The sequence below is a fragment of the Roseomonas chloroacetimidivorans genome (genome assembly GCF_049629625.1).
Classification (GTDB): Bacteria; Pseudomonadota; Alphaproteobacteria; order Acetobacterales; family Acetobacteraceae; genus Roseomonas; species Roseomonas chloroacetimidivorans.
This window is the reverse complement of the sequence record NZ_JBNBZS010000027.1, coordinates 1-57,042: the sequence shown is the minus strand read 5'-3', so window position 1 is coordinate 57,042 and position 57,042 is coordinate 1. Positions and strand designations below refer to the sequence as shown.

At 67.7% G+C, this 57,042-nt stretch carries 51 protein-coding genes and 1 pseudogene (1 of these 52 only partly in view); 9 read left to right on the top strand and 43 right to left on the bottom strand.

What is annotated here, in order from left to right; all coding sequences use genetic code 11:
* Positions 1-763: the 5' portion of an ArsJ-associated glyceraldehyde-3-phosphate dehydrogenase gene (locus ACO1BU_RS19970; RefSeq protein ID WP_424137720.1), read on the bottom strand. It extends 281 nt beyond the left edge of the window; the window shows 763 of its 1,044 coding nt (coding positions 1-763); it begins with the start codon at positions 761-763; its stop codon lies off the left edge, out of view.
* Position 764: 1 nt separating this feature from the next.
* Entirely contained in the window at positions 765-1,637 is an 873-nt protein-coding gene (locus ACO1BU_RS19965; RefSeq protein WP_424137719.1) for a metalloregulator ArsR/SmtB family transcription factor, read from the bottom strand.
* A gap of 53 nt (positions 1,638-1,690) precedes the next feature.
* Between ACO1BU_RS19965 and ACO1BU_RS19960 the strand changes: the two genes are divergently transcribed.
* Positions 1,691-1,921: a hypothetical protein gene (locus tag ACO1BU_RS19960; RefSeq protein WP_424137718.1), complete on the top strand. Its 231-nt coding sequence runs from the start codon at positions 1,691-1,693 to the stop codon at positions 1,919-1,921.
* Positions 1,922-1,959: 38 nt separating this feature from the next.
* On the opposite strand, the gene ACO1BU_RS19955 is transcribed toward ACO1BU_RS19960, so the two are convergent.
* The 3 genes from ACO1BU_RS19955 to ACO1BU_RS19945 are packed head-to-tail and all read right to left on the bottom strand — an operon-like array spanning position 1,960 to position 3,321.
* Positions 1,960-2,370 carry a hypothetical protein gene (locus ACO1BU_RS19955; protein ID WP_424137717.1) on the bottom strand — a complete coding sequence of 137 codons (411 nt, stop codon included), beginning with the start codon at positions 2,368-2,370 and terminating at the stop codon, positions 1,960-1,962.
* Entirely contained in the window at positions 2,370-3,011 is a 642-nt protein-coding gene (locus ACO1BU_RS19950; protein ID WP_424137716.1) for a helix-turn-helix transcriptional regulator, read from the bottom strand. The genes ACO1BU_RS19955 and ACO1BU_RS19950 overlap by 1 nt, the downstream gene beginning before the upstream one ends.
* Before the next feature lie 16 nt (positions 3,012-3,027).
* A complete protein-coding gene (locus ACO1BU_RS19945) occupies positions 3,028-3,321 on the bottom strand; it encodes a hypothetical protein (protein WP_424137715.1) in 294 nt (97 codons plus the stop codon).
* A 698-nt stretch (positions 3,322-4,019) separates the two neighbouring features.
* On the opposite strand from ACO1BU_RS19945, the gene ACO1BU_RS19940 reads away from it, so the two are divergent.
* A complete protein-coding gene (locus ACO1BU_RS19940; RefSeq protein ID WP_424137714.1) occupies positions 4,020-4,409 on the top strand; it encodes an MFS transporter in 390 nt (129 codons plus the stop codon).
* 591 nt (positions 4,410-5,000) lie between these two features.
* Here the strand turns inward: ACO1BU_RS19940 and ACO1BU_RS19935 are convergent.
* The 9 genes from ACO1BU_RS19935 to ACO1BU_RS19895 all read right to left on the bottom strand — a co-directional run bounded on the left by ACO1BU_RS19935 (position 5,001) and on the right by ACO1BU_RS19895 (position 14,513).
* Entirely contained in the window at positions 5,001-5,624 is a 624-nt protein-coding gene (locus ACO1BU_RS19935; protein WP_424137713.1) for an SCO family protein, read from the bottom strand.
* Between the two features lie 2 nt (positions 5,625-5,626).
* The gene (locus ACO1BU_RS19930; RefSeq protein ID WP_424137712.1) at positions 5,627-6,100 is read right to left on the bottom strand and encodes a copper chaperone PCu(A)C; all 474 of its coding nucleotides are present in this window, start codon (positions 6,098-6,100) and stop codon (positions 5,627-5,629) included.
* Positions 6,101-6,319: 219 nt separating this feature from the next.
* Positions 6,320-8,629 (bottom strand): heavy metal translocating P-type ATPase, encoded by a 2,310-nt coding sequence (locus ACO1BU_RS19925; protein ID WP_481133226.1) that lies wholly within the window; start codon positions 8,627-8,629, stop codon positions 6,320-6,322.
* Positions 8,630-8,824: 195 nt separating this feature from the next.
* The gene (locus ACO1BU_RS19920) at positions 8,825-9,451 is read right to left on the bottom strand and encodes a cation diffusion facilitator family transporter (protein WP_424137711.1); all 627 of its coding nucleotides are present in this window, start codon (positions 9,449-9,451) and stop codon (positions 8,825-8,827) included.
* Between the two features lie 232 nt (positions 9,452-9,683).
* Entirely contained in the window at positions 9,684-10,583 is a 900-nt protein-coding gene (locus tag ACO1BU_RS19915; protein WP_424137710.1) for an MBL fold metallo-hydrolase, read from the bottom strand.
* Between the two features lie 197 nt (positions 10,584-10,780).
* A complete protein-coding gene (locus ACO1BU_RS19910) occupies positions 10,781-11,518 on the bottom strand; it encodes a cytochrome c biogenesis CcdA family protein (protein WP_481133225.1) in 738 nt (245 codons plus the stop codon).
* Between the two features lie 13 nt (positions 11,519-11,531).
* A complete protein-coding gene (lspA, locus tag ACO1BU_RS19905; protein WP_424137709.1) occupies positions 11,532-12,050 on the bottom strand; it encodes a signal peptidase II in 519 nt (172 codons plus the stop codon).
* On the bottom strand, positions 12,043-14,244 hold the full coding sequence (locus ACO1BU_RS19900) for a heavy metal translocating P-type ATPase (RefSeq protein WP_424137708.1): 2,202 nt from the start codon (positions 14,242-14,244) through the stop codon (positions 12,043-12,045). The genes lspA and ACO1BU_RS19900 overlap by 8 nt, the downstream gene beginning before the upstream one ends.
* Positions 14,245-14,258: 14 nt before the next feature.
* Entirely contained in the window at positions 14,259-14,513 is a 255-nt protein-coding gene (locus ACO1BU_RS19895; protein ID WP_424137707.1) for a heavy-metal-associated domain-containing protein, read from the bottom strand.
* A gap of 96 nt (positions 14,514-14,609) precedes the next feature.
* On the opposite strand from ACO1BU_RS19895, the gene ACO1BU_RS19890 reads away from it, so the two are divergent.
* The gene (locus ACO1BU_RS19890; protein WP_424137706.1) at positions 14,610-15,071 is read left to right on the top strand and encodes a MerR family transcriptional regulator; all 462 of its coding nucleotides are present in this window, start codon (positions 14,610-14,612) and stop codon (positions 15,069-15,071) included.
* Positions 15,072-15,138: 67 nt separating this feature from the next.
* Here ACO1BU_RS19890 and ACO1BU_RS19885 read toward each other — a convergent pair whose 3' ends face one another.
* The 7 genes and pseudogenes from ACO1BU_RS19885 to ACO1BU_RS19855 all read right to left on the bottom strand — a co-directional run bounded on the left by ACO1BU_RS19885 (position 15,139) and on the right by ACO1BU_RS19855 (position 21,074).
* Entirely contained in the window at positions 15,139-15,915 is a 777-nt protein-coding gene (locus ACO1BU_RS19885; RefSeq protein WP_424137744.1) for an ABC transporter substrate-binding protein, read from the bottom strand.
* Between the two features lie 219 nt (positions 15,916-16,134).
* Positions 16,135-16,935 (bottom strand): annotated as a pseudogene (locus ACO1BU_RS19880) (IS630 family transposase); the annotation flags it as partial.
* Between the two features lie 84 nt (positions 16,936-17,019).
* A protein-coding gene (locus ACO1BU_RS19875; RefSeq protein ID WP_424137705.1) for an IS630 family transposase occupies positions 17,020-17,966 on the bottom strand; the annotation gives its coding sequence in 2 pieces (ribosomal slippage) (positions 17,020-17,616 and positions 17,619-17,966; 945 coding nt in all).
* A 68-nt stretch (positions 17,967-18,034) separates the two neighbouring features.
* Positions 18,035-19,030, bottom strand: coding sequence for a nitrilase-related carbon-nitrogen hydrolase (locus tag ACO1BU_RS19870; protein WP_424137704.1), 996 nt, complete (start codon positions 19,028-19,030; stop codon positions 18,035-18,037).
* Positions 19,031-19,231: 201 nt separating this feature from the next.
* Complete coding sequence (locus ACO1BU_RS19865) at positions 19,232-20,164, bottom strand: cation diffusion facilitator family transporter (RefSeq protein WP_424137703.1); 933 nt, start codon at positions 20,162-20,164, stop codon at positions 19,232-19,234.
* 86 nt (positions 20,165-20,250) lie between these two features.
* A complete protein-coding gene (locus tag ACO1BU_RS19860) occupies positions 20,251-20,658 on the bottom strand; it encodes a MerR family transcriptional regulator (protein ID WP_424137702.1) in 408 nt (135 codons plus the stop codon).
* Positions 20,659-20,813: 155 nt separating this feature from the next.
* Positions 20,814-21,074 (bottom strand): hypothetical protein, encoded by a 261-nt coding sequence (locus ACO1BU_RS19855; RefSeq protein ID WP_424137701.1) that lies wholly within the window; start codon positions 21,072-21,074, stop codon positions 20,814-20,816.
* Positions 21,075-21,201: 127 nt separating this feature from the next.
* Here ACO1BU_RS19855 and ACO1BU_RS19850 point away from each other — a divergent pair, with 127 nt between their 5' ends.
* Positions 21,202-21,582, top strand: a complete 381-nt coding sequence (locus ACO1BU_RS19850) for a TFIIB-type zinc ribbon-containing protein (protein ID WP_424137700.1) — start codon at positions 21,202-21,204, stop codon at positions 21,580-21,582.
* Between the two features lie 905 nt (positions 21,583-22,487).
* On the opposite strand, the gene ACO1BU_RS19845 is transcribed toward ACO1BU_RS19850, so the two are convergent.
* The 10 genes from ACO1BU_RS19845 to ACO1BU_RS19800 all read right to left on the bottom strand — a co-directional run bounded on the left by ACO1BU_RS19845 (position 22,488) and on the right by ACO1BU_RS19800 (position 39,109).
* A complete protein-coding gene (locus tag ACO1BU_RS19845; RefSeq protein WP_424137699.1) occupies positions 22,488-22,769 on the bottom strand; it encodes a hypothetical protein in 282 nt (93 codons plus the stop codon).
* A 1,121-nt stretch (positions 22,770-23,890) separates the two neighbouring features.
* Positions 23,891-25,291 (bottom strand): sensor histidine kinase, encoded by a 1,401-nt coding sequence (locus ACO1BU_RS19840; RefSeq protein ID WP_424137698.1) that lies wholly within the window; start codon positions 25,289-25,291, stop codon positions 23,891-23,893.
* A complete protein-coding gene (locus ACO1BU_RS19835; RefSeq protein WP_424137697.1) occupies positions 25,288-25,989 on the bottom strand; it encodes a response regulator in 702 nt (233 codons plus the stop codon). The genes ACO1BU_RS19840 and ACO1BU_RS19835 overlap by 4 nt, the downstream gene beginning before the upstream one ends.
* A gap of 512 nt (positions 25,990-26,501) precedes the next feature.
* The gene (locus ACO1BU_RS19830) at positions 26,502-26,837 is read right to left on the bottom strand and encodes a hypothetical protein (RefSeq protein WP_424137696.1); all 336 of its coding nucleotides are present in this window, start codon (positions 26,835-26,837) and stop codon (positions 26,502-26,504) included.
* 106 nt (positions 26,838-26,943) lie between these two features.
* Entirely contained in the window at positions 26,944-27,321 is a 378-nt protein-coding gene (locus ACO1BU_RS19825) for a hypothetical protein (RefSeq protein WP_424137695.1), read from the bottom strand.
* Positions 27,322-27,398: 77 nt separating this feature from the next.
* Positions 27,399-30,644 carry an efflux RND transporter permease subunit gene (locus ACO1BU_RS19820; protein WP_424137694.1) on the bottom strand — a complete coding sequence of 1,082 codons (3,246 nt, stop codon included), beginning with the start codon at positions 30,642-30,644 and terminating at the stop codon, positions 27,399-27,401.
* A gap of 12 nt (positions 30,645-30,656) precedes the next feature.
* The gene (locus tag ACO1BU_RS19815; protein ID WP_424137693.1) at positions 30,657-31,922 is read right to left on the bottom strand and encodes an efflux RND transporter periplasmic adaptor subunit; all 1,266 of its coding nucleotides are present in this window, start codon (positions 31,920-31,922) and stop codon (positions 30,657-30,659) included.
* Positions 31,922-33,226, bottom strand: coding sequence for a TolC family protein (locus ACO1BU_RS19810; protein ID WP_424137692.1), 1,305 nt, complete (start codon positions 33,224-33,226; stop codon positions 31,922-31,924). Before ACO1BU_RS19810 ends, ACO1BU_RS19815 begins: the two co-directional genes overlap by 1 nt.
* A 1,294-nt stretch (positions 33,227-34,520) precedes the next feature.
* Positions 34,521-36,149 (bottom strand): pectate lyase family protein, encoded by a 1,629-nt coding sequence (locus ACO1BU_RS19805; RefSeq protein ID WP_424137691.1) that lies wholly within the window; start codon positions 36,147-36,149, stop codon positions 34,521-34,523.
* 1,097 nt (positions 36,150-37,246) lie between these two features.
* Positions 37,247-39,109: a pectate lyase family protein gene (locus ACO1BU_RS19800; protein ID WP_424137690.1), complete on the bottom strand. Its 1,863-nt coding sequence runs from the start codon at positions 39,107-39,109 to the stop codon at positions 37,247-37,249.
* An 806-nt stretch (positions 39,110-39,915) separates the two neighbouring features.
* Between ACO1BU_RS19800 and ACO1BU_RS19795 the strand changes: the two genes are divergently transcribed.
* Together ACO1BU_RS19795 and ACO1BU_RS19790 are read left to right on the top strand one after the other, a co-directional pair.
* A complete protein-coding gene (locus tag ACO1BU_RS19795) occupies positions 39,916-40,155 on the top strand; it encodes a MerR family transcriptional regulator (RefSeq protein ID WP_424137689.1) in 240 nt (79 codons plus the stop codon).
* A gap of 60 nt (positions 40,156-40,215) precedes the next feature.
* Positions 40,216-40,368 carry a MerR family transcriptional regulator gene (locus ACO1BU_RS19790; RefSeq protein WP_424137688.1) on the top strand — a complete coding sequence of 51 codons (153 nt, stop codon included), beginning with the start codon at positions 40,216-40,218 and terminating at the stop codon, positions 40,366-40,368.
* A 7-nt stretch (positions 40,369-40,375) separates the two neighbouring features.
* Here the strand turns inward: ACO1BU_RS19790 and ACO1BU_RS19785 are convergent, their stop codons facing one another.
* Both ACO1BU_RS19785 and ACO1BU_RS19780 read right to left on the bottom strand, forming a co-directional pair.
* Positions 40,376-40,603, bottom strand: a complete 228-nt coding sequence (locus ACO1BU_RS19785; RefSeq protein WP_424137687.1) for a cation transporter dimerization domain-containing protein — start codon at positions 40,601-40,603, stop codon at positions 40,376-40,378.
* A gap of 405 nt (positions 40,604-41,008) precedes the next feature.
* Positions 41,009-42,070 carry a hypothetical protein gene (locus ACO1BU_RS19780; RefSeq protein WP_424137686.1) on the bottom strand — a complete coding sequence of 354 codons (1,062 nt, stop codon included), beginning with the start codon at positions 42,068-42,070 and terminating at the stop codon, positions 41,009-41,011.
* A 951-nt stretch (positions 42,071-43,021) separates the two neighbouring features.
* On the opposite strand from ACO1BU_RS19780, the gene ACO1BU_RS19775 reads away from it, so the two are divergent.
* Positions 43,022-43,429 (top strand): hypothetical protein, encoded by a 408-nt coding sequence (locus ACO1BU_RS19775; RefSeq protein WP_481133224.1) that lies wholly within the window; start codon positions 43,022-43,024, stop codon positions 43,427-43,429.
* A gap of 579 nt (positions 43,430-44,008) precedes the next feature.
* Here ACO1BU_RS19775 and ACO1BU_RS19770 read toward each other — a convergent pair.
* The 8 genes from ACO1BU_RS19770 to ACO1BU_RS19735 all read right to left on the bottom strand — a co-directional run bounded on the left by ACO1BU_RS19770 (position 44,009) and on the right by ACO1BU_RS19735 (position 50,444).
* The gene (locus ACO1BU_RS19770; protein ID WP_424137685.1) at positions 44,009-45,205 is read right to left on the bottom strand and encodes an IS91 family transposase; all 1,197 of its coding nucleotides are present in this window, start codon (positions 45,203-45,205) and stop codon (positions 44,009-44,011) included.
* 5 nt (positions 45,206-45,210) lie between these two features.
* Entirely contained in the window at positions 45,211-46,134 is a 924-nt protein-coding gene (locus ACO1BU_RS19765; protein ID WP_424137684.1) for a tyrosine-type recombinase/integrase, read from the bottom strand.
* Positions 46,135-46,609: 475 nt separating this feature from the next.
* A complete protein-coding gene (locus tag ACO1BU_RS19760) occupies positions 46,610-46,882 on the bottom strand; it encodes a hypothetical protein (protein WP_424137683.1) in 273 nt (90 codons plus the stop codon).
* Positions 46,875-47,126: a hypothetical protein gene (locus ACO1BU_RS19755; RefSeq protein WP_424137682.1), complete on the bottom strand. Its 252-nt coding sequence runs from the start codon at positions 47,124-47,126 to the stop codon at positions 46,875-46,877. Before ACO1BU_RS19755 ends, ACO1BU_RS19760 begins: the two co-directional genes overlap by 8 nt.
* 151 nt (positions 47,127-47,277) lie before the next feature.
* Positions 47,278-47,526, bottom strand: coding sequence for a hypothetical protein (locus ACO1BU_RS19750; protein WP_424137681.1), 249 nt, complete (start codon positions 47,524-47,526; stop codon positions 47,278-47,280).
* Positions 47,527-48,421: 895 nt separating this feature from the next.
* The gene (locus tag ACO1BU_RS19745; protein WP_424137680.1) at positions 48,422-49,018 is read right to left on the bottom strand and encodes a hypothetical protein; all 597 of its coding nucleotides are present in this window, start codon (positions 49,016-49,018) and stop codon (positions 48,422-48,424) included.
* The gene (locus ACO1BU_RS19740; RefSeq protein WP_424137679.1) at positions 49,015-49,932 is read right to left on the bottom strand and encodes a DEAD/DEAH box helicase family protein; all 918 of its coding nucleotides are present in this window, start codon (positions 49,930-49,932) and stop codon (positions 49,015-49,017) included. Before ACO1BU_RS19740 ends, ACO1BU_RS19745 begins: the two co-directional genes overlap by 4 nt.
* A gap of 14 nt (positions 49,933-49,946) precedes the next feature.
* On the bottom strand, positions 49,947-50,444 hold the full coding sequence (locus ACO1BU_RS19735; protein WP_424137678.1) for a hypothetical protein: 498 nt from the start codon (positions 50,442-50,444) through the stop codon (positions 49,947-49,949).
* 346 nt (positions 50,445-50,790) lie between these two features.
* Between ACO1BU_RS19735 and ACO1BU_RS19730 the strand changes: the two genes are divergently transcribed.
* A complete protein-coding gene (locus ACO1BU_RS19730) occupies positions 50,791-51,093 on the top strand; it encodes a hypothetical protein (RefSeq protein WP_424137677.1) in 303 nt (100 codons plus the stop codon).
* Positions 51,094-51,105: 12 nt separating this feature from the next.
* A complete protein-coding gene (mobF, locus tag ACO1BU_RS19725; protein WP_424137676.1) occupies positions 51,106-55,731 on the top strand; it encodes a MobF family relaxase in 4,626 nt (1,541 codons plus the stop codon).
* Between the two features lie 287 nt (positions 55,732-56,018).
* Here the strand turns inward: mobF and ACO1BU_RS19720 are convergent, their stop codons facing one another.
* Both ACO1BU_RS19720 and ACO1BU_RS19715 read right to left on the bottom strand, forming a co-directional pair.
* Complete coding sequence (locus ACO1BU_RS19720; RefSeq protein WP_424137675.1) at positions 56,019-56,807, bottom strand: ImmA/IrrE family metallo-endopeptidase; 789 nt, start codon at positions 56,805-56,807, stop codon at positions 56,019-56,021.
* Positions 56,804-57,042, bottom strand: a 239-nt coding sequence (locus tag ACO1BU_RS19715) for a hypothetical protein (protein WP_424137674.1), incomplete at its 5' end; no start/stop codon positions are given. The genes ACO1BU_RS19720 and ACO1BU_RS19715, both read right to left, overlap by 4 nt.

Below are 57,042 nucleotides of genomic sequence, written 5' to 3'. Positions count from 1 at the left end.
CCGTCAGCGAGGCGTTCAGGACCGGCGCCCGGACGGCATGGCCGTTCAGGCGGCCCTGCAGCTCGGGGTAGATGAGCGAGATGGCCGTCGCGCTGCCGGTCGTGGTTGGCTGGAGGGAGAGCATGGCCGAGCGCGCCCGCCGGAGGTCCTTGTGCGGGGCGTCCACGACGACATTGGTGTTGGTCGGGTCGTGGATGGTCGTGATCTGGCCGTGCCGTATGCCGAGGGCTTCGTGGACGACCTTCACCACCGGAGCGAGGCAGTTGGTGGTGCAGGACGCGGCCGTCAGGAGGCGGTGCTGGCCCGGGTCGTAGCTGTCGTGGTTGACCCCGACCACCACGTTCAGGGCCGACCCGTCCTTCACAGGCGCCGCGACGATGACCCGCTTCACACCGCGGTCGAAGTAGCCCTGGAACTGCTCATGCTTGAGGAACTTGCCGGTGCACTCCAGGACGATGTCGCAGCCAAGGTCGCCCCAAGGCACCTTGGCCGGGGCGGCCTCCGCGCTGAAGCCGACGCGCCGGTTGCCAATGGTGATGGCGCGGTCGTCCTCCGCCCCGATCCGCTCGCGCCAGCGGCCGTGGACGCTGTCGAACTCGAGGAGATGCGCGGTCGCCGCGGCACCCCCCTTGAGCTCGTTCACGTGGACGACGTCGAGGCGGTTGCCCGCGCGCGGGTCGTCGTCTTCCCGGAAGACACCGCCCAGGCCCGCGCGGAGCGCCAGCCTGCCGATGCGGCCCATGCCGTTGATGCCGATCCGCATCTCAGCGATTCCCTTCGAGGGAGACGGGAGCTTCCCCGAGGTCGTCCAGCCGGTGCCGGAGAGACATGCGGTTCAGCGACGCGATGGGCAGGTTGGTGAAGATGCCGATGCGGCGGTGTAGCCCGGCGTAGAGCTCGTTCAGGAGCAGCGTCCGCTCGGTGGTCCCGCCCGCGAACTGGGCAGGACCCGGCAGCGGCCAGGAAGCAGTGATGGCATGTGCGCCGAAGTCCGGGCAATGCTGGCCGCGCAGGGTGTCGCAGAGGGCGATGACGAAATCCATGCGTGGCGCCTCGCCATGCGCGAAGTCGTTCCAGGACTTGCATCGCAGGCCGGACACGTCGTGTCCCAGGGCCTGGAGCTTCTCGATGACCTCGGGCATCGGCTGTGGCGCCGGGTCCGATCCGGCCGAGTAGGCCCTGAACCGGCCGTCTCGCAGCTTGTCCAGAATGGCCTCGGCCATCAGGGAGCGCGCGGAGTTCCGCGTGCACAGGAACAGCACGTTGAAGGCGGGGGTGAAGGCGGGGGTCATGCGGCCGCTCTCCTTTGGGATTTCTGGCATCGGGCGCGCGAGGTCGCCGCACAGTTCCGGGTGCCCGGAGCAGCAGGTCTCGGTCAGGAAGGTGATGAGTTCGCGGAGGGCCGCGACACGGACTGCGTGGATGATCTGGCGGCTCTGGCGCGTGGACTGGGTCAGCCCCGAGCGCTCGAGGGCGCTCAGGTGGAAGGAAGCCGTGGATGCCGGGATGCCCGCGCGCTCTGCGATCTCGCCTGCGGGCAGCCCGGTCGGTCCCGCAGACAGCAGAAGCCGCAGGACCGCGAGTCGGGTCTCCTGGGACAGTGCGGCGAAAGCCTGGGCGGCGGAAATCTCATCCATGCTTCCAGCTAGATGGAATTGTCGGGCGGCACCAGTGACGGTTCCGTGTCAGCATGAGCTCCCTAGGCGGCCTAGGCGGCGGTGTTGCCGAGCGCGATGGCGGTTCGGGTGAGTTCCTCGAGCTCCACGGTGTCGGCGGGTCGGCAGGTGCGGAAGCCGAGCGGGTTCCCGTGGCCTTCCTGCTCGCCTCAGCTGGACTCGCCTGCTTCCAGGCGTTCCGGATGGTCCGGCTGCGGTGGTCGCGCAGCGGAAGGTCTGGCGGCGACCTGCGTGGCGGCTCGTGAAGTCAGCCTGGCGGAGCGGGAGCTCAGGGGACGGTTCTTCAGCCTCCCGGTTTCGGGGGTTCGGGCGCCGAAGTTGCCGACGGAGTCTGCGTGGACGTGTCCGCGGCGCTACGACGGAAGGCCGCGTCGGTGCTGATCTGCAGGGCCAGTGCAGCCGAGAAGAGAAGCACGGACAGGATGAGGAGCGCGTGGCCCCATCGGTTCTCCCGCCGCGCCTTCGGCTGATCCAGCTGCGCCTTTTTGGCCAGGACGTCGCCAGCTTTGGCCAGGAGCTCGCGGGTGTCCGCGTCGGGGGCTGCGAGGCTCGCCAGCACGTCCCGGTGGGATTGAACGAGGTGGCCGCGGAGCACCGGGCGCAGCAACAGGTAGGCGGATCCTAACGCGGAGTAGGTCGCAAGCGCCTGGAGGATGATGATCTGGGCACCCGGGCCGAGACCGAAGACTTCCATCAGCCTTCGACCGCGTGCCCATGCGGCTTCGCCGACGCTGCCGCTCCAAGGTTCTCCCTGCGCCCTCCAGCATGGCCTTTTGCTTGGACGGCGACGAAAGCCTCCCGCCTGGGGTCGAACCGGAGCGCAGCGATGTCGTGCTGGCCTCTGGAGGCGACCCTCACCTCGAGGATATCCCCGACCGTCCGGCCAGCCAAATCGAGGACCTTGCCTGTGTTCACGCCTCCCGCGCCCTTCACCAGCCTCGCGTAACGGACATTCCCGCCCGAGCGCATCACGGGCCGCTCGTCCATCTCCGGGCGTCCGCCCTCGGGATCCCGGACGATGACCTCGTCCGCCGCGGCGCCGGGAAAGGCGGGCCAATCCACGCCGCAGGCCGCCGCGATGCGCTTCAGCAAGCCGTAGCTCGGACCGTCCCGGCCCTCGCCTTTCTCGATCGCGCTGACCCTGGCTTGTGAAACGTTGAGACGGTCCGCCAGCTGGACCTGTGTCAAGCCCGCCGCTTGGCGGAGTTCACGAACCAAGCGCCCAGCTTCAAGTGCGGCGGCTGCCTCCTCGTAGGCCGCCCGGGCACCGGGTGTGGGGAGGAGCTCCGTCAGGTCTGGCTGGACGGTCCGCAGACGGTTGTTCGATTTGTCCATGGTAGCCTCCTCCTGATCAGATCATCCTCAACCGCCGATCGGCCTCGGCCTCGAGTTGCTGGAACGTCCCGGGCGCCTCGGCCGCCACGTGCAGGACCGTGACCCTGAACGCTCCGCCCGGTGAGGCAGCGGTGTAGAACACGGCCCACCCTGCGGCCCGCTTGCAGTACAGGTCCCGCGCCGAGGTGGCCGCCTTGTCCGAGGCCGGGATCGAACCAGGGGCGCCGTAGAGCTGCAGCTCTGCCAACTCCGCCAGGGCGTGAGCGGCGTCGTCCTGGCCCACGTCGAGGAAGGCCCGGAACTCAGCCACGGCGTCGACTCCCTGATCCCTGACGAACCTCGGCGGAGGTAGCGACACACCCATCCCCTATATAATGAATTCGTTGTATCGGGCAAGCTCACTTGCGCGGGAGGCGGGCGAATCCGGCGCGCTCCCGGAGAGAGGTCACCCGCCCCACCTACGGCGGTCAACCTCGCACGGGCGCCGCGAGGCCCGCCCGCCGTCTCATGGCGCCCTGCCGGGGACCGGCCGCCCGGCAGGCGCGGCGGCGGAGCCCCGGCGCTAGGCCGCCGTCCGCCCCGCGAAGGGGATGAAGTCCCAGTCGATGGGCTGGCCAGCCATTCCGCGACGAGCATCTCCTCGTCGGTCACGAGGTGACACAGCGGCTGGGCGGCGACGAAGCCCTTTGGCCAGACCAGCTTGCCGAGGTGGTCGTCGAGCGTCTTGGCGATCTGCTCCCTCGTCGCCTCCCGCCTTGCCTCGGGTTCGAGAACGAAGTGGAAGAGGACCGCCTTGGCCTCGCGCGCCCCAACTCGGGGCCGCGGTGACACGCGCCGTCCTGATCGACCTGTATGCCTTGCCGTGGTCCGAGGCGGCCTTCCCGTGCGCCCCCAGCACCCTGTTCCTGAGCTTGGCCAGGATGCTGTCGTTGAACTCGTCCAGGCGGACGAGGCGCCCTGCTGCGGCGGGAACGCTCGGAATGTTGCCCGCCAGGTCGAACCGGCCAAATGAGCCAGGACGCCGCGGCCGGGGGCGTGTCCCCGGCGAACCCGGCCGCCAGCCGCCCGAGGCTGGTCGTCGTGTCGGCGATCGGCGCGGCGCAGATCCTCGCCTGGGGAAGCAGCTACTACCTGCCAGCCGTCCTCGCCGGGCCGATCGCAGCCGACACCGGCTGGCCGCTTGGCTGGGTCGTCGGCGCGCTGTCCATCGGCCTGCTGGTGTCCGGCCTCGTCTCGCCGCGGGTCGGCCACCTCGTCGAGCGGCACGGCGGCCGTCCGGTGCTGGCCACGAGCGCCGCGCTGCTCGCCGTCGGCCTGCTCGGCCTCGCCCTCGCGCCCAGCCTGCCGCTCTTCGTAGCCGCCTGGGCGGTCATCGGGTTCGGCATGGGGGCTGGTTGACATGCCGTGGCAGGGTGGCAGTTGAGTGAGGCCGACCGTCCTCTGCTGCAGGTCCAGCCTGCGCCGCCGCAGGAGGCATGGGACGCCTGGGAGATGGGTCTCGGCAGCGCCGTCGACCGAGCGCCCCGTGATGGCTCCCCGGAGCCGCGGCTAGGTGCTACTTCCACTACAAACCGCGCGCACCGTCACGCAGTATCACCTTCCATCGCGATGCGGCCTCTCGCACGGACACTTGCCCTTCAAGGGGGCAGGGCCCTCGCTCCGGTGGCGGACTCTGGTGGGTGCCGGGTAATCCGGCCTCCGGCGGCTCGCCCCGAACAGGGGCCCTATTCCTTTCTTGATTCGGGGCAAAATCGGCATTCAGTTACAAGGCGTTACGGGGCATTATCACTACGAATCGCGCGGAACTTCACTACAAATCGAGCTCGGAACGATACGAGTTCGCCGATAATGGCTGGGAGGCCGTGCATGAGAGGTGCTCTGGCCCGCGGATAGGCTTCCAAGAGCACCCCTGTTGGCGATTGCCCTGGGAGAGGCGTCCCGCCGCGGCGTTGAAGGCGGGCCGCCATTCACGCCTGAGCAGAGAGAGGGTCAGGGTGCCCGGGCGACCAGCAGGCGCAGCTTCTCCGTTGCCACGGCTTGGCTCTCCTCGTAATCCAGGGTCCCAGCGAAGCGCCCTGCCGCGTCCAAAAGGAACACGCTCGCGCTGTGGTCCATCGTGTACCCTCCGCCCTCGAGCGGAACGCGGCGGTACTGCACCTGGAAGGAGCGGGCGGCGCCTTCGACCTGCTGCTCGGTGCCTGTGAGCCCGACGATGCGGCTGTCGAACGGCTCGAGGTACTGGGCCAGCACCTGGGGCGTGTCCCGCTCGTGGTCCACGCTGATGAGCAACCAGTTGATGCGGTCCGCGTCCGGCCCCAGGGCGTCCATCTGGGCTGTCATGTTCGCCAGCGTGGTGGGGCAGACGTCCGGGCAGAAGGTGAAACCAAAGAACACGGCGGACGGCTTGCCAGCAAAGTCACGCTCCGTAACGGCCCGTCCCCGGTGGTCGGTCAAGGAAAACGGCCCGCCGATCGCCACAGCGGTCTGTCCCGAGGATGCCTGCCTCCGGCTGAGCGGGCCATCAGTGACAAGCCATCCGCCGCTGGTTGCGAGAACGAGAAATCCGAGGATCGCAACAGCGCACCACGTGATGCGACGCACCCAGCGCAGCATGCTCAATGCCCCTCATGAGAAGTGGCTCGGGCGCCGGGCGCCTCGACAGCCAATTCCACCGTCACTTCGCCCGCCCGCTCGAACCGCAGTGTCATGGGCACCGTCCCACCCCGACTGAACACTTCGCTTGGGCCAACCAACATTGCGTGGATGCCGCCGGGCTCCAGGCGCACGATGTCGCCCGGAGCGAGGACGAGCCCACCTTCGAGCGGCCGCATCCGCGACACCCCGCCCTGCGTGCTCGTCTGGTGGAACTCCACGGCCCTTGCCAGCGGCGAGTGAGCCGAGACCAATCGCTCGGCGGCGGCACCCGTGTTGCGTAGAGTCATATAGGCCGCAGCGGTGGGCGCACCGGAGCGGACAGCGCGCGTGAAGGGATGGTTGATCACGATATCACCAGACCGGTAGTCATGGGCGGACCCGGGCAACGGGAGGACGGTTGCCAGCAGGGCCGCCGGAAGGAATTGCCGTCTCATGGATGATGGTCCGATCTATTCGGGTCCGACAGAGGCGCTCGAGAATTCCGCGTTCTGGTAGGGGTGCCCCTGAGTATTCCTTGGACGACGTGTCCCCTTGCCGGTGGAAGCGGCACGATGCCGACATGGCAGACACTGGCGGTGCCTGCCACGCCGGTGGCCGGGCAGTGCTAGCCGTCGCCTAGAGCGCAGAGCGTCGCCATGAACCGGCGGGCCCGCTCACGCGGCGGGCTTCCAGCCGAGGAGACGCAGCGCGTTTAAGGTTACGAGCACAGTGGCGCCGGTGTCCGCCAGGATGGCTGGCCAGAGGCCGGTTATGCCCACCAGCGTGGTCACAAGGAAAACTGCCTTCAAGCCGACCGCAATCGCCACGTTGGACTTCACGTTGGCCATCGTGGCGCGCGAGAGGCCGACCAACTCGGCGACCCCGGTCACCCGGTCCTTCAGCACCGCCGCGTCCGCCGTCTCCAACGCGATGTCGGTGCCGCCGCCCATGGCGACGCCCACCGAGGCAGCTGCGAGCGCGGGGGCGTCGTTGATGCCGTCTCCCACCATAACCACCGGTCCCGCAGAGCGGAGCGCCGCGATCTCCCGCAGCTTGTCGTCCGGCAGCAGCTCGGCCTTCACATCAAGGCCGAGGCCCTTAGCGATCGCGGCACCGGTGCGGGCGTTGTCTCCAGTCAGCATGACGGACCGGATGCCCAGGGTGGACAGGGCGGCGACCCCGGAGGCGGCGTCGCCGCGCGGCTCGTCCCGCAACGCGAGGATACCCGCGAGAGCGCCGTCCGCCAGCACCGCCACCGCCGTCTTGCCCTCGGTCTCCAGTCGCGACACAGCTTGGGCGAGCGGGCCGAGATCAACTCCAGACTCTGCGGCGTGGCGCGGGCTGCCGACGCTGACCCGGCGCCCCCCGATCAGTGCCGTGACCGCCCGGCCGGGAACGGCGCCCTGCTCGGAGGCCGCGGGCGTGGGGATGCCGCGGGTTTCCGCTTCAGCCATGACGGCCTTTGCCAGCGGGTGGGACGAGCCCTGCTCCACACCAGCCGCCAAGGAGAGAAGATCGCTCTCTGACATGCCGGGCGCGGGCAGCGCGTCCGTCACCCGCGGATGGCCCTCTGTCAGTGTCCCGGTCTTGTCGAAGGCCACCGTGCGGGCCGCCCCGATCTCCTCCAGGGCAGCGCCGCCCTTGATGAGAAGCCCCCGCCGCGCACCTGATGACAGGCCGGAGGCCATCGCGGCGGGGACAGAGATCACCAGGGCGCAGGGACAGGCGATGAGCAGCACGGCCAGGCCGCGGTAGACGCTCGTCCACCAGTCCCAACCCAGCAGAAAGGGCGGAACCAGGATGACCACCAGCGAGACGACCATCGCGCCGGGCGTCCAGTAGTTCGAGAAGCGCTCGATGAAGCGCTGGGTCGGCGCGCGGGAGGCGGTCGCCTCCTCCACCATGCGGATGATGCGCGCGATGGTGTTGTCCGAGGCGGCGCGGGTGACGCGCACCCGCAGCGCGCCGTCGGCGTTGATGGACCCCGCGACGACGGCTTCCCCCGGGCCGCGCGAAACCGGTACGCTCTCGCCGGTGACCGGGCTCTCGTCCAGGGCTGACTGGCCCTCCTCGATGGTGCCGTCGCAGGGCACCCGGTCGCCCGGCCGGACGAGGACGAGGTCGCCCACCGCCAGCCGGTCGGACGGGATCTCCTCGGTCGTGCTGTCCGCGCGCAGCCGCAGCGCCGTCCGGGGCATGAGGGTGGCCAGGGCGCGGATGCCCGCCCGGGCTCGCCCAGCCGCGACGTTCTCCAGCAGCTCGCCGATGGCGAAGAGCAGGACGACCACCGCCGCCTCCTCGGCGGCACCGATGATGGCGGCTCCCACGGCGGCAGTGACCATCAAGGTTTCGATCGAGAAGGGGCTGCCCGCCATCGCGAGAGCGAAGGCGCGCCGACCGAATGGCACCAGCGCGACAGCGGTCGCGGCCAGGAACAGCGGATAGGTCAGCCGATCCGGCAGGACCAGAGACAGGGCGTAGGCCCCTAGAACGAGCCCGCCGAGCAGCCAGACGAGGCGCGCCTTACCGGTAGCGTACCAGGGCTTCGTCGCGTCTGCCGGATCCTCGTGGTCGGCGTGAGAATGGCCGAAGGCACCGCCGTGGCCATGATCTGAAGCGGCGTGCCCACCGTGGTCGTGCCCGGCATGTTCCTGGCCACCATGGTCATGCCCGCTGTGGTCATGGTCCGCGTCGTCGTGTGCAGGCCGCGCGGAGGCGGCTCGGGCTGACGCGTCGGTCGCAGGAAGGGGCTGGGCCACGTATCCAAGGGCGGAGAGGGAGCGCTCGACGTCCGCAGCGGCCGTCTGCCCAGGGGCAAGACGGAGCGTCAGCCGCTCCGCCATCAGGTTCACCGCGATGTCCGATACGCCGGGCAGGCGCTTCAGGGCACCTTCCACCTTCGCAACGCAAGACGCGCAGTCCATGCCCTCGACCCGCCAGGACACCGGCTGCCGATTCCCGCTAACCTTCTTCGTCCCGTCCATCGAGGGAACTCCTGCATGACGCCCCTTAGATGCAACCTCCAGCCACTAGAGGTTCAAGGGGGACAAGGGGGAAAATGTGAATTCCAGCTTCGTACGGCCTGCGGCCGAAGATGAGGTCCAATCCGGGACCGAAGTTTCATCCCAAGACGCTGAGTGGGAACCATAGGACTGGGCTTGGGCGTACAAGATTTGCATTCAGCGGGGTGGGCTGGTTTCGCGTAGGTCACCCTGGGCATCGCGGATGATTGACCACGCCGACTGCAGGAACAGCCCGGCGATGACGAATGCCACGGCGAGGTCCGGCCAGGCCGTGCCGGTCCACCAGACGAGGCCCGCCGCGACCACCACGGCCAGGTTGCCGATGGCGTCGTTGCGGCTGAACAGCCAGACGGCCCTGACGTTGGCGTCGCCCTCCCGGTGCGGGATGAGCACCGCCGCGGCGGCCACGTTGACCACCAGCGCAATAGCACCAAAGAGGCCCATCAGCTCGGCCTCGGGCTGGTTCAGCACCAGCACCCGGTAGCCGGTGGTGGCGAGCACGCCCACGCCGAGCACGGCGAGGAAGAGGCCCTGGATGAGGGCGGAGCGGGCGCGCCAGGCGAGGCTCCAGCCGATGGCCAGCAGGCCGAGGAAGCTGATCAGGCCATCGCCGAGGAAGTCGAGGGCGTCCGCCTTGAGCGCCTGGCTGCCGGAGATGAAGCCGCCGACCATCTCCACCAGGCCGTAGCCGACGTTGAGGCCGACCACGATCCAGAGCGCCCGGCGGTAGGCGGGCGTGATATGGGCGAGGTCCTTGGGCAGGTCGTCATCGTCGTCGCTCATCCGGTGCTCCCGAGCCAAGAACGTACCGATCCGTTCGAAGGGTGCCGGATCTGAAATAGCGGACCTTCGCGGCGCCCATGGCCATCAAGATGTCGCTTGCTACGAGGTGGCGGGCGCCTTCCGTACATTGGAAGGACCTCAGCACCGCCACCCAGATTCGCGGCCCAAGATGACCGTGAGCTCAATGCCGGGACCGCTGGCCGCTTCCGAGTTGCCGTCCAAAACCACCCGGTCATTCTGCGTCCGTCGTTCTGGCAGCGCTCGTCCGGAAGCGGTCAATCGGCAGCTTCAGGTATGAGGTGCCATTCGCTTCGGGCTTCGGCAGACGTCCGCCGCGGAGGTTCACTTGCAATGCGAAGAGCATCATCGCTGGCAGAGGAAGCGTTCGATCGCGCTCCTCCCGCAGCCGAACGAACCCGTCCTCTCCACCGCTGTCCCTTAGGTGAATGTTGGTTGCCCGCTGCTCCACTACGGTGGACTGCCAACGCGGTTCGCGCCCGCCCGGACGGTAATCGTGGCCGGTGAAGAGGCGTGTCGTCGGTGGCAATGCGAGGATGCTCTGGATGCTGCGGTACAAGGCCCGCGCGTCACCGCCGGGGAAGTCGGCTCGTGCCGTGCCCGCATCCGGCATGAAGAGGGTGTCATGCACGAACGCGGCGTCGCCAACGACGTAGGTGACCGACGCCGCGGTGTGGCCTGGGGAGAAAATCACCCTCACTTCCAAGGCGCCAAGATTGAAGCGGTGACCATCTGCAAACATGTGGTCCCAACAGTCGCGGCCACGAGCTTGGAGATCGGGGATGTTATAGATGTCCGACCAGATCGCCTGAACTGCGAGGGTCTGTTCGCCAATAGCTGTTGGAACGCCAAGGCGCTCGCCCAGGTAGGCAACGGCAGAAAGGTGGTCAGCATGTGGGTGAGTGTCGAGCACCCATTCCGGGATCAGTCCGCGCTCCCGGATATGGTTGGCAATCTCGTCGGCTGGCTGGGTCGCAAGGCTGCATGAATTGCGGTCGAAGCCCAACAAGGGGTCAATAACCGCGCATTTCCTTGTTTGCGGATCCGCCACGACGTAGGAGACGCTTCCGGTCTGATCGTCGTAAAAGCCCTGTACGATCGCCTGAGACGGCATTCTGTTCTCCCTGTTCTTGCGCGCTGTCGCCGAAGCCGCGAGTGCGGCCAACCTTGGGACACCGAGCACGATGTCTTTCGGCCAATGGCGCCCCCGACGAGGGCCGACAAGCGCTGAACCCAGCCAGGCGGAGTGGCATCCTTCGCGGTGTGTCTGACAGCGCATTAGGCGCGCTTCTTAGAAAACCACTGCGCCGCTCATCCGATGCTCCCGAGCCAGGGGAAGAGTTGGAGCATCAGGATGGCGAAGTCGGTCAGGTGGCCGGTAATCATCGCCACCCCCATCGCCACCATGACGCCGCCCGCCACGATCTGAAGAACGCGGCCGAGGAGCCGCAGGCTTCGGAACGGGCCGCGCAGGAAGGCGTCGGCGAAGGCGGCCACCAGCAGAAAGGGCACGCCCAGCCCGGCCGCGTAGGCGGCCAGGAGCACAATTCCGAGGTGGCTGATCTCGCTGGTGGCAGTCAGCGCCAGGATAGTGCCGAGAACCGGCCCAATGCAGGGCGTCCAGCCGAAGGCGAAGGCCAGCCCGAGCACGTAGGCGGAGAGCGGCGTGCCGCCGCTGAGCGTCGGCATGAAGCGGAGGTCGCGCTGCAGCGGCATCAGCCGCAGGACGCCCGCGGTCATCAGGCCGAACAGGATGACCACCATCCCGCCCACGATCCCGGCCTCGTAGCGGTAGCGCAGCAGGGCCTGACTGAGCGCCGAGGCGCCCGCGCCCATTGCCACGAAGACAGTCGCGAAGCCCAGGACGAAGCAAAGGCCGAGGCCGACCGTGGCGAGGCGACCAGGTGTCGCGCGCTCGGCGGCGACCGAGCGACCGGCGACATAGGAGACGTAGCCGGGCACCAGCGGCAGCACACAGGGCGAGAGGAACGAGACCATCCCCGCCAGGAAGGCGGTCAGGAGGCCGGACATCTGGAGGAGCGGGTTCACGGTGGTCCCGCCCTCAGGGTCGCGCCGCGGAGATCGGCGCGCCCGTCGGTTCGCTCCGCCCGCCGACGAGGAGCAGGAACGCGACGCCGACGAAGATCGCGGTGTCGGCGAGGTTGAAGGCGGGCCAGTGGTAGCCAGCCACGTGGAAGTCCAGGAAGTCCGTCACGGCGCCGTGCCGCAGCCGGTCGACGACGTTGCCCAGGGCGCCTCCCGCGATGAGGCCGACCGAGGCCGCCATCCCGGGGCGTCGGTCGCGCGTCGTCCAGATGACGAGGCCCGCGATGACGGCGAGCGCGAGGCAGGACAGGAGCCAGGGCGTCGCGGGGTGGTCCGCCGACAGCAGGCCGAAGCTGACGCCCCGGTTCCATCCCAGCACCAGGTTGAAGAACGGGGTGACGGGGATGACGCGGGGCGGATCCATGAGATGGGTCAGCACCCACCACTTCGTCGCCTGGTCCAGCGCGAAGGCCAGCGCGGCCGTCGCCGCGCCCCAGGTCCAGGCGAGGCGCGCCCTGGGCAGGCCCTCAGCCACGGACCACACCCTTGAAGCGGTACCCGAGCAGGCGCAGGGCGTTGAGGGTCACCAGCACCGTGGCGCCGGTGTCGGCCAGCACGGCGGGCCAGAGGCCGGTGATGCCGACCACCGTCGTTACCAGGAAGACCGCCTTGAGGCCGAGGGCGATGGCCACGTTCTGGTGGATGTTGGAGAGCGTCGCGCGCGACAGCCCGACCAGGGCGGCCACGTCCACGACGCGGCTGTTCAGCAGCGCCGCGTCGGCGGTCTCCAGGGCCACGTCGGTCCCGCCGCCCATGGCGATGCCGACCGAGGCGGCCGCAAGCGCGGGCGCGTCGTTGATGCCGTCGCCGACCATGGCCACGGGCGCCTTTTCCTTGAGGGCGCCGATCTCCCGCAGCTTATCCTCCGGCAGCAGCCCTGCCTGCACCTTGAGGCCGAGCGCTCCGGCGATGGCCTGCCCCGTGCAAATGTTGTCGCCGGTCAGCATGACGGACTCGATGCCGAGGGCGTCCAGTGCCCGGATACCTGCGACCGCGTCAGCCCGCGGCTGGTCACGCACCGCGATCAGGCCGGTGTGGGCGCCGTCCACGGAGACGACGACCACGGTTTTTCCTTGATTCTCCCACTCGGCGACCGCCCGCGCCGCATCGGCCGGGAGTGGCGCCTGCCCGGCGGCGTGGGAGGGCGAGCCGACGGCCACGCGCTTGCCGGTCACGACCGCCTCGACGGCCTTGCCCGGGATGGCCCGCGAATCCTTGGCCGGGCGCAGCGGGATACCGTCTGCCTCCGCCCGCTCCAGGATGGCGCGGCCAAGGGGATGGCTGGAGCCATTCTCCACGGCGGCGGCGAGGCCGAGCATGGTCCGCTCCGAGCCAGAAAGGGCGAGGAGGTCGGTCACGCGCGGGCGCCCTTCGGTCAGAGTGCCGGTCTTGTCGAAGGCGACGGTGCGGATCCGGCCGATAGTCTCCAGGGCGCCGCCCCCCTTCACCAGCAGGCCCCGCCGGGTGCCGACGGCGAGGCCGGAGGCGATGGCCGCAGGCGTCGAGAGGACGAGGGCGCAGGGGCAGGCGACCAGCAGCAGCGCCAGGCCGCGGTAGATCCAGGTGTCCCAGTCCGCACCGACAATAAGCGGCGGCGCGACGGCGACCAGGGCCGCCACGGCGACCGCGATCGGCGTGTAGATGGCCGAGAACCGCTCGATGAAGCGGGCGGTCGGCGCCTTGGCGTCCTGCGCCTCCTCCACCAGGCGGATGATGCGGGCGATGGTGTTGTCCGAGGCGGGCCGGGTCACGCGGACCTGCAGCGCGCCGGAGGCGTTGATGCTGCCCGCGAAGACAGGGGCGCCCTCGGCCTTGGGGACGGGGACGGACTCGCCGGTCACCGGGCTCTCGTCCACCTCAGATTCGCCCTCGGCCACCTCGCCGTCGGCCGAGACGCGGTCGCCCGGGCGGACCAGGACGAGGTCGCCAACCTTGAGGCTGGCCGCGGGCACCTCTCGTGCGGTGCCGTCCTCGACCAACAGAGCGGTTCTCGGCACCAGCGCGCCGAGGGCCTCGATGCCCGCGCGGGCGCGCCCGGCCGCGACGTTCTCGAGCAACTCGCCGACGGTGAAGAGGAACACCACCACGGCCGCCTCGGAGGTCGCGCCGATGGCGATGGCGCCGACGGTCGCGATCGACATCAGCATCTCGATGCTGAAGGGCGAGCCAGCGCGCGCCGCGGCGATGGCCTTGCGGCCGAAATAGACGAGGCCGAGCAAGGCGGCGGGCAGGTAAACCCAGTGGTCCAGGGCCGAAACGGCGAGCGAGACGCCGAACCCGGCCACCATAAGGGCGCCGATCGCCGCGGCGAGCCGCGCCTTCTTTCCCTGCCACCAGGACTGGCGTGGGCGAACGAGCGCCAATTTGTCGTCGGCCGCGCCAAGCTCGCCCGCGACCACCCGCGGCGCCTCGACCGGGGCGACGCTGTAGCCGAGCTTGCGGATCTGCTCCTCGACGGCCGAGCGTGGCGTGGCCGCCTCGTCCAGCCGAAAGGCCAGGACCTGGCTGTGGTAGTTGACCCGGATGTCCTCGGCCCCGCCGAAGCGGCCGACGGCCGTCTCGATCTTCGAGGCGCAGGACGGGCAGTCCATGCCCTCGACATGGTATCGCAGGGCCGACCTGGACCCGGGGGTCAGTTGAGCCGCTCCACCATCAGCCATCGCCTTCATCCCGTCCTTGCCAGTCACGCCAGGGGCGCGACGCCGTAGCCGAGCTTGCGGATCTTCTCCTCGACGACCGACCGCGGCGTGGTCGCCTCGTCTAGCCGGAACTCCAGGGTCTGCGCTTTGTAGTTGACCTGGATGTCCTCGGCGCCGCCGAGCTGCTCCACCGCGTCCTCGATCTTCAGGGCGCAGCTGGAGCAGTCCATGCTCTCGACCCGGTAGCGCAGGTCCACCCGCGGCTTAGTGCCGGTCGCTGTGGCTCCGCTGTTCGTCATAGTTTTCGCCTTCCCTGGTCAGGTGGGTCCCAGCCGGTTGCGGTGGAGACAGAAGGCTCCCTATATGGACCCTGTAGTCGCTACAGGGTCAAGGTAATGACCACGGAAAAACCCCTGAACATCGGTGCCCTTGCGGCGGCGACCGGCACGAAGGTGGAGACGATCCGCTGGTATGAGCGGGTTGGCCTACTCCCGGCGCCTGCCCGCACCTCGGGAAACTACCGGACCTACGGCGGGGAGCATCTCGGTCGTCTGAGCTTCATCCGGCGTGCCCGCGATCTAGGCTTCTCGCTTGAGCAGATCCGCGCCCTCCTCGACCTCGCCGAGGATCGCGATCGCTCCTGCGAGGCGGTGGACGTCATCGCTCGCGAGCACCTGGGCGAGGTGAATCGGAAGATTGCTGACCTCCTGGCTCTGCGCCAGCAGCTGGATGCCGTCATTGGGCAATGCCGCCACGGCAGGGTGGCGGACTGCCGCATCATCGATGCTCTTGCTCCCGGCGCATCCACGCTGAACCTGTCCCGACAGACTGAAGGGGACGGAGCCGCTCCCCTCTAGTGGATAACGCCTAACGGAAGAGACCCTGCGACGATGCGCCGCAAGCCAACGTCGTGGCCGAGCGGCATCACTCGACGACCTGCCGGGCGCGCGAGAGGATCTCCTGCGGGAGCGTCACACCAATCTCCCGCGCCACCCTGAGATTGACGAGCAGTTCGGGCTCCACGACCTGCTCGACGGGTAGGTCGCCGGGCCTCTCGCCTTTGAGGACGCGATCCACCATGCCCGCCATGCGGCGCGTAGCGGCGGCGAGACCCGTGCCGTAGGCGAGTAGGGGGCCAAACCTCGCGGCGTCCCGGCCGAACATCGTCGGCAGCCGGGCCGCCACCGCCATCTCGGCGACCCGCGCGCCGTGTCGGGTGGTATAGGGAACTGTCAGGGCCAGCAGCGCATCGGCGTGCTGCTGCCGCATGGCCGCGAAGGCGCCGTCGAGGTCTGCGGCCTCGCGCAGGAGGAGCAGCTGGGGGCGCAGGCCCTCCGTCTCAGCCGCCGCCTTGTTCGCGTTCAGCAGGGCGTCGGGCACACCCACATCACTCAGGATCACCAGCCGCTGCAACCCTGGCAGTGCTTGCTTGAGGATCCTGATCTGGCCTCTCGCTTGTTCCGGGTCGAAGTCCGTCACGCCCGAAGCGTTTCCGCCTGGCCGCTGCAAGTCAGAGACCAAGCCGACGGCGACCGGGTCAACGACGACCGCAAACAGGATGGGGATGTCGGACGCCGCACGCTGGACGGCCCGACACTGCACGACGCCTATGGCGGCGATTACGTCGGGTCGGAGTGCGACCAGCTCCGCCGCAAGATCGGGGAGCCGATCGAGCTGTCCCCCATCGAAGCGTGCTTCCAGATGGAAGTCCTGGCCCTCAACGAGGCCAGTCCGGCGAGGCTCTCTCGCAGTGCGGCAAGGCTGGGGTGGGTCGCATCGCCCGTGAATATTGCGCCGACCCGCAGCGCTTCAGCGCCGGCCCGTTGGCCCGTGGACATCCGCGACGTGGGGTTCGCATCGGGCATGGCGGTCTCCCTTCTCCGATCGGGCGAGTGCATGATGGCGTCGGGTTTGCCTTGGGGCACTTTTGTGGGCCGCGTAGTTGTCGAGAATGACGTGCACGACCTTCCCAGCGGGCACCTCGGCCTCTATGGCATTGAGGAAGCGGATGAACTCCTGGTGCCTGTGGCGCTGCATGCAGTGTCCGATGACGGTGCCCTTCAGGACGTTCAGGGCGGCAAACAGCGTGGTGGTGCCGTTCCGGATGTAGTCGTGGGTTATCGTGCCGCAGCGGCCCTTTTTCAGCGGCAAACCCGGCTGGGTGCGGTCGAGTGCCTGGATCTGGCTTTTCTCGTCCAGCGACAGCACGACGGCGTGGGCGGGCGGATCGACATAGAGCCCGACGACGTCGCGCAGCTTGGCGGCGAACTGTGGGTCGTTCGAGAGCTTGAAGCGGCGGATGCGATGCGGCTGCAGCCCGTGCGAGCGCCAGATGCGCCGAACCGAACTGGCGCTGATGCCGACCGATTTGGCCATGGCGTCGGCCGTCCAATGCGTCGTCTCCCCGAGCGGCTCAGCCAGGGTCAGTGTCACGACCTGCTCTGCCATGTCCGTCGGCAGTGGCGCGATGCGGGATGGCCGGGTCTTGTCGCGCAGCAAGCCGTCGATCCCCGCCCGCATGAAGCGTTCCTGCCAGCGCCATACGACGGTCTTGGCCTTGCCAGTCCGGCGCATGATCTCGGTCGTGCCGACACCGTCCCTCGTCAGCAGCAAGATCTCGGCCCGCCAGACGTGCTTCTGTGGGCTATTGCGATCCGACACGATCGCCTGCAGCCGGACCCGGTCGGCCGCGGTCACCTCGACTATGATCCCTGTGCGCATGGCAAACACTCGCATGCCACGGCGGATGCTGGAATCCCGCGCGGGACTCTTCCGTCAGGCGTGTTCCACTAGAGCTTTTCCACGCTACTCGGACGCATAGCCTGAGTTGGCGAGATAGTTGCGGCACTCGGCTGGGGTGAAGGTGTCGAGCAGGCGCCCGAGGGTGGTCCAGAGGGCCTCGCGAGACCGGGCTGCTGCCTTTCGGAGCAGCGCCTTCAGCTTGGCGAAGGCCTGCTCGATGGGGTTCAAGTCAGGTGAGTAGGGCGGCAGGTAGAGCAGGCTGGCACCGGTGGCCCTGATTGCCTCGCACACACCGGCGACCTTGTGGGCGGGGAGGTTATCAAGGACCACCACATCGCCCTTGGCCAGGACGGGCGCGAGGAACTGCCCGACATAGGCGAGGAAGGCCTCACCGGTCATGGGCCCATCGAGCACGAGCGGTGCGACGAGGCCGGTGCTGCGCAGCCCTGCTATGAAGGTGGTGGTGCGCCAGTGCCCATGCGGCGTGGCGTCGACCAGGCGCTCGCTCCGCGGTCCCCAGCCGTAGCGGCGGATCATGTTCGTGGCCGCGCCGGTCTCATCCAGAAAGACGAAGCGCTCGGGGTCCATGTAGCGCTGCCAGACCCGCCAGTGGCGACGGTGCTCGGCGACATCGGTCCGGTCCTGCTCGGCCGCCCTCAGCTGCTTTTTTTGTGTGACTGGCCGATCCGCTTCAGCATGCTCCAGATCGTCATCAGCGAGACCGGCGCCACGCCGCGCTCTATCAGGGCCGCCCGGATCTCGGCCAGGGTGATCCCCTTCCGGCTGGCCGTCAGCTCTCGCAAGAAGTCCTCCTGTCCCGCCAGCAGCGGTTTGCGGTAACCGCCGATCCTGGCCGGGGCCGTACTGCCGGTTTCACGCACCCGCCGCACCAGTTTGATCGCCGCCGAGGCGCTGACCGCGAACCGGGCTGCCGCCTCCCGCGCCGAGGCGCCCTCCTCAACAGCCCGGACCAGCCGCTTGCGCAAGTCCTGCGACAGGGGTGCCGTCATCACCAGCCTCGCTGCTCCATCAGCAGCGTCGAATCAGAACCCGCGAGTCCGTGCAAGACTGAAGTGCTCTAGGTGCGGAGCTGTTCCCGAAGCTCGGCCGAGCTATCCTGCGGCGGATAGCCGAGGCTAAACGCGATGCGGCGGAACCGGGAAATAGCGGTGGCGTGGCGCTCGCGGTTCTGCGCGAAGATGTGCTGCCGCTCACGCTCCTGCAGCAGCAAGTCGAGGTTGATGTCCGCCGCGGCCACCCGGTCTCCTGCCTCGAAACGCGGCGTCTCGGCGAGCAAGGTACCGTTCTCGAAGATGGACGTCTGGCCATCCCAGGCTAAATCCGTCGTGGACTCGCCCTGTCCCGATGCGGTGTAGAGATAGGCCGCCCGGCATCGTGCGGAGTGCGCTTGGCACAGAAGGCGTCGGGTATCGGCCTTCCCGACCGTGATGTTGCTGGCGGAAAGATTCACCAGGGCGGTAGCTCCGGCGAGGGCCGCCAACGCGCTCGGCTGAACTGGGATCCACATGTCCTCGCAGATCTCGACATGGACCACGAGCCCAGGCACATCCTCGGCCACGAACAGGAGATCCGGCCCAAAGGGCGCGGCATGCCCTCCGAGCCGGATGGTCGACCCCTCCATGCCTTCGCCGGAGGCGAAGTAGCGCCGCTCATAAAACTCGCGGTAGTTCGGCAGGTGAACCTTCGGTACCACCCCGAGCAGCCTTCCGCCATGCAGGACAAGCGCTGTGTTGAAGAGCCGTCCCATGTGCCAGACCGGCGCTCCGACAACGATTAGCGGCTGCAGCTGACGCGATGCCTCGATGATTCCGCCGATGGCGCTCTCGACCGCCTCCAACACCACGTCTTGGAGGAAGAGGTCATCGATCGAGTAGCCCGTGAGACCGAGTTCGGGAAAGGCAACCAGCACCGCCGACTGCTCACCGCAGATTCTCGCGACGCGTAGGATGGCGCCAGCGTTCTCTGCCGGATCCGCAAGGCTGCACAGGGTGGCGCAAGCGGCGACCCGTACTGCCCCTCGCCGAACGTTGGTCTCATCTGCTGCTGGCAACATCACATCACGCCGGTAGCTTGGAGAGTGCGTACCCAATGAGTTGTGGCTGCCTCGCGTCAGTTTGCCTGCGCCACAGGGAGTTGACCACCGGCTCAAGTCGCGTTGCCAAACTCCTGCATCTACCCGAGCAATCCAGGACACTTGCCGAAGCTGCTTCATGCTTTCGCAAGAACACCCCGAGCTGCCGACCCTCTTGGCACTTCACCTCTCGGGTCCCGTGTCTGTGGGTGGCGCGTGCCAATCCTCGGGCAGAACGCCTCCATGGGCTCCCGGTGCCTCGGCCTGCACCGTCGCGTGCGTGATGCCGAACCGGGCGGCCAGCATGGTAGCCAGGGCGTCCTCCAGATAGTCCTCTCGAGTAAGGGAAGGATCGACCACAACGTGGCTGGACAGCGCCACCTTGCCGCTGGTTAAGGCCCAGACATGCAGGTCGTGCACGTCCCGCACCCCAGGGGTTTCCCTGATGGCTGTGTCGACGGCGTCCAGGTCTATCCCGCGGGGCACGCTCTCGAGCAGCACGTCGATCGCCTCTGACAAAAGGGTCCAAGTGCGGGGCAGGACCCATAGCGCAATCGCGACACCCAGGACGGGGTCAACCCAAGTCCATCCCGTCGCCCAGATGATGGCGGCTCCCACGATGACGGCAACCGAGCCCAGGAAGTCGCTCCAGACCTCGAGGTAGGCGCCCTTGACGTTCAGGCTGCCCTCACTGCCCCCAGCCAGGAGCCGCATGGAAATCCAATTCACCGCAAGCCCGACGGCCGCAACGAGGAGCATTCCGACGCTGCTGACCTCGGCTGGCGTGCGGAACCGGCCCCAGGCCTCGTAGAGGATGTACATCGCGACAAGGAAAAGCAGCGATGCGTTGAACGCCGCCGCCAGGATTTCGAACCGGTGATATCCCCAGCTGCGGCGCCGGTCGGCTGGCCGTCGCCCGATCCGGATCGCCATCAACGCAACGGCCAGGGCCGCGGCATCCGTCAGCATATGCGCGGCGTCGGACAGCAGCGCCAGGCTGTTAAAGACGAGCGCTCCCGCCACCTCCGCCAGGAGGAAGCCGCCCGTCAGCGCGAGCGCCTTTCCGAGCGCCGTGGCGTTGGCATTTCCTCCGGCGTGGTCGTGACCTTGGCCCATGCGAATCTCCGAACTGGGACCGAGCTCCGATCCGTCGACTACTGCATCGCACCTCTAGTGGCTTGAGGATCAAGCGAAGAATGTCCTCAGTCGTCCTCGCCTGCGAGGACCTCGATTACGCGGCACTCGGCAATGCTGCCATGAGCGCCACGTTCGAGCATCGACTTCAGCTCTCCGCTCAAGGCGGTGAGCTGAACCACTTTCCGCTCAATCGCCTCCAGATGCTCCCGGGCGATAGCGTCCGCCCCGTCGCAGGGTTGCTCTGGCATTCCAGCGAGCTTGAGCAGCTGGCGTATGGCATCCAGGCTGAAGCCGAGAGCTCTCGAATGGCGAATGAACCTGATGCGGCGAACATCCGCCATGTCGTAGGTCCGCCGGTTGCCATCGGTTCGCGCTGGCGCAGGCAGTAGGCCGACAGACTCGTAGTAGCGTATCGTCGGGATCTTCACCCGCGCCATCCTCGAGACCGTTCCGATCGCGATGACGTGTTCCACGCTCGCTTGCTCCTCTAGCGGCTAGAGCAAGTAGCACGAGACCGTCGGGCGGATGAAGTGACACTCAGCCGTTCGGTGGCCGCGCGCTCGGTCTTCGCGCTCCCGCACACTGGTGCGCGAGCGTGGCGCCGAGGCGCATCGGCCCTTCCCGTTAGTCACGCAAGGAGAGGCACATGTCGCAAGAGAAGCCTGGTGAGCACCACGAGCACCCGGGTCACAAGCCGGGCGACCTCGATCAGCACGGCCATCGCGACAAGTCGGTGCAGGAAGTTCCTGGCCAACACCATGATCACCCCGGCCACACACCGGGTGATCTCGACGAGCATGGCCATCGTGACAAGAGCGTGACCGAGAAGCCCGGACCTCACCATGACCATCCTGGTCACCAGCCGGGCGACCTCGACGAGCATGGGCATCGCGACAAGAGCGCGCCACCGAAGCCCTGAAGAGCGGGTACGGCGGCGAGGTCCTATGGGCGGTCCTCGCCGTCACCTCGATATCTCAATGCATCGCTTCGAACACCGCCGGACTTGAAGGAAGCTCATGAGTGATCCCATTACTGACCGGCCAGCCGTCGGCATGCCGTGTCCCCGTTGTCGCATCGATCTCGTCATGAGTGACCGTCAGGGCATCGAAATCGACTTTTGCCCTCAATGCCGCGGCGTATGGCTCGATCGCGGGGAACTGGATAAGATTATTGAGCGGAGCGCCCAGTTCCAGCAGCCGCAGGCTCAGCCCATCCCGCAGGGCCAGCCACCCGTGGCCGCGCAGCCGAGCCCTTGGCTCACGGGCGCGCCCCCACCGACCGGCTGGGCGCCGGAGTACGGCGGGCACGGTGGACATGACCAAGGCCATCGTGGGCATGGCGGCGCCCATGGCGACCGCAGAGGACACAACTCGTTCCTCGGACGTCTATTCGACTGATGTTGCCCGCGGATGGAAGAGGCTGTTCGGAGCGCCGTAGCCACCTGCCCCGATAGGAGATGCGTGCTGCTGACCACAACTGCGTGGCAGCGTGCGCCTTGAAGAATTCATTGTGACGCCTATCCGGGCATCGGCAGCAAATCGGTGCCTCCGTAGTTTCGGGTGCTTCCCGGTTGAGGCATCCGGGGGACCAGCGGCATGGGTGCATGCTGGATACCGTCATGACCAACGCCTGTCGCGCGAGTCTGCTCTACAGTCCGACTGTCCGCTGGTGCTGTCCTGCAGCGTGACTATCGATGCGGCCGTCACGGGTGGTCGGGTCTGGCACGGTCTCTTTCATTTCAAGCCCTGCATCCACCGCAGGGCGACGAAGGTCGTAACAGTCAGGCCGCCGCAATGTCGTAGGGCCGTAGCCTAGCACCTCCGAGCGCATCCGTGCCTCAGCTGCCACGGTGGCGGTGCCTGACGACCGCTTAGCGTGCTTCAAGATCGCGCCTCCGCCGATGAAGCCCGCCTCTGTGATCAGGCCCTCGAGTATCCTGGCTTGGCTGACCGAACCTTCTCCGAGCACACGAACGGCAATCAGCATAAAGCCACAGGTGCCGGTAGGGAGGAGAGGGAATCGTTCGCAGACCGGCGCTCCCCTCCTCACGCTAGCTGCCCGAGCCGTTTGGCATGGCGAGCGCGAAGGCGGCTTCAAGGCCGAGAAGATGGAAGGCGCCCTCCTGGCAGCTAGCCGACAAGAATCTCGCCATGCGCTAGGTTCGCGCTTCGGACAGCACAAGGCGAGCGCCAAAGCGCGGCGGCAGCAGGTAGTGGCCATCTGATGGTGGAGGTGGTCGAAGCACAGGCGGCGGCGCCATCAAGGCGCGGGACCCTAAACGGTCCCGCGCCGGAGATGGGCGTCAGCTTCCCTGACCACCACCACCCGTGGCGCCGCTCTGCTCCAGCAGCGTCCTGCTGCTGCCCTGCTGCACGCCGTAGGCGTTCATCGACCGGGACTCCATGCGGTGGTGCGACGCGTCGCTGTGCGGCTCAAGGTTCTCTCGGGAGGCAACCTGGGTCTGATAGGTCGAAGTCCGATAAGCACCCTCACCGGCGAACGCGGGCTGAGCGGCAACCGGGGCCAGCAGAGCGGCCGCCAGCCCCAGCGTGGCAAGGCTCTTGGTGAGGTTGGTGTTGAGCATCGTTTTATCTCCGTGTTAATGGCGGATTGTTTCCGCTACACCTTATAAAATAGTCACCGGACGTCGATTTTCAATGAAGTAACTGTATCTCTTTGTAAGTGATATGTTATAGCCCAATTATGTCTGGATGTTTTCTAGTGTGTTTCTGTGGAGTAAACATCTCCTGGCCTTCTTTGCGGAAGACGTTTGCGAGCGGGCCATCTAACGTCGAATGAGCCCCTGCTCTCAGACGCAGGCGGGGTCTCTGGTCATGGGCAACCGCGGCGGGCCAAGCCTATAGAAAGGGGTTTCAGCGCACTGAAGCGTTCTTGCCGGGGCCGCGTTCACACTCCCGCCTTTCAGAGTATTTCAAAACTGTTTCATATGATGTCTGGGCGGCATCGTCTTTTTGCAGGACTAGCGAAAAAGCGCTATTCTTATTGTTCAGGCAATTAATGCCGATGCAAATTCTCCCTACCAACATTCTGTTGGGGAGGGGTCCTTTACATGAAAAGCATTCACGCATCGCTGGCTCTGGTTGGCACGGCGCTGGCGCTCGCTGGCTGCTCGGCGGATCAAATGGCTTCGGCACCCAATTCCGCGACTCCGCTCGCCGGTGTCGTCTGTCCGCCAGCGGAAACAGTTGCGGTGCGCGACAACGGTACCCGCATCCGCTATGGTGGATCGGATCCGACCGATCCTGCTGTATGCTTGGTCAGTACACCGGATGGTGGAACGTCTCGTGCCCTCGGGGGCCTCTTGGCGACACACCCGGTGAACGAAGCCACACGCCGCCAGGCGCTAGCCTCCCTTTTTCCGCTCGCCACGGGGCGCTCATCCAGGGCCCGTTATCGGTTGGTAAGCGCAGCTAACCCGCTCTACCAGACACCCTTCGAGGAGAGCTTTCGCGTGACTGGCGAAAGACCATTCCGGATGGAGGGCGGCGAGACACGCCAGGCATGGGTGGTTGAGGGCGTGCTGAGGAGCCTCATGGACGGCTCGACTGTCTACGACTCGGTCTACAGCATCGACAAGGCGACCGGTGTTGTTCTTTCACAGGCGACAACTAGCTCGACTGGTGCGACCTCGGGCGCTAGACCATTTCGCGTTACCGACCTTGCTGTCCCGGCTCGCTAGGGGCGTCAAACTGTCTTAGGCGGATGGCGGTCGCCCGCTGGCTCTGGGCGACCGAGGCATCGAACCGGCGCATGTTGGTTTGGCTGCAAGTTGCGGGGCAGACTCACCGTCGCGGTGGTGCCCTCGCCGGGTGTGCTCTTGATCTCAAGGGATCCACCATGCGCCTCGGCGATGGCGCGGACGGTCGCCAAGCCGAGACCGCTGCCACCGCCTGCGGTGCGCGCCCGGTCGCCGCGGAAGAAGGGTTCGGTCACGCGGGGCAGATCCACTGCCGGGATTCCGGGGCCACTATCGCCCACGCGCACCAGCACTGCGTCGGCCGTTCCCTCAACCTCCACCCAGGGACCGTGGCCATGCCGGATGGCGTTGGTGACGAGATTTGTGATGGCGCGCTTGAGCGCGACCCGGCGGACGTTCACCACTGCGCGCTCGTCCATGCGGCGTTCCTCGACCAGTTCGCCAGCATCTGCAAACTCGTGCGCCACACTTCGCACGAGCGCGGTTATCGCGAGCGGACGCGCAGGCTCGCCGCCGTGCCCGCCACGAAGGTACGCCAGGACATCAGACACCATCGTCTCCATCTCCGCTAGGTCGCGACGGATCGGCTCGCGCGCATCCTCCGGGAGGTCCTCCGCGCGCAGGTGCAGGCGAGCAATGGGAGACATGAGGTCGTGCGACAGGGCACCGAGCGCGAGGGTCCGTTGCCGGAACGCGTCACGAGTACGGGCAGCCATGTCGTTCAATGCGGCGGCAAGTTGCCGCACCTCGCTTGGACCGGCGGCCGAGAGGGAGGGTGCCTCCTGCGCGAGGTCGATCCGCGCGACGGCGGCCGCCAGCGAGGCCACAGGCGCCGCGACTGAGCGGGCTGCGAACCCGACCGCGAGCAGCAGGGCAAAGCCGAATGCCCCCGCGTAGGCGTACAGAGCCCGCAGCTCCGCAGAGAGCAGGTCGAAGGTGGTCATCTCGACGCCGAGCCGTGAGCCGTCATCCAGCCGCGCCGAAGCGTTGATCCCAACGACGTGGCCGCTCCCCGGCTCCAATCGCACTGAATCGATGCGAAGCTCGGTTGCCAGCACGATGAGCGCTCTAGTGCGCTCCGAGATGCGCCTTGCAACGTCGGTCGATGGACCATCGTTCATCGGCAACTGGTCCAGAATGCGGCGAATCTGGAGGCCGGGCCTTGAGAGCGCCTGCGCGATGCCTTCTCGGGCCGCCTCCGGAGCGGCGGCCACCGCATCCAGGAGCGTGGCTAGGCGCTGGGAGAGCAGCTCTTCCGTACTCCAATCCACCGCATGGCGAAGAAGGAAATCGTGAACGCCGACCAAGGCCGCGAACAGCACGGCGAAGCCGAGGAGCAGGGCCGCGAGCATACGGGTGGCGAGCGAGCGCGGCAGGAAACGTCTCACCCAGACCACTCCACTGGGCTTGTGAACATGTACCCGGCACCCCGCACGGTCTTGATGAGTGAGGGGCGGCCTTCTGCCTCGGGGATGCTGTCCAGCTTGGCCCTAAGGCGGCTGACCTGCACATCCATGGACCGGCTGAGTCCGCCGAAGGGCCGGTTGCGCGCGAGGTCGAGGAGCTGGTCGCGGGTCAGTATCCGCTGCGGCCGTTCTGCGAAGACCAGCAGCACGTCGTACTCGCCGCTCGTTAGATCCACCCCCGCTCCATCGGGCCTGAACAGTTCCCGTGTCCGAGTGTCCAGAGACCAACCGGCGAAGCGGGCCACCTCGCGTGCGCCGGGCTGCCCCTCCTTGCTTTCGGCCCGCCTGAGCAGGGCCCTGATCCGAGCGATTAGTTCGCGAGGATCGGCTGGCTTCACGATGAAGTCGTCCGCCCCGATCTCCAGGCCCATTACGCGATCTGCCATCTCTCCGAGCGCGGTGAGAAGGATGATGGGCATGGCACCTTGGGTGCGCAGTTCGCGGCAGAGCTCGTAACCGGAGCGGCCTGGCAGCATCACGTCGAGGAGGACGAGGTCCACCTGTGCGGTGATGAGGAGCCGTTGCATCTCGACGCTGTCCCGCGCGCCGCTGGCGCGGAAGCCACTGCGGCGGAGGTGCGACAGGAGGAGCTTCCGCATTTCCTCGTCGTCTTCGACCACCAGGATGTGGCGCCCCTCTCCTTGCAGGGAAGCGACAGGGTGCGGCGAGGGGAGGGACGGTGTGGAACCTGCAGGCGACTGTTCTGTCGCCCCGCCGCACCCAGGCTCGAGTGGCCGTCCTGTCATCTCCGGCACTCGATGAAGTCTGTGTCATGCGGCGTGGGAACGTTGCGCTCAGAGGCTGTCCCGTTCTGTTCGGCGCGGTCTCCCCTTAATGCAACTGCCCGGGACATTCCGGGTGCGAGGAGCCAAAGCATGGGCATGCGGTGCCCTCCATCAAATTCGAAGTGTGTGCTTGAGTTCGCGTCGACGGTCCGGCAGGTGACCCTCCATCCAGCGACAGCGCGTCAACGGCGATTCTCGGCTTGGACCTTGCTTGGCCGATCCGGCACCCGGTGACTTGACCTGCAACGCGCGCACCTTTCGGCGCGTGGCGGCGTCGGCGCTCTCTCCGGCGTCGCCGCGACCCGTGCCCATGCACACGTCCATTCCACCAGCCGCCAGCCGCGTTCCTAGCGGGGTGGCGGGCTGGTGCCCGAGGCCGGAGCCGCCCCGTCGACGAGTTGGATGCACTCGCTCCCGAAAGGCACCCTTCCCAGTTCCGAAAGGCAGAGGGCCAACGCACCGTCCTTGACCAGGTGGTAGGCGAAGGTCCGGGTGCTGTAGGACACCGCCGCGATCTGCCAGCCCTCGGCGATCAGGCGCGGCAGCGACTGGGTGAGGGGCACGCTGTGCACCGGCGCGAACGGAACGTCGTACTCCTGTGCGGCCCCAGGTACCTGCGCCGACGCGCCCTGGCCCAACGCGATGCAGGATGCCGCGACAACGGAAAGGGACCTCAGATCCATGGGATCACCTCGTCAGCTTGAAGAAAGGTGTGCAGCTCGCTCCCGCGGAAGCTGGTCCCGCGGTCGTCGATGCCCTGCGAAGGGCGCCGACAACCGCGGCTGGGCATCAGAACCTCGCCTGGCCGGTCCGCCCGCCAGGTGCCTTGACCTGCAGCGTGAGCGAGGTTCCCCGCGCGACGGCGTTCGGTGCCGTGCCCGTCAGCACGTTCTCGCCGCTCGGCGTGAGCTGGACGACCTGGCGCGCCTGGCCCGTTCCGATGAGGGCGGACGCCGAGTATCCGGCTGACGGCACCGGCTTACCGTCCTCGCCGTAGAGGTGGACGGTGAGCGTGCGCTCCGCGAGCAGGAGTTCGGCGTGGACGCCGACGACATCCTGCATCGGGCCGCCGTGCGAGCCCTTGTCGGCATGACCTTGATGGCCCTGCGCAAGGGCACCGGCCGACAGCGACATGGCCGCGAAGGCAGCGAGGATCAGTTTCTTCATATGGCAGTCTCCTTGTCTTGGTTGTCCGAATGGGCGAGCGGCGAACCCACGATGGTGTCGCGTCTCCACGCGACGGTTCACTCCGCCGGGGCGGGGCGCGCCCCGGTCGCGTGTTCTTCACTCGCCGCAGCCGCGTGCACACGCCCGAACCGGACGTACAGCGCGGGAAGGACGAGCAGCGTGAGTAGGGTCGCGCTGATCAGGCCGCCGATGACCACGGTCGCCAGCGGCTTCTGCACCTCGGCCCCGGCGCCGGTCGCGATGGCCATGGGCACGAAGCCTAGAGAGGCCACCAGGGCTGTCATGGCCACCGGCCGGAGCCGGGTCATGGCGCCCTGGAACACCGCGTCCCGAAGGGACAGATGACCCTGCTCCATCAGACCGCGGATGGAGGTCGCCATCACCAACCCGTTCAGCACCGCGACGCCGGACAGGGCGATGAAGCCGACGGCAGCCGGGACCGAGAAGGGCATGTCGCGGAGCCAGAGGGCCAGCAGGCCGCCCGAGAGGGCCAGCGGCACGCCGCTGAACACGAGGAGAGCGTCCCGCACGGACCCAAGGGCCGCGTAGAGGAGGACGATGATCAGCAGGAAGCAGGCGGGCACCACCACGCTCAGCCGTTCCCGGGCCTTGGCCAGGTTCTCGAACTGGCCTCCCCAGGTGACGGTGTAGCCGGGCGGCAGCTGAACCTCAGCCTCCACCCGCGCCTGCGCCTCGGCCACGATGGAGCCGATGTCGCGACCGCGGGCGTTGGCCTGAATGACGACGCGGCGCCGTCCCTGCTCACGGCTGATCTGGTTCGGCCCTTCCACGACGCGGAGAGACGCGACCTGTTGCAGAGGCACCGACGCCGCAGGTCGCCCGGCGACGGGAGGCAGCGGCACCGGCAGGCTCCGCAGTGTCTCGAAGTTGCCGCGCTGGGCCTCTGGGAGGCGGACCACGATGGCGAAGCGCCGGTCGCCCTCGTAGACCATCCCGGCCTCCCGGCCGCCGACAGCCGCCGAAATCACCGCCTGCACGTCAGCGATGCTCAGCCCGCGCCGGGCGACCTCGGTCCGGTTCACCGTGATCTCCAGGAAAGGCAGGCCTGTCGCCTGCTCCACCTTCACGTCGGCTGCGCCCTCAATTCCGTTCAGGATTCCGGCGATCTGGCCCGCGACGCGCAGCATCGGACCGTACTCGTCCCCGAACACCTTCACGGCCAGGTCGCCGCGCACACCCGCCAACAGCTCGTTGAAGCGCATCTGGATGGGCTGGGTGAACTCCAGCGCGTTGCCGGGGATGCCCGCGACCGATTGCTCGATGCGGCGGACCAGCTCCGCTTTGGAGAGGGACAGATCAGGCCATTCGGCGCGGGGCTTGAGGATGATGAAGGTGTCGGAGGCGTTGGGCGGCATCGGGTCGGATGCCACCTCGGCTGTGCCCGTCTTGGAGTAGATGATGGCTACCTCCGGGAGCGCGGAGATCCGCCGTTCCAGCACAGACTGCATGGCCTGGGACTGGGCCAGCGAGGTGCTGGGGATACGGAGTGCCTGCATCGCGAGGTTGCCTTCGTCGAGCGTCGGGATGAACTCCTGTCCGAGACGCCCGAAGAGGGTGAGGGACCCTGCGAAGAGCAGGGCGGCAATCGTGATGATCGGCACAGGCATCCGCAGCGCCCTGCCGAGCGCGGGGAGGTAAGCTCGCTTGAGGATGCGGACGAGCCACACTTCGTGCTCCTTCACCCGTCCGGTGATCGCGATGGCGATCAGCGCGGGAACGAGGGTCAGCGACAGCACGAAGGCGAAGGCGAGGGCGATGATGACGGTCAACGCCATCGGAATGAACATCTTGCCCTCGACGCCAGTGAAGGTCAGCAGCGGGGCATAGACAAGGATGATGATGGCCTGGCCGTAGAGCGAGGGGCGGATCATCTCCCTCGCGCTCTCCGCGACCGTTCGGAGCCGCTCCTGCAGCGTCAGCTCCCGGCCCTTCTCGTGCTGGCGCTCCGCCAAGTGCCGCAGGCTGTTCTCCGTGATGATGACGGCGCCGTCCACGATGAGCCCGAAGTCCAGGGCACCCAAGCTCATCAGGTTGGCGCTGATGCCGCCCCGGACCATGCCGAAGGCCGTGAGGAGCATGGTGAACGGAATGACTGCGGCCGTGATCACCGCCGCGCGGATATTGCCCAGCATCAGGAACAGCACCGCGACCACCAGCAGGGCGCCCTCGCCGAGGTTCTTGGCCACCGTGTGGATGGTGGCGTCCACGAGGATGCCGCGATCGAGGACGGCGGTCGCCTCGATCCCGCGTGGGAGGGTACGCCTCAGCTCGTCCACCTTCGCATGGACGGCGGCGGCGACGGTTCGGCTGTTCTCACCAATGAGCATGAGAGCCGTGCCGACCACCAGCTCCTGTCCATTGCCACTCGCGCTGCCGGTCCGGGGTGCCTGCCCCGTGGTCACGCGCCCGACGTCCCGCAGGAGGATTGGAGTCCCCTCGCGTGTCGCGACGACCACCTGCTCCAGTTCCGCGACGCTCGTGACGCGACCGCCCGAGCGCACGACCAGACCTTCGCCGCCGCGCTCCACGTAGCCCGCGCCGGTGCTGACGTTGTTCCGCTCAACCGCGGAGGCCAGGTCGCTGAAGCTCAGACCGAGGGCGATGAGCCGGGCGGTGTCGGGCTGGACCACGTACTGCTTGGTGTAGCCGCCGATGGCGTCCACGCCCGCGATGCCCGGCACGTTGCGCAGCTGCGGCCGGATGATCCAGTCCTGCACTGTCCGCAGATAGGTCGCCCGTGCGGCCGCGTCGGTCAGGCGTTCGCCCTCCGGCGTCACATAGGAGCCGTCAGCCTGCCAGCCCGGGGCACCGTCAGGGACGGTGTCGCCCGGCTTGCGGTCGGCGAAGCGGACCGTCCACATGGTCACTTCGCCCAGGCCGGTGGAGACCGGCCCGAGGCGGGGCTCCACCCCCTCCGGCATGGCCTCGCGCGCCTCGATCAGGCGCTCCAGCACCTGCTGGCGGGCGAAGTAGATATTGGTGCTCTCGGTGAACACCGCGGTGACCTGGCTGAAGCCGTTGCGCGAGATGGAGCGCGTGCTCTCCAGTCCCGGGATACCTGCCAGCGCGGTCTCGATTGGAAAGGTGACCTGCTTCTCGATCTCATAGGGAGAGAGGGAGGGCGCGAGGGTGTTGATCTGTGCCTGATTGTTGGTGATGTCCGGCGTAGCGTCGATGGGCAGCCGGGCAAGCGACCAGGCGCCGATGCTGGCCGCGATCAGCGCCAGCAGCATCACGGTCCAGCGATTGCGGACGGAGAAGTCCAGAATGGGTCCGATCATGCCAAGTGCTCCTCAGTGGGCGTGACCGGCTTCGGACTTGCTGAGCTCGGCGCGGAGCGAGAAGGCGTTGCCCACCGCAATCTCCGTTTCGGCATCCAGCCCGAAGATGACCTCGAACCCAGTCGCGTCCTCGCGCCCGAGGGCGACCTCCCGTGTCTCGAAGCCGTCCTCCGTCCGAACGAAGACAACCTTCTTTCCCTCGACTTCCTGCACGGCGTCCCGCGGCACCAACACGTCGACTGGCTGCTCCGCGGTGGCGAGGTGGGCGGTGACAAAGGCACCGGGCCGCCAGAGGCCATCGGAGTTGGGGAGTTCGGCGACGGAGCGGGCGGAGCGGGTCTCCGGGTCCAGCAGGGGGCTGAGGAAGATGATGCGGGCTTCGCCGCGTGCATCTCCCTCGCCGGTGACCACGACGTTCTGGCCCTGCTTCACCATCGGCAGGTCACGGGGCGGGATCGTCATCTCGACCCAGAGGCTGGAAAGGTCCGCCACGGTGAAGAGCTCTGCGTCCGCAGCGACCGCGGCACCGAGGACCGCGGCGCGGGCGGTCACCCGACCCGCGATCTGCGCGCGCACCTCGTGGCGGCGCAGGGACGCCGCGGGCTGGCGGGGAAGAGCCGCGATCTCATCGTCGGACAGGCCGAGGGCGGAGAGGCGCTGGCGGCTGAGGTCCAGTTTGATACGGACCTCCTCCGCGGCAGCGCGGGCCTGCAGAAAGTCCTGCTCGGCCGAGATCCGCTGGCGCCAGAGCCTGGTCTCGCGGTTCAGGGTGGTTTCGGCGAGGGCGGCCTGGCGCGTGGTCGCCAGGAACTCGCCTTTAGCGTCGGCGATCTCGCGGCTCTCGATCACGGCGAGCACCTCGCCCTTGCTCACCTCGTCACCGAGACCCTTACGGACCTCGGAGATCGTTCCAGCGAGGCGGGCCGTGACCCGCGCCAGCCGGTCCTGGCTTGCTGAGAGGGCACCGGGAACGGCCGTGCGGCTCACGAGGGTTCCGCCCTGGACCGCGGCGACCTGGATCCCGGCAGCGGCCACCTGCTCGGCCGTCATGGCGATCTTGCCCTCTTCGCCATGCTCCTCCTCTCCCCCGCCGTGCCCGTGCTTGTCCGCGGTCTGCGCGGGCGGTGTCCGCGCGGGTGCGCTGGACTGCGCCGCCCCGGCAGCGGGAGCCATCGGAAGACCCACGAGGCTGCGGGCGGTCTGGGGGATGGAGGGGAAGGCGGTGGCGAGCGCCAACCCGCCCAGGGCGGCACCAGCGGCAAAGGTAAGACGGGGCATCACCGGGCACTCCCGTTCGTCTGGCTGGAGGGTAGATTGCCGCGCAGGCGGTCGGCGGCGGCGCGGCGCGTGTGGAACTCGCGGTAGGCGTCGATGAGCTGGGCGCGGGCGTCCGACAGAGCGCGCTGGGCGTCCAGCACCTCGAGGAAGCTGAATTTGCCCTCGGCGAAGCCGCCGGACGCGGAACGCGCGGCCTGTTCGGCGGCGGGCACGGCATCGCGCTTCAGGCTCTGGACAGAACGCCAAGCCGAGGCCACCCGTTGCTCGGCCGCGACGAGCGACGCCGCCAGCGCCGCGCGGCCGCGGTCGGCCTCCGCCTCGGCGCGCAGCAGCTCGGCCTGCGCCCTGGCAATGCCGCCCTGGTTGCGGTCGCTGAACGGCAGGGGGATGGATGCCCCCGCCACGAAGGCGGTCTCCCCAGTGTCCTGGAAGCGGCGCACCTGCCCCTGGACGGTGACGTCCGGGACCGCTGTGGCACGCTGGAGGGAAAGGTTAGCCCGCTGCTGGGCGACCGCCGCGTCCAAGCGCGTCAGGTCCGGATTCCCGACGAGCCGTGCAAGCGGGTCGGCCGGAACGGGCGGTCGCGGTGCGGGGCCGACATCCTCGAACCAACGCTGCCGCGGCGCAATCTCGACCTGGGGGGCCCCGATCAGGACCGCGAGCTCCGCCAGGGAGATCTCAACCTCCCGCTGGGCCCGCTCGGCAGCGATCTCGGCCGTGGTCCGCACGACCTCCGCGCGTTGCGCCTGCAAGGGCGGCTCCCGGCCCGCCTCAACCCGTGCACGGGCGGCCCTGAGTGTCTCCCCAGCCAGCCGGGCGCGCTCCCGCTCAACCGCAACGAGCCGGGACGCGGCCTCCGCGTCGGCGAGCGCCGTGATCACATCGCGCGCGAGGTCCAGCCGGGCCCCCTGGTACTCCAGGCCCGCGACGTCACCGCTCCGGGCGGCGAACCCGATGCGGGCGGACCGCTTGCCGCCCAGCTCGACCCTCTGGGCAACTCCAACTGTCGTCTCCACGGAGCGCCCGCCCCGGTATTCCCCCCGTCCGCCGACACCGCCGAAGTTCTCGAAGGTTACCGATGCCTCCGGGTTCGGCCGAAGCCGCGCCTGGAGCGCGTCGGCCTGGACGGCCTGCCGCGCGGCCCCGGCGCCCCGCAGCGCCGACGAACGGGCGAGAGCTGTGTCCACCGCCTGCTGAGGGGAGTTGATCGTGACCGGGCCCGACTGGGCGCGGGCGTCCTGCCCGAGCACGATGGCCGGTGTGGCGGCAAGCGAAACCGCCAGCCAGACAAACTTGAATCGCATGAATGCACCTAGTCTTAGCGGGCCGCGGACCGGCCGGAGGAAGACGCCTCAGGGGCATCTACGCCGGACGGGTAGGAAAGGGCGGGCTGCTAGGCGCGGGGTGGCTTTGTGGGGAGTTCCGAAACGTCGGACACCAGGACGTGCGTCGTTACCGGCGTGGGCACTGCTTGTCGCCCCGTCTCAGACGGCAAACCAGCCACGACGCTGGGCGGCAGCGGCGTCACCTTGCCGCAAACATGGTGTGCCGCATGGCAGGGAAGTGTGTCCGGCCCCAACGGCGGATCGTCCGAACCTTCGTTCGCCGCGGCGATGGAGACCCGACCGGCATGGGACGAGCCCGTTTCCAGGGGCAGGTCAGTCGGTCCCACCGCCATCAGGAGCATGAGAACGCACAGCAGCGCCGAGAGCCCGCGACGGCAGGCAGCAACGAACGGCGATGTGGTTTCGGAACACATGCTGGGGTGCGTCTACCTCATTGGTGTGCGCCTGTCACGCACCGCGGCATATCACTTGGTAACAGCTCAGGCTCACTTGGTAACAGCCCAGGCGGCACCGGGCTCATTCAAGTTCCCGGCAGGACGAGCCGCTCAACCATTGTTCCCTGGGAGGGTCTCCGCTGCTGCCGGTAGCTGTCTTCGCCCGGCTGCCAGCCGAGTCGCCCGGGACGCTTTGGTCACCAATCGGCTCACATACTCCTCTCGGCCGACCGTCAGTCCACGCCCACAGGAAACATGAAGCAGGCGGTCTGCATCCTGGGAAGGTACGTTGATCCGTTGGGCAAGTCAGGACCCGACCAAGGCAAGATCCGCAGACCCTGACGCGGAGCCGGTGCAGGCTGTCCGGGGGGAAGGATGCTGCCTCCCGACATCAATGGCTTCGGGCGACTACCGCACGTCCGGGGCGCAGGGGGGCATTCCACCTGTGCGAACCAAGAATGAACTGTGATCGTCCAGAGATGCGCCCTGGCGGTGGCTCAGTCTCAATTCTCGTCAGCACTGGAATCCGGGTATGGCTTCCCACCGCCCCAGGCCTGCTCAACCCGCCGGTTGGGCACCTTTGGCCATGTCGGGTCCCCATTTCGAGGGGCGGTTTCTGGGGGAGGCGCATTGCATGACCAGCGCGGTGCCTCGCGGCCCTGACCCGCATCTATCGCGAGCGCTGGGCCTACAACACGATCCAGCGTCACCAACCAGAGACCAACCGAAGACAGATATGCCTTCACCCGCGCCGCTGGCCATGGGTTGAACCGTCGGCTTGGTGGGGCGCAGATCCTTCCGCGCCCCACCATGTTCACTCAGAGGATGAAGTCGCTGGCGGCGAGGCTCGGGCTGCCTGCCAGTCCAATCTGGAAGTCCGCCGTCCCGTCGCCGTCCACATCGCCCTCCACAACCGAGAACTCCCCCTCACTGATGACGTGCAGCTCGCCCGCCTCACCGGTGAAGTCCTGGGTCCCGATGAAGTCGAAGGCCTGGTCACCGCTTTTACCGGTCAGGGCATCGATCGCGCTGAGGTCGATTCGGTCATGCGGGGTGAAGTCGGTGATGACGTCGCGGTCATCGCCGAAAAGGCTGTCTTTGAAGCTCATGAAGACGAAGAGGTCGTCACCGCCCCCGCCGCTGAGCACGTCCGCCCCAAGACCGCCAGCCAGCAGATCGTTGCCGTTGTTGCCACCGACCGTATCATCGCCATTCCCGCCGGACAGGACGTCGTGATTCGTCCCCCCGGAGAGGGTGTCATCGCCGTCACCGCCGCTGAGATCGTCGGTTCCGCCGCCGCCGCTCAGCACGTCGTCACTCACTCCGCCCTTCAAGACGTCCGCAGCGCCGGTTCCGGCCAGCGTCAGGGCATCGTTGCCCGGCTCGGACGGGGTGGCGGGGGTGGCGCCGACGTCCGTCCCGGTATCCGTATCCGTGTCGGTTCCAGAGTTGGTGTCGCCGCCCGCATCGGCGCCGGGGGCGACATCGGTGCCCGCACCGCTGTCGACTTTCAGGCCATGCTTGCCCACACCCGCATTGCTCGTGACAAGCGCCTTCACCTTGGAGGTGGCCGCCAGAGTGTAGTCATAGGGCGCGTCATAGCTCCCAGTGGACTTACCGTTCTCCGCGCTGGCCTCTCCACTGCCGACCTTGCCCCAGGTGACGTTGGTGAACTCGTTGCCGTTGAGTTCCCAGTAGCCGACCTTGTCGCTGTCGATGCTGACGATCGGGTCCCGCACGTTCTCAAAGACGTTGTTCTCGATAAGCCCGATCGCGCCCATGCGCATGTTGATCGCCGAGGTCGCAACGTCCTTGTAGTAGTTGTCGTATACATGGGCGACGCCGTCGCGGACGCTCGGCGCGCGGGAGCCGATGTTCTCAAAGCTGTTGCCATCGTAGGTGACGTAGCGGGCACCCTCGTCGCTGTCGGAGTAGCCGTTGAGCGAGACCTTATAGTGGTCGCGGAACTCGTTGTTTGAAACGGTGACGTATTCGACCCCGCGCTTCATGTCTAGCAGGCCGTCATAGTAGTCTTTGTCGACGGACATGCTGCTGTAGAATTCGTTGTGGTCGATCCAGATGTTGTTGGATCCGCCCTCAATACCGATGGCGTCCTTGGGGCCGCTGGCCACGTCGTGGATCGAGAGGTTCTGGAAAATCAGATTGGAAGATCCGTCCTTCACCCGGATCCCGATTCCGTCGAACTCCGCGCCACCCGCGGCGCCGATGATCGAGAGATTGCTGACACCGGCAATGTCGATGACGTCGGCGCCGGTGTTGGCGGTAGTGATCTCGCCCTTCACGACGATGGTCAGCGGTGCGTCCGCCGCCTTTTCAATGGCCGCTAGCAGCTCCTTACCGGTTGTCACCGTCACGGTTGCACCACCGGCACCGCCAGTCGTGCCGCCATTCATCGAAGCAAAGCCGTGAACTTTATCTGTAGCCATAAAGAATTCGCCCCCAAAGAATTTCGCGCCGCCACTGAATGCACTTCAGTCGCGCAAGCGTTACCCAGGGGCATGAAACCCAATCAAGAATGCCAGAAGCAGATAGTGTGCTCGGCGTTTACTTCGCCCACCTCGTCAGCATCAAGTGTTATAGTGGAAGACCATATTCCCAGATATCACGTAACTAAACATTTCTACAACGGTGTTGCGGCACGACTGCAACATTACGATCCGGAAAAACACTGGAACTTGAATCGCTGTGCATCATCCCAGCTTCCACCGCGGCGTGGGGCGTTCACGGACGGTGTGTTGTATCCTAGCCACTTGCGGCGCGAACCATGTTGTGGGGCCAAGTCCCGGCGTCCTGACCAGTCCGAGAACGAAGCAAGGAAAGGCGGCTTGAGGCTTGGCGGTCCTAAAGGGGCATGCCGCAGGATATGCGGTGCCTGGCCATGCCAGGCTATGCTTGGCCTATCGTGGCACCCCTGAGTCGAGGGCCGAGGGTAAGGCGCCAGCCAGGAGGGGCGCCCTCGCGTCAAACGTACTCCACATCCTCTTGAATCGCCGATCTGCTCAGCCCCTGGCGCAGCCGGTCGATCTGCACTCGAAGCGCCGCATTTGGCTCGGCTGGCCGCACCCCGTCCTGCCATACGAGTTGGGCAAGTGTCAGAAGCGGCAACGGCTCGGGTCGCGCTGCACTCAGCGCCGCGTAAAGTACGCGGCTCCTATGGGGCATCGCCTGAAGTGGATCCCTCTCGGACAAGTTCATTGCACTCCGGCACAACGTGCCGGAGCAGCGTCAGCGGCTACAGGATCGTCTTTGTATCCATTGCCCGCCCCACAAGCGGTCGCCGGATTCGGAGGTATCACCGACCGGGCCCGCCCTCCCGTCTGAACTCATTGGGCGAAGCCGAGCCAAACTGCCGGGTATGAGGGTCTTGCGGAGAGGACACCGCCCGGACCGGTCGGGACTTCGGTCCGTTCAGAGCACGCAGAGGGAGGGGCGGCGCCATCCCGGATGGTGCCGCCCAACAGGATGCCGCTGCTTCACCCCGGACCTGGATCTCGTGAGAACCGGTCCGGGTCATGCTCCGGCCTTACAGGATGAAGTCGCTTGCCGCCATCGTGTGATAGCCGGTCAGCTGGATCTGGAAGTCAGCCTTGCCGTCGCCGGTCACATCACCCTCGATGAGGGTATTGCCGCCTGACTGGACCGTGTGGAGTTCCCCGGCGGTGTGGGAGAAGGCCTTGTTGCCGATGAAGGAGAAGGCCTGGTCACCGGCGGCATTGGCGCGGGCATCGAGGGCGGACAGGTCGATGACGTCACCGTTCCCAAAGTCGAGGATGAGGTCACGTCCACTGCCAGTCTTGGAGTCGAAGAGGTTGGAGAAGACGAAGGTGTCGTTGCCCGCACCGCCGCTCATCTTGTCGCTCTCAAGGCCGCCGACGAGGCGGTCGTTGCCGTCGCCGCCGATAAGTGTGTCCTTGCCTTCGCCCCCGAGGAGGGTATCGCTGCCGAGCCCGCCGTCGAGGGTGTCCTTACCGGCACCGCCATCCAGGGTGTCACTGTCCGCGCCCCCCGCGAGGGTGTCGTCGCCCTCGCCGCCGAGGAGGGTATCGACGCCAGCGCCGCCGTCGAGCTTGTCCTTGCCTTCACCGCCGGTGAGGGTGTCATTGCCAGCGCCGCCCTTGAGGGTGTCGTTGCCGTTGTCGCCGGTGAGGGTGTCGTTGCCGTTGCCGCCGTCGAGGGTGTCGTCGCCGGTGCCGCCGATGAGCTTGTCATGGCCGTCGCCGCCGGAGATGGCGTCCTTGCCGCCGAGGCCGTCGATGGTGTCGTTGCCGCTCGTGCCGGTTAGGGTGTCAGCGGAGCCAGTGGCCTTGAGGCCGGAGGGAGCATCGGTGCCGCCAGAGCCAGGTTCGGAAGGAGTGGTGGGCGTGCTGGGGGTGGTAACAACTGGGGGTTTGGGGGTGACAGGGGTAGTGGGTGTGGTCGGGACAGTGGGGACCGAAGTGTCCGTGTCGGTCGAGGCGCCGTGCATCCCGGCACCGGCGTTGCTCGTGACCGACGCCTTCACCGTTGAGGCCGCCTCCAGCGTGTACTTGTAAGGCACGGTGTAGTCCGTGGTGGACTTACCGTCAGCGGCGGTGGCCTCGCCACTGCCGACCTTGCCCCAGGTGACGTTGTCGAACACGTTGCCGCTGAGGTTCCAGTAGCCGATTTCGTCGCTGTCTACGCTGACGATAGGGTTGTGGGCGTTCTCGAAGACGTTGTTCTGGATCAGGCCCTCGGCGCCCATGCGCAGGTTGATCGCGGAGACCTCCACGTCCTTGTAGTAGTTTTCATACACATGGACCTCGCCGTCGCGGACGCTGGGCGCGCGGGAGCCGATGTTCTCGAACATGTTGCCGTCGTAGGTGACATAGCGGCCGCCCTGATCGTCATCAGAATAGCCGTTGAGCGAGACCTTGTGGTGGTCCCGGAACACGTTGTTCGAAACGGTGACGTATTCCACGCCGCGCTTCATATCGAGCAGACCGTCGTAGTAGTCCTTGTCGGCGGCCATAGAGCTGTAGAACTCGTTGTGATCCACCCAAATATTGTGGGAGCCGCCCTCGATGCCGAGCGCATCCTTGGGGCCGCTGGCCACGTCGTGGATGACGAGGTTTTGGAAGATCAGGTTGGAGGAGGCGCCCTTCACCTGGAAGCCGATGCCGTCGAATTCGCCGCCGTTCCCGGCTCCGACGATGGAGAGGTTGTGGACGTCGTTGAGTGTGATGACGTCCGCGCCGGTGTTGGCGGTGGTGATCTCACCCTTTACGACGATGGTCAGCGGCGAGTCCGCCGCCTTCTCGATGGCCGCGAGAAGTTCCTTTCCGGTCATAACGGTAACGATTGCGCCGCCCGCGCCGCCGGTGGTGCCGCCATTCATGGAGGCAAAGCCGTGAACCTGATCGGTCATGGTGAAATCAGTCCCCATTTGGCGCGGAACCGGCCGCGCGATGCTTAGCGGTGAGGGCCGTAGCCCGATTCGCCGTTGAACTGAATAATCCCCAAGTAGACCTGGCGAGCATGTACTTTGTGGCCAGAAATATATCTGGCCGCATTACATTCGCTTCAGGGACTTATTTGAGGGATAGTCATCAACGCTGCTGGGATTCTGAGTATCAGCCACAGCGACCCTGCCGCAACTCAAATCACACTTTATCGTGAGGCGACGCCTAGATCGCGAAAAGTTGATGATTGCAACCGCAGGTTTTAGGAATAAAGGCGCAGGTTTACATGCCCGCAATATAATTCCTGGCGTGATTGGGCGTGTCGACCGCTCGCCGGGCTTGTCAGCCGCAAGCTGCTGCCTTGCGCCAAGAGGCACTTCGGCGTGGTAGAAATGCTGGAAGCCCCAGGCCCACGGCGCGAGCGGCCGTCTCTCGTCAGGCGCTCTCAGAGTGCCAGGGCACCTCGTCAGGATGCTTCTGACGGAATGTGCGGTGCACAGGTGTGCGCTAGCTGCGGGAGCGCGGTGTGCGGGCATGTTCCGCACGGCCAGATTCGCAGCTCTGGGCGGAATGGGCCGAGGAACCCGCTTCATGGACGGGGTGAATGCAGGGCTCTGGTAGGTCTAGGTTCCGATCTCGGGTCCCGTGCTGTTTGGCGGGGGAGATCCTGGGCGGGCCTGCTGCAACCTAGAGAAGTTCTCGCCCGGCGCGCCCATCGCCGCCGTGAGCCCAGTCCATTTAGATCGGGTTCTCGAGCACCATCTAATACTTCATGGAGCGCACCCTGCGGCATATGACCATCGGCGACCTTTCCCGGTGGACGGGGGTCAAGCCAGCAACCATCAGGTGGTACGAGGTCGAGGGATGGCTTCCTCCCCCCGCTCGAACCGAGGGTGGCCACCGGGCTTACGGGGATACTCATGTCCGGCGACTGGGTTTCATCCGCCATTCCCGCGAGCTCGGCTTTTCCATGGCCGACATCCGGTTGCTGGATCTGGCGGACCAGCCCTGAGATGACTGCTCGGCGGCACACGCCATCGCCACTGCGCAGATCGCTGAGGTTGACGCCCGGATGAGAAGGCTGGAGCTGGAGCGGATGGCTCGTAACTGCGCGGGCGGCCATGCCGGGGAATGCCGCATCATCGAGACGCTGGCCGACTTCGGGCACGGGCACTGCGCGGACCCAGCCCATGGATATGGGGAAAACGCCTCCCACGGGGGCTGATGCGTTGTCAGCTCGAGGCGGCCCGGTCGCGCACGACGTGATCAAATGACGCGGGCGCCGCGCTGCCGGATCCCGCGCTCCGGCGCAGGTGTATGGCCGCGGCTGGACTCGAAAGTTCGTTCCGCAGTGCCCTCTCCACGCGCTCCACGATAACATGAGCCTCGCCAAGCGGGCGGTTGCCGGGCAGGACGATGTGGCATTCCACGCAGGCGACCCCCCGACCTGACCTACGCACAGGTTATGGGCCTCAATAGCGCCCACCGTCCGCGCGGAGATGAGTCCGCGCAGCCGGGCGGGCGCCGCCGAGCAGGCCACGGCGACGTTCACGATGCTCTGCAGCGCCCGAGTAGAGCGCGACGCCGCTCGTAACCCGCTAGGCGCAAACCTGGCCACCAGCACCACTTCGCCGAGGGCGATGCTGTAGAGCCCGAAGCGAACCGTCCGGGTCAAGCAGGCGCCGGAGTGTCGCCGAAGTCAGGCGAAGAACAGGTGCTAAAGCGGGATGCCCCAGACCTGTCGCTATGAGGCTGAGCCCGATCCATCCCGCAGCCCAGGTGTTACCGACCCGGCGGCCCACCCGCATGCCCTTCCAATGCTTTCTGTCGTTGAACGCTGAGCCTTTCCTGCTGTTCAGCGGCACCTACTCGTAAGGTAGTTCGCCATGCAGCCCTGCCATCAGGTCGCCGTCCAACTTTGAAAAGGGGATTTCGACATATTGGCTCGGGTGGCGTGGCCGCGCCGGTTCATCACCCGGAGCGTTCCTGGTGTGTCCCTGCACCATCGAACCGTCCTGCTTCCGATACGGCAGCACGATGATGCGGCCATGGTTCTTGGACACGATGGTCCCCTCGAGCCACAGGCTGTCCCCTCTTTGGGCGTCCTTGGCGCGCCCGATCCGCTTCACGTCCCAGCGGAGCGCCTCCTCCTCGTACCAAAACACCACGTCACCCCAAAGGAAGGCTCGCTTGCCGTCCCGGATGGCTTCGTCCAGGAGGCGACGAACGCTTGCCAACTCCAGCAACTCGTTGGCCCGAGGCTTCAGGATCTTGCGGATGGCTGCCTTGGTGGCTCCCCAGTTCGCCTCCGCGTTGAAGCCGAACCCCTCGGCGATCTGAGCGCGACGGGCGAACTCCGAAGCGCGAGCTGACGGCCGGGCCCACGGCTTCTGCTTTCCCTCTGCGTCGGGTTCCCAGATCGCGCCGTCGGCCGACAGGTAAATCCGCGGCGGCCACACTCCTGTGCAGTACACCCGTCTGAGGTAGGGCATCGCCCGAGTGGCCGCCACCACCCGCTCCAGGTGGTCGGGCCTGCCGCCAGCAACCAGGATGTGCTCCGGCGGGACGCGCGGTGAATCCTTATGCCGAGCAATGGCCGCTGCCCGCATCAAGACCTCCTCGCTGAGCAGGCGCCCGCGTCGGAGCGCAGCCTTATCCTGCTTCAGGCGCTCCGACTCAGTCCGCTCAATGACTTCGTTCGCCACACGAGCCGCGGCAGCGGCGGCCGCCTCTGTCGCGTAGCGGGCGATACTGCCACGTCCCCGGGAGAAGCGGTCGCGGGAATACCGCCAGCCTTGCTCGCCGCTGTCATACTCGACCAACTCGTTAACAACCCAGAACTCGCGGGAGGGGTGCTGGAGCGCCTCAGCCCGCAACGTCCTGCTCCACCTCAGCCCGCGCTCACGCGCCTGCTTGGCACCGATCAAGCCTCTGCTCCCGCCTTCAGCCTTGGAGTTGGAAATTCGATCCGTCTCGTCGACGGGCGTTCGATCCACGATACCTAGCTGGCCTGATGGGGCAGACCCTCGGGATCGAGCATTTTATCAGGGATGGGAGCCAGGAACAGCAAGCTGCCTGTGCAGGGAGCTATTGCCCGGGGTGACCTCCGCGCCGCCTAGGCCGCGGCGGACTCCACCGCAGCAAGGCACGGTCCGCCGCGGGGTAGCCTGCCCGGCCATTTCTGCATCGGCATGGAAGAATGGTCTGTTAGCGGGGCACCCAAAACAACAACGTCGGCACGGGTGTCATGGTGCCGGACCAACCAGGATCGGCAAGAATGCGAGTTCAGGCAGGACGGAAGTGCGAGCTGCAGGGCTACATCAAGCCAGTTCTCGGGCCGTGCGGAGCGTCCTGGGTCCGATCCGCCGGGTTCTCGGCACTGGCACCATCGACCCAGAACTGCTGAGCGCCGCCGAGCGGCTCCAGTGCAAGGGCTACTTTTGTCGCCGCGAGGAGAGCAGGACCATCCGGACGATGACCCTTAAGGGCACCTCGATCAAGGGTATGGTCCGCAGCACCGGCCGCAGCCGCAAGCTCGTCCGGGACGTGTGCTCCGCCACACCGAGGACGAGGTCTTCCGCGGCCGAACCAGCAGCCTCGAACCATGGCTCGCCTCACTCGAGGTGGCGGATCCGGCGGCTGCCGCAATGGGGCGGAACTCTCGCGTCGGCTACGGGCCCAAGGCTTTGGCGGCAGCCCGCGGGTGGTGGGCGAGTGGGCCACCCGCCGGCGACGCAGCGAACGTGCTGGCGGCGCCACCGCGAGCCGGTTGCCCCCGGCGCGGATCATCGCCCGCACGATGCTGACCGGCCGCGACCACCCTTCGTGGAGCGACGCGGTGATGGTGGGCGCCATCGAGCACTCTACCAGCGCTCGACGTGAAGGCCGAGCTGCTGCCGGACGATAAGCTCCGCGAGATCGGAGCCCTGCGGTCCGTTGGGACGGTCGTCATGGTGGGCGATGGCATCCACGACGCCCCTGCCCTGGCTGCGGCCTCGGCCGGTGTCGCCATGGGCGGCGGCACCGACGTCGCGCTGGAGACTGCCGACGCCGCCGTGCTGAAGGATCGTGTCTCGGGGGTGGCGGAACTCGTCAGCCTTGCCCGCTCCACCATGGCGAACGTGAAGGCGAACGTGACCATCGCGGTCGGCCTGAAGGCGGTCCTCCTTATCAGGACGCTATTGAGCGTGACGGGCCTGTGGCCCGCCATCCTGGCGGACACCGGGGCGACCCTGCTGGTGACGCTGAACGCCCTACGCCTGCTCGCCTGGAAGCCTACCCGATGAGCCGGGCCAACCCATTGCCGACCACGGGCTGAGCTTCCGTGGCCCCTGGCATGCGGGGTCGCTTTGGCGGTCACGGCATGGCTGCTGACCCGGGTGCGGCGAACCCGTCGCGCACTGACACCACGACCCTCTGCCTCGTTGTCTGCGGCGCAGCAGGCAACGTGACAGGCCTTTGCCAAGGCGCCAGGACGGACTTCATGGAGGTTCGCTGCACGAGCTGGTCCTCGCGCCGCTCGATGGCAGCTTTCTCTGGTGCATCGCCGGAAGGCGGCCAGGCTGCTTTCGTGAAGGGTTTCGGATGCCGCAGGCGTCCGAAAGTCGCCGAGGAACGAACCCGCGGTCCGGTGGCGCTCGGTATGGGGATTTAGCGGATGGCCGGGGCTGGGCAGGTCAGCTGCGCGAGGGTGATGGGCAGGCTGCGGCGGTGATGCCGGGAGCCGATGTTGTGTTTCGCGCCGGGTTCTGACGCACGATCACCGCCGCGACGCGCATGTTGAGGCCCTTCGGGTGGGTGATGGTCGAGGGTCATCATCGACCGCAGCAGGGCTGCGATCCTGGAGTGGCGCAGGCCGTGCCGGATCACGGCGAACCTCGTCCGGGTGAGCAGGCGGGCCACGGCGGTGCGCGTGGCTGGGCGGTGCGCTCGAAGGTCTCGAGGATGAGCATGCGGCCGCCACAGCAAGGACAGGGCGGCCGATGATCCGTGGGCTCGGGTGCCACGTCCGGCTCAGGCGGTTGTGGCGGTACCGCGAGGAGTTCGCGGGCCCGGGCAAGGTTGTCGCGACGGCTGCCGCTGGCGAGCAGGCCGTAGTGGCGGATGCGGTGAAAGCCCCGTGGCAGAACGTGCAACAGGAACCGGCGGATGAACTCGTCGGCCTGGAGCGTCATGACCTGGTGCCGCTCGGCGCCCTCGCGGCGGTAGTCCTTGTATCGGAAGGTCACCCCGCGCTCGTCGAGCGCGAGCAGCCGGCGGTTGGAGATGGCGACCCGGTGCGTGTAGCGCGACAGGTAGGCGAGCACCGCCGCGGGGCCCGCAAACGGCGGCTTGGCGTAGACGATCCAGGGCTTTTTGCGGGTCGGCGCCAGGTGGCGCAGGAAAGCCGGTCGTTCGGCGAGGCCAGCCTGGGTGCCGGAGAACCGCAGCCGGCCTGCGTCGAACAGCTGGACCAGCCGGGTCAGGAACAGGCGGCGGAACAGCTTGCCGAGCACACGCACGGGCAGCAGGAACGCGGGCCGGGACGAGACCCAGCGCCGGCCATCGGGCGAGATGCCGCCGCCGGGCACGATCATGTGGACGTGGGGGTGGTGGGTCAGCGCCGAGCCCCAGCTGTGCAGCACGGCGGTGATGCCGATGCGGGCGCCGAGGTGGCGCGGGTCGGTGGCGATGGTGAGCATGGTCTCGGAGGCCGCGCGGAACAGCAGGTCATAGACCGCTGCCTTGTTCTGGGCCGCGATGTCGGCGACCTCGGCGGGCAGGCTGAACACGACGTGGAAATAGCCGACCGGCAGCAGGTCGGCCTCCCGGGCAGCCAGCCACTCGCGCGCGGCGGCACCCTGGCACTTCGGGCAGTGCCGGTTGCGGCAGCTGTTGTAGGCGATCCGGCGATGGCCGCAGTTCTGGCAGCCCTCGACGTGGCCGCCCAGGGCGGCGGTGCGGCAGGCCTCGATGGCCGCCATGACCTTGAGCTGGCCGAGGCTGAGATGGCCGGCATGGGCCGCCCGAAAGGCGGGACCGTGTCGGCGCAGGATGTCGGCGAGCTCGAGCGGGGCGCGCAAGGCGGTCAGCCGCCGGGACTGGCTCCGGATCCAACGGTCTCCCGGGGCTCGATGCGGGCCATGACCCTGTCGAGCGGGCTGGTGACGGTGCGGACCGTCCTCGTCGCGACGCGGGTGTAGAGGGCGGTGTTCTCCAGCTTGGCATGGCCGAGCAGGGCCTGGATGACGCGGATGTCGACGCCGTCCTCGAGCAGGTGGGTGGCAAAGCTGTGCCGCAGCGTGTGCGGGCTGACGTGCTTGGTCAGGTCGGCCGCGACCGCTGCCGCCTCGACCACGCGGCCGAGCTGGCGAGTGGTGATGGGCCTGGCCGGGTCCTGGCCGGGGAACAGCCAGCCGCCGGGACGCATGACGCCCTCTCGCCGCCCCTCCTGCCACCAGGCCCGGAGCAGGGCAAGCAAGGCCGGCGAGAGCAGGGCCTGGCGCCCCCGGCCTCCCTTGCCGCGCTCGACGACGATCAGCATGCGCCGGCTGTCGATGTCGCCGACCTTGAGCGACGCCACCTCGGCCACGCGCAGGCCGGCACCATAGGCCACCGAGAGCGCGGCCCGGTGCTTGAGGCAGGTCGTGGCCGCGATCAGGCGCGCGGCCTCGTCAGGGCTGAGCACGACCGGGAGCTTGCGCGGGTAGCGGAGCCGGATCAGCTTGCGGGCCAGGTCCGGCCGGTCGAGCGTGTGGTTGAAGAAGAAGCGCAGGGCCGCCACGGTGCTGTTCATGGCCGGCGCATGCAGGCCCTGCTTGGACTGCCGGATCTGGAACCGCCGGATGTCCTCGGCCGTCGCTGTGCCGGGCGAGCGCTCCAGGAAAGCGGCAAAGCCCGCGACAGTGCGGAGGTAATCCTTGCAGGTCTTATCGGTGAACCCGCGCACGGCCATGTCAGCGACGAAGCGCTCACGCAGGCTGCCGGAGGTGGCGGGAGGGAGGTGGGGCATGGGGAGCTCCTCGAGATCGGGGAGCTCCCAGCGTCGGCTCGGGCCTGGGCCCGCTCAATTCATGCCCGTCTATCGGCGCGGCATCGCGTCAGTGCAAACAGGACCAATCCCGCGATAGCGGGTTCGTTCCTCGGCCAAACTCGGCCGTCCGGACTGTGAACAGCGGAGTTCGCACTGAGGCAGGGGCGGCGTTAGCCTGTCAGGGCTGGAGAACGGCAGGCCGGCGAAGCCGGCCGGGAAGGCAGGGCGGTTGGTCGCGAGCCGTTAGGCCGCTTCGGCGCGAGGTGAAGGCTCAGCAGCCCGCACCAGTAGCGGATGCGCCGCCATGAAGGCCGCCAGGGCTTCCAGCCACGCTGCCACGTCGCTGGGATCGTCGTCACAGCGCCGCGTGTCCTAGGGGCGGTTCAGTGGGCGGGCGAAGCCCCGTTGCGGCATGTCCAGCAGCGCCAGCACCCGCAGAAGCAGTTGGACATCATCACGTCTCCGTGTTGTCATCCTCTGCGCTGCCGCCTCGCCAGCCCGGCGGCCACGGCGCCGCGGCGTGCGCTTCCGCGACGCGGCGCAATGCCGCCGCCTCGTCGTCGGACAGTGGGCGGATGCCGCGGGGGTAGCGCACCCACTCCCCTCGGTCGCACCCCATCTTGTCGGAGAACTCGCGCAGTTCGGGCGACAGTGGCGCATGGACCGCGGCCAGCCCTTCCAGCCAAGCCCCGAAGTCGTCGCGGATTTGGTGCCGCCCGTTAGCCATCTGCCGCACCGCGGCTTGCCCGACGTTCAACCGTCGCGCCCAGCACGGGGGCGAAGCCCTCGCGTCGCAGGCCTGCAATTACCTCCGCGGTCGGGATGTAGGCGTAACGCGCGGAGCGGGACGAATGGGCCTCGGTCGCAAAAGCGGACGGGGCGAGCTGCATCAGCTCGCTGTCAGACAGCGGGCTGGCGCCCATGGAGGCGTGGGTGGAACCGAAGGAACGGGAAGCACGGAAGAAGGTCATTGGGAGCGCCTTGCTCTAACCGCCGAAGCGAAGCGCCTCAGCTGAAAGGGACATTACCCCTTACCTCTTCCCGGGTCAATATTTTTAAATTAAAAAACTAAGTTAATAGTAACAGATCCGTGATTTCGCCTGTTGCGGTGGCGCCGGGCCGCTACGTGGCCGGCGCGTTCTCGTCCCTGGCAGCAATGCTGGCCGCGATCATGCTAGCGATGATGGCTTGCGGCGTGATGTTGCGGCCCGTCTCAACCGAGCGGCGGGCGCTTTCCTTCGTGAGCGCGAGCAGGTGCGCGCGTGGGATGCGGAGCGTCAGTTGCGCCATGTCGCCGCCGGCTGGGCGGCCAGGGCGGCGCTTGACCGGGGTGCCACTGGCCGCCGTGTCTGGGCTGGGGCTGTTCGACATGCTGGATTCCTGGGGAACGCCCATGATGGTTGTTCAATTAAAAAAGTAATCAAACACGACACGTCTTGGATGGGAAGGTGGGAGCAGAGGCGGCAGCCCTGGTGGACAAGCTGGGGAAACGGGGTGGCTGCCGGTCAAGCCTCTTAGCAGCTGGAAAGAAAAAGACGCCAAGCGCCAGGTCGCATGACGCAAAGGCGCAAAGGCGCAAAGGCGCATGCCGTAAAGACACAGGAGCCGTACCGTTGAAGGGCCTGAAGAGCACTAGGCCGGCGCCGGCCATTTCCCCGTTGAGATGCTACGGGCGGCTGTCAAGGCCGCACTGCAGCAGCCGCCGGCTATCGTCCAGCGTCAGGGCGACGACAAGCCGGCTGTCCTGTCGGTCCGGATGACCGAAGGCACTTTGGAAGCCCTGGCCCGCTTCGCGATCGCCAAGGGACACGACGCAGCGGCGCGTGATTGCGGAGGCACTGGCGAAGCATGGCGTGCAGGTGTCCAGCCACGACCTTGAGGAACGGCCCCAGCCCAGGCGCCGCGGCCGGGGCTGACCGTCAAGCCGTCCGCGCTCAGCTCTCATAAGACGCAAGGCACCTTTGCGCTTGTCAGTCACAATCATTCCACATTCGAGGGATGTGGGCCCGCAGCCTGAGGCAGAGCGCCCCGATAGTCCCACCCCAGATCATGCCGAGGGGTTCCCAGAGCGGTTGCCCGGCGTCGAGTGCGGAGCGGACCCCCAAGAGTCCTCCGAAGGCGCACGCGATGACGAGAGGGCCCAGCACGGCCAGCAGGCCCCTCGCCGGTCCCCGCGCCAGGTAGAGCAGCGGGGCCAGCAGCAGCCAAGCAGCGGTGCCAAGTGCGGAGCCCGCTCCGCGAATTACCCGCCGGAGAAGCGTTGCCATCAGGAGCGCGGCGCAGCCGGCGCCGCCGGGGGCGGCGCCTCGTCCAGCCATAGCGGCACGGCGCAGGCACGCCGGCCGGCGGCGTCGGCCCAAACCGCCCGCCCCTCGCAGCGTGCCAATAGACGCACGAGGTCATTGCGACGGATGGCGTCGGCCCAGACCCGCGCCGAGGCCGATCCGTCCGACAGCGCGGCGCGGATGATGCTCGTGGCCTCGCGCACTTCCGCTGTCTCCGTGGATCTTCCCCACAGGTAGCCGCCGCCAAGCGCCCCCAGCAGCAGTACCGCTGCTCCGAAGCCCGACAGCACGGCCAAGCGCCGGGACTGCGCGCCGGCCTGGCGCACGAAGTCGGCTCGGCACGCCTGCACGAGCTGGCGCGTCATCTCCGCCCGCGCCGAGGCGTCCATCGGCTGTCGGCTGGCCTCCGCGTGGTCCAGCACCTCGCCCATGGCGCCGAGGCTGGCCCCGAAAGCGTCGAGGACCGGGCCGAGCGGATCGCCTTCAAGCTGCGCCTTCGAGGCCGCGAGGCGCAGATCGGCGCGCGCGCGGCCAATGGCCGCGCGCGGGTCGGAAGGCGCCGCGGCCGTCGCGCTCACGGGATCCACGAGCGGATCGGCAGCAGGGCCGCAGCCATGTCCGCCATCCACTTGCGGACGCGCGAGCGGTCGAAGGGGCCGAGAATGGCGCCGGGCTGGTCGGCCGGGGCCTGGCCGTCGCGGGCCTGGCCGAAGCGGAGCCGCTTGCCTTCGATCTCGGCCGCAACGCCCGCATCCAGCCGCGGCATCCAGATCGGAACCGCCCCGCGGTCTACGGCGGCCCGGAAGGCGCTGTGCCGCAGCACGCGGGCGAAGGCGTCCTCGCGCGGCACCGTGGGATCGGCCAGACCGGCGTTGAGGATCAGCGCCGTGGCCTTGGGCTGGAAGCCCTGCGCCTCGTAGCCGGCCAACACGCTCAGATCATCGACGCGCGGGGACAGGGTGTAGATCGCGACCGGATGCACGCCGGCCTCCTCCAGACTGCCGGCCAGGTCGGGCACGTCCTCCAGGAGCTTGCCCATACTCAGGTCACCGCCGCCCATGTCGAGCAGGGCGCTTTGCTTCTCGGCCATGACGAAGCCGAGCAGTTCTTCCGCCCAGCGGGCGACGCCGGTGGGATCGGTCGTGTCGGGCTGCGCCACGTCGTTGACGAAGGTGGCGAGCGACCGGTTCTGCGGATCGAGTGCCGCGGCGATGGGCGCAGGCTTCCCCGGGCGGGCCTCCTCCAAGATGTAGCGCAGCAGCGTGGTCTTGCCGCTGCGGCCCGGCCCCATGACGAACAGCGCCTTGGGACCGTCACCCAGGTCCACGGCCGGGACGATGGGCAGGACCGCAGCGGCGGCATCGCGAGAGCGGGCGGCCGGTCCGACCGGGATCTCCTTCTCGCCCTCGATGGAGCGGGCGCGGCCGAACAGGCGGGGGCTGGGTGTGGGGGAGGGGTCGGGCTGGGGCGCGGCGGTCGGGGCGTTCTTCATGGCTGGTACTCTGGTCATTTCAGGGACGCCGGCTTGAACCGGGGAGGCGGCTTCGGATCGAAGGCGCCTTCGGCCGGATTAAAGGCTGGGCGAGCTGGTGGGGGAGGAGGTGCCGCCACGGCGGCAGGAGGCGCGACGGGCGGCGGAGGCGTTGGGGCGGCTGTGGGAGCGGTTGCGGGCGTGCGGGAAGCTCCAGCCTTCGCCGTGGCCATTTCCGCCTTGGACCGTCGCCGTCGCTGTCCCTTAGCGTTCAGGGCGCCTGTGACGCGGTGGTAGGCCCGGCGCACCGCTTCCGTTTTTGGCGGCTCGCCGTTGGCATCACGGATGCCCAGCTCGGCCAGGGTGCGGGCAATGCTGTCCCAACTCGGCCGAACCGTGTTCATCCGCTCGGTGATCAAGGCGTGGTGCTGGCGCATCCAGCCGAGCAGGGGGGAGCGGCCCGAGAGCTGGCCGAATGCCTCCTGCGCCGTCTTGGTCGCGGGTGGGGTGGAAGGGTCCGCCAAGCCGGTCATCCGTAGTTGCAACTGCTCGGAATCTTGGCCCAAGGGAGCCCATAGGTGCAACCCCGCGTTCCCAATTAGATACGTATAAGGCACAGGTTCGACACCGCTAAGAGACGTCTAAGACACATAAAAGGGACATTGAAGCCACATTGAAGGGACAAAGGCGAACAGGAATAGACAGAATTGCCTCCCGAGGAGACGAGGGAGGCACAAGGAAGAGACAAGTAGGACACAAGAGACGGGAGGAGGGGAGTAGAGAAGGTCACTACAGACCATTGCACCCTAGAAGGTGCTGGTCTCATCCCCGTTGGAGATGTTTAGGTCGTGTCCGGCCACTGAAGTCGAGGACGCCGCTTTGTCAGACGCCATCACCGCCGAGCTAACCCGCCTCCGGGACACCGTTGAAACGTTGACCCAGGGGTTGCGGATGATGGTGGAGACGCAGGCAACCCATACCGAGATGCTGCAGGCGATCATGGAAGCGGCGACCGAGGAAGCCGGCGAGAGCCCCCTGCCGGGGCTGCTGACGCAGATCGTGCAGCGCCTGGACGAGCAGACCGAGGTCCTTCACCGCATCGAGGCTGCTGCCAGCGGTAGGTCGGTGGACGATGACGAGAGCCCTGCCGGCCAGCGGCCGGGGCTGGCGTCGCCGCAGTAGCAGGTCCGTCTGGTGCTGACCTTTCGCAAGGGCGCAGCCACCACCGTCGCAGGCGGCGCACGGGCCATGGCCGATCACCTGATGGAGGAGACGCTATCGCCCGAGGCCGTGGCGATGGGCGACTATTACACCCGGAACCGGGCGGCCGAGCTGGGGGCCGGGAAGGGACCGGACGGCGAGCCGGGACCGGAAGCGCCGCGCCGAGGCACCCGGCCGCAGCCGCGGCGGGACATGCATCCCGGCCTGGCATCGGCGCTGGGGATCGACCCGCACGGCATCCCGACCGTCGAACAGGTGAGCCAGATCCTCGCCGGCCGGCGCGCGGACGGGGGCGAGCTGGTGACGAACGAGGCCGCGACCACGCGCAGCGTCAGCTACATCGACCTGTGCTTCTCCGCCCCCAAGAGCGTCAGCCTGGCATGGGCCTTTGCTCCGACTGAGGCCGAGCGGGCGACCATTCTCCAGGCGCACCGCGACGCGGTGGACACCTCCCTGCGCTACGTGTCCCGCGAGATCGGCCAAGTCCGTCGCGGCAAGGCCGGCATGGGCGGCACCGAGGCCGGGCACGTCGCGTGGATTGGCTTCGAGCACTTCACGGCGCGGGCGACCGCCGAGGTGAAGCGGCCCGACCCCAAGACCGGCGAGGTGACGACTGAGCTGCACACCCTACGGCCCGATCGTGACCCCTCCGGGGCCGGCGACCCGCAGCTCCACACTCATTGCGCGGTGCCCAACCTGGTCCTGACGGATGGCGGGCACCTTGGCGCTCTGGACCTCAAGGCCGCCCACGGGCGCATCCACGAGTTCGGCGCATTCTACCAGGCGCAGATCGCCGCGAACCTGCGGCGCGTCGGGGTAGCGGTTGAGCTGGAGGAACGCACCGGCATGGCCAGGCTACCAGCCATCTCGGAGGCGGTCTGCGAGGCATTCAGCAAACGCACCCGCGACGGCACCGAGGCGGCGCGGGCGGAGGCAGCCAAGCGCGGCCTCGATTGGGACGCCATGACGCCGGACATGCAGGTAGACTTCCTCAAGGGCGGCACGAAGGCGGCCCGCAAGAACAAGGAGGACGACCTCAGCGACTTCGCCGCCTGGCGCGGCCAGGCCGCGGCAATCGGCTGGGAGCACCGTAGCGTCGTGGTGCCGCGACGCCGTGGCGCCGAGGCGCCACGGGAGCAGAGCCGGGCCGCCCGCCTGGAAGCCGCCTACGAAGCGGCGTTGCCCTTCCTCGAAGCCGAGTTCTCCCGCGCCTCGGTCCTCAACGGGGCGGATCTGCGGGCCGCGGCGGCCCGCGCCCTGATTGCCGCCGGCATCACGCCGGGCGCGGAGGGCGGGCGGGCGGACGTGGACGCCCTGACGCGGGCCATGCGCGAGCGCGGGGTGCGTCAGGACGGCCAGCTCACGGGGCTAGTGTGGGGCCGCGAAGGTGAGCGCGACGAGGTGCGGGTGACGACGGCACTGCACGTCGCCCAGGAGGGCGAGGCCGTGGCGCTGGCCAAGGCTGCCGCGGCGGATCGCGGCCGCGCCCTGTCCCCCGCCGCCTTGGCCGCCGCGGTGGAGCGCAGTGGCTTGGACTTTGGTGACGACCACGGGAAGGCCCAGCACGCGGCGATGCTGCGCCTCGGCACGGGTGGCGCCGTGGGCGTGGCGGTGGGCGTGGCCGGGTCGGGCAAGACCGCCCTGCTGCGCCCGCTGGTGGATGCCTGGAAGGCCCAGGGGGATCAGGTCCTCGGCGTGGCGATCGCCTGGCGCCAGGCCGAGCCGCTGAAGGAGGCCGGAGTAGGGGACGTCGCAGCGCTGACGGGCTTCCTGCATGGGGTTCGTGCCGGTCGCCTCTCGGTCGGGCCGCAGACGGTGGTGGTGGTGGACGAGCTGGGGCAGGTGGGCGCCCGGCAAATGCTGGAACTGCTGCGGCTGCGTGCGGAACACGGCTTCCGCATCGTCGCCGTGGGCGACGACAAGCAATGCCAGGGCATTGAGGCCGGGCCGGTAGTCAACCTCATGCGCCGGGCGCTGGGCGCCGAGGCGGTGCCTGAGATCCTGACTACACGCCGGCAGCGCACGGAGCGGGAGCGCGAGATCGCCGGGCTGTTCCGCGACGGCAAGGCGACCGAGGCGCTGGCCATGAAGCGCGCGGATGGCACGGCCGAGGCGGTGCCGGGCGGCTACGACGACGCCGTGCGCCGGGTGGCCGAGCTGTGGCGGCAGCGGCGCGAGGCGAATGCCGGGGACGCCGGGTTCACGATCAGCGTCACGGCGCCGACCAACGCCGATGCCCGCGCCGTGGCCCTGGCTCTGCGTGAGGAACGTCGGGCCATGGGCGAGCTGGGGGCGGACGTGTTCACCGTTCGGGCCACCGACCAGGCCGGGGCCACCTACAATCTCACCTTGGCACCCGGTGACCGCGTGCGGCTGTTCGACCGCCTCAACGCCCGGTTCCTCGACGGCGGCCGAGGCAACATCGGCAACAACGGCAGCGTGCTCGAGGTTCGCGATGTGAACGCGGAGGGGATCGTGCTGCGGACGGCCGCAGGCCGCGACGGCGCGGTGTCGTGGGAGAGCCTGGCGGACAAAAAGAGCGGACGCACGCGCTTGGCGCCGGGCGACGTGCTGACCATCGACGCGGCGCAGGGGATCACCAGCCGCGAGCACATCAACGCCATGCCGGCCGGCTCCGCGGGGGTGCAGGGTTTTAAGGGCTACACGGCCGAGAGCCGGCACAAGGATTCCGCCTGGCTCATCACGTCGGACGGGGCAGAGCGTCGCGAGGTGATGGTGCGCCGGGCGCTGGGCGATGTGCGCCCCGTCACCGCGGCGGACGTATGGGAGAACGTGGCGCGGAACCTGGCGCGGCAGCCGGCGAAGGCGTCGGCGCTCGACTTCATGGACCGTGCCCGCGACATCGGCCGTACCGCGGCGCATGCCATGCAGGCCGGGTTTCGGCGGGCAGAGGCGCGGGAAGCGGCCGGCGAGCCGCGGGCGACACTGGGGGCGCAGCTCCGCGAACGGCGCGATGGCCGGGTGCTGGGCCAAGCGGTGGAGCGGCTGCAGCGGGCGCTCGATGCCCGCTGGCAGGCGGTGCGCGAGCTGGCCGACCGGCTGCGGCGGGCCGGCGGGACCGTCCTGCAGGACAGTGAGCGCGAGGAACGCCGGCCGGCCGAGAGCGAGGTCAAGGCGGTACGCGACCGCGCGGCGGACAACCAGGCGCGCAGCCGGGCGGCGACAGAGCGGCACCGGGCGTCCCAGCCGAAGCAGGCCGATCAGGCGCAGCCGGTAAACGCAGCGGCCTACTGGCGGCGCACGGCGGTGGGAAAGGACGGGTCGCTACGACCGAGCGTGCGGCGAGCAGCGCAGCGCAGGCGCGAGGAGGGCGCCGTGGCAGCCGTCGCGGATCGCTTGGCGCTAGCCCTGGACGAGCGCGGGGCGGTGCTGGCCGGGATGGGGCGGGGCAGGGGTCAGAGGCCCGCCCAGGCGGCCCAGGAGCCGCGCCAGGGCCGCGACGAGGCGCAGGCCCCCGCCCGCCCGGTAGAGCTCACCCAGGCCGCCCCCACGCCCGCGCCTGCCCTGCGAGCTGCCGCAGCTCTGGGGCGGCGCGCGGCGCCGCGCTTCACCGAGGCCGACGCCGCGGGGGACTTCGCCGTGGCTCTGCACCGGGCTGGGTTACGCGTCGCTGGGCCGGTGGAGATGAACGGCAAGATGCACCGGGTTCCCGTGGAGGGGGACCGGAAGGGGCAGAAGTCGGGAACTTACATCGGTCATCTGGACGGGTGGCCGGCCGGCTACATCCGCAACCACAAGACCGGAGCCGAGATCCGCTGGAAGGCGGAGCGGCCCGTGGTGCAGATGGCGCCGGCCGAGCGGGCGGCGTTCGCGGCCGAGGCGGCAGTCAGGTCCGCAGATCGGGCGCGGGAGCGTCACGCAACCCAGGAGCGGGTGGCAAAAATGGCGCACCGGCTCTGGGCCGCGGCGGTGCCGGCGACCTCGCACCCCTACCTCGCGGCGAAGGGGGTGCAGGCGCACGGGCTGCGGCAGGACCGGCGCGGCCGGCTGCTGGTGCCGGTACAGGGGGTGGACGGGCGGCTTTGGGGGGTGCAGCGGGTGGACGTGGACGGGTCCAAGCTGTTCCTGAAAGGCGCCAGGACCGAGGGCGGGCACGCACTGATAGGCGGGCGCCCAAGGCCGGGCGTGCCGCTGCTGGTAGCCGAGGGCTACGCCACGGGGGCGACGCTGCACGAGGCGACCGGCCTGCCGGTGGCCGTCGCCTTTAACGCCGGGAACTTAGCTGCCGTAGCGAAGGCGTACCGGGCGGCCGATCCGTCGCGGCCCATCATCATCGCGGGCGACAACGACCACCACCTACCGACGCGGTCGGTGCCGCTACCGAACGTGGGGAAGGAGAAGGCCGAGGCTGCTGCGGTGGCAGTGGGCGGTGTCGCCGTTCTGCCATCCTTCCCGGCTGGCGACCGGGGTAGCGACTGGAACGACCTAGCGCGGCATCAGGGGCATCAGCCCGTCACTGCGGCGGTGCGGAGTGCACTGGATCAACTACAAAGGGTGGCGGCGGATCGGCTTGAGCTGACCGCCGCGGGGAGTAGGAGAGAGGCGCAGGAAGTGCGCCCACGTGGCCCGCGCATGTGACCGCCGAGAATGATTGGTTTGCAGAAGTTGGCTGGTTGTGCAGTACTAGCTGGTGCACCTTTAAAAGCGGACATTCAGAGTTTATCATCCGAAGGGAGCAGCTGGCGTCCGGCAGCGTTTAGCCGGGGACTGTCCGTCCGCTTCCCTAAGCAATAGGTGGAACGTGGGCGTGGCTCTGACAGGTGATTTCGGAATCTGTCGAGCTTATTGGATCGTGGTAAGGATGAGTTAAAGCCGCTTTTCCATTCCCAACGGGGACACTTTGCTGGCTTGAACGCCCTGATTGCTCAACGCCAATGTCCTTCACGTTCCTCAAGCATCTCCTCATCCCTGATGCAGAGGATGGTTACTATTTCTCCGTCGGCGACCTTGAAGGACTGCTCCTGAACCTCGTACCGCTGGGCCTCTGGCCGATCGAACCACGCCTCGGCTCCGATTTTCCTGGGAAATGCCTGCTCAGCGCCGTGTCCGTGGAGCAGGTCGAAGGCGAAGCTCTCTGCGTCCAGCTCTGAACGCGGAAACCAACGCGAAGGCACATCCGGTGACTTGGTAAACCACCTCCTACCGCGGAGCCCATGGCAGACGAGCATCGAAGGGCTGTGCCCGGCTTCCACTAGCCGGATAGCAGTGGCCGACAAGCTTGCGCCGAAACGACCAGCCAACTCCCGCAGCACCTTCACCGTGAGCTGAGGCTGGCGGCGCGCCAAGGGCGTCAGGAGGTAAGGAGGGAGCAGAAGGTCCGCAGCGAAGCGGTTTGCCGACCTCTCGATGTCCTGTGCCCCCCTTTTGTCTCCGATGTCCTCGCAGCGGCAGAGCAGGGTCTTGCCGCGGTGGAAGTGCCAATGCCCGAGTTCGTGGGCCACCGAGAACCGCTTCCGCTGCGGGATGGGACGTTCGTCGACAGTGATGATCGCCTTGTCGCCGACTCCGACGATGCGTGCCTCGCAGCCGTCCAGCTCCCGGTACTTCACCTTTACAACGCCCATTTGCCAAGCAATCGCGTCGAGGTCGATCTCCTCCGGCTCGGTAACCCCGAGGTATAGGAGCACCTTTTCGGCCGGTGAAAGCGCATTCAACGTTCTTTTCCTTCGTCCTCGAGGAGAGCATTAAGTTCGGCGAAATCCTCCTCGACACCTTTCAGATCGCGTTCGGATTGTTTCCCGCCATTGCGCGCCGCCATCGTCAGCTTGCGGGCGTTGCCTGCGTCATTCGCCACGCGGCTCGCAAAGGCGCCTCCCTGCAGCTGTGGAATGCGCCCGCGAGGCGCTGTGGAACGATACTCGGCAGCCGCCGCCTTCGCGGCCGCCATCC

Coding starts and splice junctions, on each gene's coding strand:
- ACO1BU_RS19895 (WP_424137707.1), bottom strand. CDS start 14,513: ATGACGAACAGCGGAGCCACAGCGACCGGCACTAAGCCGCGGGTGGAC.
- ACO1BU_RS19965 (WP_424137719.1), bottom strand. CDS start 1,637: ATGGATGAGATTTCCGCCGCCCAGGCTTTCGCCGCACTGTCCCAGGAG.
- ACO1BU_RS19950 (WP_424137716.1), bottom strand. CDS start 3,011: ATGGACAAATCGAACAACCGTCTGCGGACCGTCCAGCCAGACCTGACG.
- ACO1BU_RS19915 (WP_424137710.1), bottom strand. CDS start 10,583: ATGCCGTCTCAGGCGATCGTACAGGGCTTTTACGACGATCAGACCGGA.
- ACO1BU_RS19850 (WP_424137700.1), top strand. CDS start 21,202: ATGAGTGATCCCATTACTGACCGGCCAGCCGTCGGCATGCCGTGTCCC.
- ACO1BU_RS19805 (WP_424137691.1), bottom strand. CDS start 36,149: ATGGCTACAGATAAAGTTCACGGCTTTGCTTCGATGAATGGCGGCACG.
- ACO1BU_RS19735 (WP_424137678.1), bottom strand. CDS start 50,444: ATGACCGGCTTGGCGGACCCTTCCACCCCACCCGCGACCAAGACGGCG.
- ACO1BU_RS19790 (WP_424137688.1), top strand. CDS start 40,216: ATGAGAAGGCTGGAGCTGGAGCGGATGGCTCGTAACTGCGCGGGCGGC.
- ACO1BU_RS19925 (WP_481133226.1), bottom strand. CDS start 8,629: ATGGACGGGACGAAGAAGGTTAGCGGGAATCGGCAGCCGGTGTCCTGG.
- ACO1BU_RS19760 (WP_424137683.1), bottom strand. CDS start 46,882: ATGGCTAACGGGCGGCACCAAATCCGCGACGACTTCGGGGCTTGGCTG.
- ACO1BU_RS19935 (WP_424137713.1), bottom strand. CDS start 5,624: ATGCTGCGCTGGGTGCGTCGCATCACGTGGTGCGCTGTTGCGATCCTC.
- ACO1BU_RS19765 (WP_424137684.1), bottom strand. CDS start 46,134: ATGCCCCACCTCCCTCCCGCCACCTCCGGCAGCCTGCGTGAGCGCTTC.
- ACO1BU_RS19755 (WP_424137682.1), bottom strand. CDS start 47,126: ATGACCTTCTTCCGTGCTTCCCGTTCCTTCGGTTCCACCCACGCCTCC.
- ACO1BU_RS19740 (WP_424137679.1), bottom strand. CDS start 49,932: ATGAAGAACGCCCCGACCGCCGCGCCCCAGCCCGACCCCTCCCCCACA.
- ACO1BU_RS19920 (WP_424137711.1), bottom strand. CDS start 9,451: ATGAGCGACGACGATGACGACCTGCCCAAGGACCTCGCCCATATCACG.
- ACO1BU_RS19955 (WP_424137717.1), bottom strand. CDS start 2,370: ATGGAAGTCTTCGGTCTCGGCCCGGGTGCCCAGATCATCATCCTCCAG.
- ACO1BU_RS19800 (WP_424137690.1), bottom strand. CDS start 39,109: ATGACCGATCAGGTTCACGGCTTTGCCTCCATGAATGGCGGCACCACC.
- ACO1BU_RS19855 (WP_424137701.1), bottom strand. CDS start 21,074: ATGCCCATGCTCGTCGAGGTCGCCCGGCTGGTGACCAGGATGGTCATG.
- ACO1BU_RS19845 (WP_424137699.1), bottom strand. CDS start 22,769: ATGCTCAACACCAACCTCACCAAGAGCCTTGCCACGCTGGGGCTGGCG.
- ACO1BU_RS19870 (WP_424137704.1), bottom strand. CDS start 19,030: ATGTTGCCAGCAGCAGATGAGACCAACGTTCGGCGAGGGGCAGTACGG.
- ACO1BU_RS19940 (WP_424137714.1), top strand. CDS start 4,020: ATGAGCCAGGACGCCGCGGCCGGGGGCGTGTCCCCGGCGAACCCGGCC.
- ACO1BU_RS19960 (WP_424137718.1), top strand. CDS start 1,691: ATGAGCTCCCTAGGCGGCCTAGGCGGCGGTGTTGCCGAGCGCGATGGC.
- ACO1BU_RS19795 (WP_424137689.1), top strand. CDS start 39,916: ATGGAGCGCACCCTGCGGCATATGACCATCGGCGACCTTTCCCGGTGG.
- ACO1BU_RS19810 (WP_424137692.1), bottom strand. CDS start 33,226: ATGCGATTCAAGTTTGTCTGGCTGGCGGTTTCGCTTGCCGCCACACCG.
- ACO1BU_RS19865 (WP_424137703.1), bottom strand. CDS start 20,164: ATGGGCCAAGGTCACGACCACGCCGGAGGAAATGCCAACGCCACGGCG.
- ACO1BU_RS19825 (WP_424137695.1), bottom strand. CDS start 27,321: ATGAAGAAACTGATCCTCGCTGCCTTCGCGGCCATGTCGCTGTCGGCC.
- ACO1BU_RS19750 (WP_424137681.1), bottom strand. CDS start 47,526: ATGTCGAACAGCCCCAGCCCAGACACGGCGGCCAGTGGCACCCCGGTC.
- ACO1BU_RS19820 (WP_424137694.1), bottom strand. CDS start 30,644: ATGATCGGACCCATTCTGGACTTCTCCGTCCGCAATCGCTGGACCGTG.
- ACO1BU_RS19890 (WP_424137706.1), top strand. CDS start 14,610: ATGACCACGGAAAAACCCCTGAACATCGGTGCCCTTGCGGCGGCGACC.
- ACO1BU_RS19815 (WP_424137693.1), bottom strand. CDS start 31,922: ATGCCCCGTCTTACCTTTGCCGCTGGTGCCGCCCTGGGCGGGTTGGCG.
- ACO1BU_RS19900 (WP_424137708.1), bottom strand. CDS start 14,244: ATGAAGGCGATGGCTGATGGTGGAGCGGCTCAACTGACCCCCGGGTCC.
- ACO1BU_RS19930 (WP_424137712.1), bottom strand. CDS start 6,100: ATGAGACGGCAATTCCTTCCGGCGGCCCTGCTGGCAACCGTCCTCCCG.
- ACO1BU_RS19830 (WP_424137696.1), bottom strand. CDS start 26,837: ATGGATCTGAGGTCCCTTTCCGTTGTCGCGGCATCCTGCATCGCGTTG.